The sequence below is a fragment of the Pusillimonas sp. ANT_WB101 genome, from assembly GCF_008369125.1.
Lineage (GTDB): Bacteria > Pseudomonadota > Gammaproteobacteria > Burkholderiales > Burkholderiaceae_B > Allopusillimonas.
On record NZ_VOAY01000001.1, the window covers coordinates 1,492,199 to 1,549,869 of the forward strand.

Here is a 57,671-nt window from a genome sequence, read left to right on the forward strand (position 1 = left end):
CGTTTTCCTGTTACGCCGTTACAGCGGTACAGACTACATCTGCGTAGCTACAGCCAGGTTGCCAAAGCCGCTTTGATTAATAGTCGCTATGCCTGAAGCTGCAGTGCTGGTCTGGGTTACAAGCGCTGTATTTAAAATACCCGACTGTGTCACAGTAGCTGTTTGAGACAACCCTGACTGGTTCACGCGCGCAAGCTCAAGTACACCCGACTGCGTCACAGTGGCTGTTTGGGGTTGCATATACGAGTTGCTCTGCGAGATAAACGCCGCCTCGCCAGTACCCGTTTGCGTCACAATGGCTTTATCGCCACCGGAATCAGCCTGGTCAACTTGTGCCAGGTTGAACGCGCCAGACTGGGTCACAATGGCTTTTTGGTAGGTACCCGATAATTGGCTGACGTCAGCCCTGTTACCGAAGCCTGTTTGCAGAACGGTCGCTTGATCCGAATACCCGTCTTGGCTGATGTTAGCGGTATGCCCTGCTCCTGACTGATCCACAGTGGCCGCGTTGTAGTAGCCGGAACTGGACCCACCCACCTGAGAGATGTAAGACGAATCGTGGTTACCCGAATCAGTAATGGAAGCGGTGTCATAGCCAAACAAGGGGCTATAACCTCTATTCTGATCAATGACAGCACTGCCATGCGTGGCGCCGTTCTGCTCAACCGTGGCGTTCTGATTAACACCAACCTGCGTGATGGCAGCATTGTTATTGCTGCCATGACCGCCATATGTGTTCAGGTTTATGGTCGCGCTTTGGTTGCTGCCGTTGCTCTGATCAATGGCGCCAATGTTAGCGTTGCCGTTTTGATAAACCACGCCATAAGCCCCATCAACATTAACCTGAGCAATGCTTGACGTATTGTGGCTACCCCAGTTTTGGGTGTTTCCGATTGCACCACTGTTACCGGTTTGCGTAATTGTGCTGTTGTTGCCGTTAGCACCCGTGTTTTCAGTGATGGTGGCCGTCGCGTAGCTGGCGTTGCCGTTCTGGCTGATTTTGCCCGTATTGTGGTCGCCCAGTTGGTTGACGGTTGCGGTGTTAATGCCAAGGCCCGAGTTTTGTTGCACGGCTTCGGCAGAGTTTACCGATCCGGGCTGGTTGATGGTGATGGTTGCACTGGCGGCCATCGCAGTGCTGGCGCCAAAAGCAAGGGCCAGGCCCAATGTTACTGCTGACAAATTAATTCTCATGATAATACCTATCGCTACAAGTGAAGGCCGAACGTTATAAGGCAACCTAGTGGCCAGCAGCCTAGGCTACGGTTGAACAACTTTGAAGGAACCACCAAAACCGATTTGCGTAACAGCGATGCTTTGGTTTCCCAATTGCGTAATATCGATATGATTCTGGGCGCCTATTTGGGCGGCAGCGGCGCTGTTTCCGCCGTTGTTCTGGTTAATGCTGATTTGGTTTCCAGAACCCATCTGGCCGGCGACCGCCAGATTGCCATCCCCATTTTGCGTAAGGTTCAGCGCGTTATTGCTGCCTGACAATTGCACAGCCACCGCGTTGTTGCCTGAACCACTTTGCAGGATCTGGGCATCGCTGTTGGCAGTTCCTGACGCTTGCAAAATGCGCGCGTGTTGCTGGGCGCCAGTGGCCTGGGTGATCGACGCCCTGCCCAACTGGCCAGCCTGGGTTATGTTTGCGGTCGAGTTGGTACCACCTGACAATTCGCTGGGTGCCATATCGCTCATCAAGCCCAAGTCGGAAGCATAGGCACCAGCCCCAAACATACAAGTGCCCGCCAGAATCGCAACGCAAACACGCTGCACATGTTTATTACTCATTAAAGACTCCCTGATGGGGGTGGTGAATCAGCGGTTGTGGCGGTGGCATCAGCCTTCTTTGCTGTCGCATCAGCGGCCTTGGGCGAGATGGGCTCCACATAGTTACTTTCTTTCTCGAGATAGCGCTGGATCACAGGGTTATTCCAATCCTGGGCGTTCTTTAGCACCCACAAATGATCTTTCACCCCACCCACTATCAAGTGCGCAACAGCCGCTTCAACCGCTTCCTGCACACACAGCTGCGCGGGTTCGTTGCTGGTAATGCCGCCTTCGGCCTGCAGCAAATCATTGAAGTTCACAAACTTGAAGACGCTAGGATGTATCTCATACGAATAGATCGTCTTGGTGGTGGAGACGCTTTGCAAAACTTCGCCCGTGTTGACATCAACGCTGCGCAAGTTGATGCCGACCTGGTCCACCCTGTATTGGGCCGTTGCACCAACCCCCAGAAACTGGGCACCCAGGCCTCCGGTTCGCACATTACTGTCGTACGAAACAATGCCACCATTGAGCACAATAGAAGCCGGCATTAGGCTAAGAACCTTCACTTTGGACTGCCCCGCCGTCGCGTCCTCGTCATCAATTGCACGTATTACGCGTCTTTCGGTAAGTAGCGACTGCAGATCTTCACGCTCTACCGGAATAAACCAACCCGAATCCTTGAGCGCCTTAATCAGCATGGAACCGGCACCTTGCGTCACAGCGGTTGAAAAAGCACTCTCTGGTGACGGCTTGTACTGCCCTGTTTCATCACGAAAGCCATAAACAGCCACTACCACCTTGCCCTTAGGCGGAGGAAATTGCAGCAGATCGCGCGTGGCTTTAGTGGGCGGCGTCAGGTGCGCTTCGTTGTGCGTGCCAGCTGGCGGTACAAATGCACAGGCCCCTAATAGCAGGCTCGCCAGTGAACAGGCAACAGCCACTTTCGTAAGATGGAGCCACCGTGGTTGCTGCGTAAGATAGCGTGATTTCATTATTGACCAAACGTAGAAGAGGAGACCTGAAAGGAGGTCGTCTGACCAGTCGTTTTGTCGGTCGTGGTAATCGTTAACAACCCGCTGCCCGCGTCGGCCACGACAATGGAAAAGTCCTGCGTGTTCACCGTGCCGGGGATGAGGTTGCCGCTGTTATCAAACAACTGAGAGGTCGCCGCGGCCGAAATCCTACTAAGCATGGATTGCTCCAGCGTCTGGTTGAAGCGATCCAGCGGCGTCTGCTGGCCCAGGTCCGATGCACCAAGATCCGGCGAAGACGGCTCGTGCTTGTTTTGCGCTTGGGCGCTACTGAGAAGGTAATTGCCATTAAGCGGGTTGCCCCCAAAATTTGGGTTGACCGGCGTATAGGTGAGCGGAGTCGCTCCTGCTGCTGAAGCCAGCGTCACTGCCACTGCGGCCGCCAAGGCGCGGGCTAATCCAGCACCTCGTTTATCCATATAGTTGTTCATTTACATTTCCTCCGGACCCAGATCGGGGCTTTTGACTAGCCTGCGCTGTATGTTGAGATCAATGATGTTTTTGTAAGCGATTTCGACCGCCTGACTGCTCGCTTGCTTCACGCCAGACCGTGCAGGCGCGAGAAATGTATGAAACACGCGCTCGTCCTTGTAGCTCACCCAAATCTCGCTACCGAATTGGGGGGTCGCTCTTTCGTACACGGTTGTTGTGAAGGTCGAATCGGGATGCAAAGTCTGCCAAAGCCCAGAAAAGCTTTTGTAAAAATCCCATCCCAGAACCGTCATGGTTCGGTTGATGATGATGCCGCCTAGCGGATCGTTATCAATCTGCCCCGAATCAAGGCGCGTGCCTGCGCTCGAAAGCGTGGTCTTGGCGGGCTTCATTCCATGGGAGATCGTGGAGGATGTCTTTGCCAGTGCATTCTGGCCAGCCAAGGCAAACACGATCACCGCAAGCTGTATAGAGCATCGCAGCACTTTCCCGTTTCCTCGGCCATGCTTGCCTGGAAAAACGCCGAAAGACACATTGAAAAAATAAAGCACTTTGATCGTTTCTGTATTTAATTAAGAATTGCTAATTTACACCTATTACAAAACGTCAAATAGAAAAGATTAGTGAATTTTTACATTTGAAAGATTTTTTGGTCGAGCCATATCCTAAACCCAGCAAATAAGGCCCTCGGTTTCTGTGCGAGTTGGCAGGCTGAAGCAATGACATCGACACCCTGGTCCTGAGAGGCCTCATGCTGCTAACAGCAGCTAAATTGAAGGCAAAACATATCGATACGCAGCGTTATTACTGTTATTTTTTAGCTTGCTAATCGCGAGTTTTTGTCTAATCTTGTGCCCTAGGGCATCTTTAAATAAACAAACTCAGGTGTGAATTAGCGTGGAATTTTAAGCTTTACAGACGCATCGGCTAGATGTACTAGGCTGTTAACCATATGGCATTTACTTACGATTAGTGCTAGATAATGAGAATGTGCCCTGTGCCCTGTGCCCTGTGCTTTGGTGCTTTGGTGCTTTGGTGCTTTGGTGCTTTGGTGCTTTGCGCTTCGAGCCTTGAGCATTTGACACATGTGCCGTCTGCAACGAGCAGCACTCGTCGTCACGCATTTACAATTCTTCGCAGACAGATACACAGCCAAAACAACATTTGCTGCTGTCCAATGAACACAAAGACAAAGATCTGATTACGACTACGCCAACAATAGGTAACCTAAGCGCCTAGGTGCACCGAACTCAAGCTTGACTGCCCATCTCGGCTGCTACACAGAAGCATGAGGCTACCCAAGACGACGCGTCCAATGCGTCGCGACTAATCTTTGCGGGCTGCCAAGGTTAGATGCGCTCTGTGTAGTGCCTCAGTTATCCGCTTTCTGGCTGACCTCGACTTCATCGCTAACGATGCGCCCGTCAACCAACGTAATGGTGCGGTCGCACGAAGCTGAAAGACGCGCGTCGTGCGTAACGATGAGCACTGCACAGTTGAACGTTTGATTAAACCGCCTGAATAACTCAAACACATTTGCCGCTGTTTTTGTGTCGAGATTGCCCGTGGGTTCGTCGGCCAATAACAAGGCGGGGCGGGTAACCAGGGCACGTGCTATCGCCACTCGCTGCTGCTGCCCTCCCGACAAATCGCTAGGTTTAACGTCTGCGTATTTGCGCAAACCAACCTCATCGAGCAGGTCTATAGCATACTCACGATCTTCGCGCGACGGCTTTCCTTTTGCGAGCATAAGCGGCATCAGCACATTTTCAACAGAAGTAAAAGCCTGGATCAAGTGATGAAACTGAAAGACGAAACCAAGCTGGGCACCACGCAATGCCGTGCGCTCTGCATCGCTCATTCGGGCTGTTGGCCTGCCCAATAAATACAATTCGCCCGAGGTGGGCTCATCGAGCAAGCCCAACATATTAAGCAATGTACTTTTGCCAGATCCTGACGGCCCCACAAGTGCCGCGAAATCATGTGGGCCTATGGTCAGGTCAATGCCGTGCAGCACCTCGATTTCGTTGGGCTTGCCCAGGTTGTACGATTTACGCAGCCCTTCGAGCCGCAGAATTGAGCCGGGGTCATCAGACATAACGAATAGCCTCAACCGGATGCAGACGCGAAGCACGCCACGCCGGCACCATCGCCGCCAAAAGCCCGGTCAAAGTTGCCACCCCGATGGTGATTAAAAGCAAACCAGTGGGAAGGGGTATATAGAACAATTTAGGGCCGAAATTATTAAAGCCCCAGACCAGGCCGTAGCCCAGAACGCCACCCAAGATAGAACCCATTAACGCCAATAAGCCCCCTTGTACGAGAAAAACCCGCAGTATCTGCTCTCGTCGAGCGCCCATAGCCCTTAAAATTCCGATCTCACGGGTGCGTTGCGTGACAGTGATGGCTAAAACGCTGGCTATGCCAAAAGCCACTGAAATAGCCACAAAAAAACTGATGACAGACGTTGAAATACGCTGCGAGGTTAAGGCGTTCATGAGTTGTGCGTTGGACTCAATCCAGCTCTCAGACTTTAGCCCTGTCAATCGCCCAATTCTCGCTGCAACAACATCAGCTGCGAACAAATCACGCACAGTCACGTCAATGAGGGTGACGCCTCCAGACAAGTCAAGCAGCGACTGCGCCTGCTTTAAATCAAGATACACATACCGCAGATCAAGCTCTCGCACGCCTAATTCGAAAACGCCCGTCACGGTCACGATGGCGTGGCGGTTATCGCCCGCTTCTAGCCTCAGCTTACTGCCCGCTTCCAGGCCCAGGTCGTCAGCCAGCAGTTTTCCAATGACGGCGTTGCCTGCGCCAACTCGAAACTCACCCGAAATAATGCTTTCACTTACGGGAACAATTTTTTCGTATCGACTCGGATCAATACCCACCAACGACACAGCTTTAATAACGTCTCCGCGACGCGCAAACGCGGGGCCGGCAACCACTGGAGACACGGCAGTCACCTCGGGTAAGGTGTCAAGGACGCTCTGGGCCTGGATCCAATTATTAATTGAACGCAGCCGCTGCACACGCTTTTCTTCCACTCGCAGTGCCAGTGTGCCTTCAGGCACCGCAATCACTGCGTTTTTTTCTCGGGGTGGTTCAACACGAATATGAGACTGCGTACCTAAAGTACGTTCGATAATGTTGTTTTGCAAGCCCACAATTAGCGTCGTAATGAACACAATAACCGACACACCTACCGCGATTCCTACCAAAATGAGCAGCGTTTGTGACACTCCTTGCCTCAGAAATTTGACTGCTATCATCAGCTCTAGCCACATATGCATGCCCCGCCTAGAATTTAATTGGCAATTCTTTGCTTGTTTCAGCTTCAGACATCGCTGCGCCCTGTTTTTGTGCCGAGAGACGTACTCGTTGCCCTTCGGCCAGGTCGACCGATGTCGACACCCAGTCACCGTCCTGTAATCCCGATGTAATTTCTGTCATGGCTCCACCCTGCAAGCCAAGAGAAACCTGCACCTGCTGCGCAACACCTTGGCGTACCCGCCAGACACTGGCCTGCGAGCCTTGTTTGTTGAATAACGCGTCATTTGGGAGCGCCAGTGCCTGTTGTCGTCGCCCCGTTTCGATGGTGGCCGTTACGGTTAAATCGTCGCGTAGATAATCGGGAATCTCTTCCATAGACAAATGAACATCCACTGTGCCACGTTGCGCGTCTACAGAAGGTGCAATTCGATGCACTACAGCATGAAACTCTTGTAACGGATAGGCATCGGCAATACAAACCGCCATCTGACCTAGCCTAAGCAAACCAAGATTGCGCTCGTCGACGGGAACCAACAGCTCAACATCATCGTCACGCGCAATTTCGAGCAGCACTCTTCCTGGCTGCACCAAGTCACCGGGTTCGACGTTGCGGGTCAGAATTACCCCAGGAAACTGGGCTTGCAATACAGTCTTGGATAAGGCGGCCTGGGCTGCGTCTACCCGAGCCTGAATTAAAGCGTCCTCGCTTTCTCCTGCCCCAAGCGATGCCACCTCAACACGCGCCTGTTCAGCCGCAGCCAATGCAATAGCCAATGCCTGATCAGCCCTTTCTTTTTCTTCTCGCGGCATTGCGTTGGACGCCAACAATACTTGGCGCCGTTTTACTTCGCGTCTGGCCTGCGCCAATTGCGCCTCTGCTTGCTTTAGGTCTGCCAAAGCGCGAGGTCGACGCGCATCCCTAAGTTGTGCCAGCGCAGCGATGGCTTCTTGTTGTTTGGCGAGCAATTCATCAGCCCGCAGCCGAATAAGAACCTCTCCTGCGACGACGTGATCCCCCTCGCGGACCAGTCTTTCGGTGACGACGCCGGTAATCTCGCTGCCTACCTGAACGCGTGACTCGGACGTAATACGTCCGGTCGCCACCACATACTGCACGAGTGGACGGTTAACCAATTGATACGCTGATACCACCGGGCCCTGCCAGGCACGATAAGCAAAAAACCCCATGCCCATCAACAGAACAACGGCTGAGACCAGCCATTTCCTTTTTTGCCCCATCGCGAATTTTTTTCCTCTGTTGACAACAACTTAGCCATTACTGAACCGGACAGTCACTGATCGAAGCCAAAGCTTCGGCACTATGGTCAAACTTGTAAGTTCACGCGATACGTGAAGATTGTTCTGGCGCCTACCCTCTTTTTGGCGATTCTTATACCTGATTACACCATGCAATGATCCCAGCAATCATTTCATCTGATGGTGTTCGAAGGTGAATTATGAGTGGGATAAGCTCATCTTTATAGATGCACTTTAGAACACAGTCCATCAAGATCGATTGCAGTGAACCAGTCTGCTGCTCGCCAGTACTAACAAAAAGACATTAAGCAACGCTATCATTGACGGAGGGCGATTTCTGCCACCCAACTCCCACGTCAAAATTCAACCCGCGTACGATGCTTAGAAAAAACCCACCCTGTCAAAGAGAAAGAAACTCGCGAGAGGGTGGTGAACCACCTAGCCCCCCCCTCCCCGCAGTCACAAATTTAGACATGTAAAGAAAGCAGCTAGATGCTCAGCCCGTGATTCTCTATTCTTAGCTGTTTATATTTCGTTCTTTTTCTTGGGCTATGGCCATATCGCTGAGATTTAAGTATTTTATTATTTATATGTTAGTAAGCGATACAGACATTATTTGCCAGCCTGTCATCCCACAAGGCCTGAAAAATATCTTTAATTTAAATTTAAATTTAAATTTAAATTTTTAGAAAAATAATGAGTTACCAAAAAAACTGGAAGTAAACCATCCACCATGTCATGACGATTTAATGAAAGGCTGCATACTAATCGGAAAAGGACTCTTCTTTTCGATACCGTTCCAAAGTAGCGTGTGCTAGGGCATCAATGGAATCGATAACAGGAACCCCCAACTCAGAGCGGCGGTAATGGGGAACCGCTATGGGCAGCTCAGTGCATCCCAAAATAACTGCATCCGCTCCTAACTCCCTGAGTATATTCACGCCGGCGGCCGCCGGTTCGAACGCCTCATTAGAACGGTTTAACTTAACCAGTTGTATTGGTTTGGTGCAGTATTCCTCCACTTGGTCCTCGTTTAGAACAATGCAGGTGTAACCTTTCGCTTCCAAAAATCCTTGGTAAAGTCCTAGCTGAAGAGTAAGTGCCGTACCCATCAAACCAACTCGCCCACTGTGTATTCCTTGGCGGTGCAAATCATCGATAACGGCCTGCACTATGTGCAGCACCGGTATGGGGCTCGCCGCTGCGATCTTCTCAAACCACAAATGCACGGTGTTGCAAGGAATAGCTATAACCTTGGCCCCCGCATGCGCCATATGCGCAATAGCGTGATTAATCCATGGCATAGGATCTGCGCCATTATGAAAGTAGGCCAAGCGACGATCCGGTATACGGGGATCATTCCATAATATGGCAGGAATATGCTGTTCGTCGTGTTCCACCGGCGTGATAGCAATTAGACGGCACATAAACACGGCAGCGGCCATTGGACCCATCCCACCAAGAACACCTACAAAGGGGTCTTTAAAGTTTTTATCCACGAAACCGATTCTGAACAAAATTGCTAATTAAGTAGTATAGCCTCAGTTTTAGTTCGTCATTTATACGAAGATGCTCAGCTCACATAAGGGATATCTCTTATGTCCTAAAGAATATTAAGCGAATACGATTTTTCAGAATATTTCATCAACGCGATACCTCGCAAATCCCCCACTTTATTCTTTAGGAAAAATTATGAAATTCATGGAGATGGCTGCGCTATCCGCATCGCTGGCTTTCACGGTCACGAGTGCCAGTGCTGGCACTACATTCGACGCGGTTAAAAGCAAAGGATACGTGCAGTGCGGCCTTTCTACCGGGACCCCGGGCTTTTCGGTCGCTGACAGCAAAGGGGAATGGTACGGATTCGACGTTGATATGTGCAAAGCGGTGGCCGCTGCCATGTTCGGCGATGCCTCCAAGTTCAGAGGCACGCCTTTAAGCCCTCAACAACGGTTCACGGCGCTGCAGTCGGGCGAAATCGATCTGTTAACTCGCACAGTGACCGCGACTATGGCACGCGATACCACATTGGGGCTAACCAGTACTGGCATTAATCATTACGACAGTCAGGGCATACTGGTAAATAAAGGCCTAGGCATCAAAAAAGCAGCGGAACTAGGCGGAGCGGCGGTCTGTGTGCAAACAGGAAGCACGACAGAATTGAATCTGGCAGATTGGTCGCGTGCACAAAAACTGGATCTCAAAACGGTGGTCGTGGCCGATGTCCAGGAGGGGGTACGAGCCTTCGTAGGAGGCCGCTGCGATGCATTTACCAGCGATAAATCACAACTTGCATCTATTCGAACCACACTCGACAAGCCTGACGAATACGAAATCTTAGCCGATGATCTGTCGAAAGAACCCAATGGCCCTATGGTCCGTCAGGGGGATGACCAGTGGTTTAACGTGGCGCGCTGGACGCTCAACGCGATGCTCGAAGCCGAAGAGTACGGCATCACGTCCCAAAACGTCGATGAAATGATGACAAGTAGCAATCCAAATGTACAGCGCATTCTAGGTGTGACAGGCGAGTTGGGCAAAGGCGCCGGACTCGACGATAAATGGGCGTATAACATCATCAAACAGGTCGGCAACTACGGGGAGAGCTTTGCTCGCACTCTGGGTAAAGATACGCCGATGAACCTTGAACGCGGTCTGGACGCTCAATGGAAGGACGGTGGCCTCATGTATGGATGGCCATTACGTTAGGCTAACGCATGCAAGCTTGATGTGTTTTTTCGCTGATGGACTAATACTCGGGATGGTTGGCGCGCCAATTGAAGGTCGTAACAACCATTCGCAGCTATAGTGTAGTAGTCGCCGCAAAATCCACAATACACCTTGTAAAGTCAGCGATCACTCTATATGGTTTCGCCAGAAATCGCAATAAGCACCCGAGCGATTTCACTGCCTTCTGCGCATAAGCTGTGAGACAAATAGCCTGGAAAGCTCACGCTGTCGTAACGGGCTAATACGACACGATGCTTGTCGAACTGAACACGCACGCTACCTTCGAGTACAAAGATCACCTCCTCTCCACCGTGAGCTGCAGATTCTTGCCCACCTTGTTTGCTAACTTGCACCATCATCATGGACAGCCGGCTATCATGCCCGCCAGCAAGCAGTGTTTTGTGGTGGCCATCTTGTTCTAACGCCTCGGAACCTTCAACCTGTTGCGCTCCTGCTGCGCGCGTCACGCGAACTTCATCCTTCGGATTGCCTTCACCCAACAGAAGCGACAGACTGGTGTCCAAAGCAACTGACAACATATGCAACGTCCCAAGCGACGCAGATTTTTCTCCGCGTTCGATACGAGAGAGATGGCCCTTATCTATACCGGCGCGCGCTGCAACGCTGGCCTGAGTCAGCTTTTTCCGCCGACGTGCGGAGCGGATCCGAAATCCGATCTGGCGCACATCGGGAAGATCAAAATTAGTTTGAGTACTTTTAAGCATGAGCAGCATCGTAAATCTCAGAGCCACAATTGTATGCCAGGCATTCAAGACGGTAGACCAAGCGCTTTGCACATAGCAGGCCCACATGAACTTGCGACACCGCGACAAGGGATTTTCTGCGACATATAGGGAAAAGCCTTATATCCCCTACTCTCAGTCAGGTTAAACTTGGACAACTAGTTGACCTATGGACATTTGATGTCCGAAGTATATCTATCGGGAGTCGGACGATGCAGCAATACAGTACGCAGGAAAAGGACGCGTTACGAAAACGTGTTGATCGTGAAATCGAAGAGCGCTCTGCGCCGACCGAGCAATGGAATACTGCTCAAAAAATGGCACTCGCATGTCGCATGTTGGCGGCCCAAGGGCATTGGAGCAGCGGGTTAGCCGGGCAATTTACTACGCGAGGCGATCAGCCTGGTACGTTTTGGACATTGCCTTTCGGCGTTGGCGCAGACGAAGCACAAGCCAGTGAGCTAATACTGATTGACGAGGACCTCAACGCGCTTGATGGCAAATCGTTGGCGAATCCCGCAAACCGATTTCATATTTGGGTATACCGTCATCGTCCGGATGTGCAATGTATCGTGCACACTCATCCACCTGCCACATCGGCTCTGTCAATGGTTGGTGAGCCATTGGTTGTTGCTCATATGGACGCAACACCTTTCTTCGACGACTGTGCTTACTTGCCTGCATGGCCTGGCTTACCCATTGGCGACGATGAGGGTGAGATCATCTCAGAGGCATTGGGCGACAAACGTTCCATCCTTCTGGCCAACCACGGGCTGCTTACTGTCGGAAAAACAATCGAAGAAGCCTCCGTCATGGCTCTTTGGCTCGAGCAAGCTGCAGCCATGCACCTCAAGGCACGTGCCATCGGACCTGTTATACCCGTACCGGCCGACCTTGCTCGCGAATCGCATGACTTCCTGGTCAAGCCCCGGATTCTGGAGTTGACCTTTGCCTATTTTGCGCGCCGCGTGCTGCGTGAAACGCCTGACTGTCTTGTCTAATAGGATCTCACAATGCAACGTCGTAAATTTTTGACCCTTGCCGCAGGCACCGCAGGTGCCGCCATCGCCGCGCCCGCGATAGCGCAAAGCACACCCAAAATCAGCTGGCGCATGCCCAGCAGCTTTCCCCGATCTCTCGATACGGTTTGGGGTTCAGCCGAAGTCATCGCTGAGCAGGTATCACTTCTGACAGACGGAAAATTCACGATTAGGCCTTTCGCAGCGGGAGAGTTAGTGCCACCGTTGCAGGTTCTTGACGCAGTGCAGAACGGCACTACGGAATGCGGGCATACGGCCGGTTTTTATTATCTAGGAAAAGAGCCTGCTCTTGTTTTTGACACAGGAGTACCGTTTGGCCTGACTCCTCGTCAACAAACGGCTTGGCTTACCTACGGTGGCGGAAAGGAGCTGATGGAGGAACTCTACGGAAAGTTTAACGCCATCGTCATACCGTGTGGTAACACAGGCGCCCAAATGGGCGGCTGGTTTCGCGACGAAATCAAGAAACCTGAAGATTTTAAAGGTTTGCGGATCCGCACCCCCGGCATGCTTAGTATGGTGTACCAAAAACTGGGTGCAATTCCTCAGCAGATTGCCGGCAGCGATATCTATCCAGCTTTGGAGAAGGGATCGCTCGATGCCGTCGAATGGGTCGGCCCCTACGATGACGAGAAGCTCGGGTTTGCTAAAGTTGCGAAGTATTATTATGGGCCAGGCGTGATGGAACTGGGTGCTAATTTGGCATTCAATGTCAATCGCGACAAATGGGCTGAGCTGCCATCTCAATACCAAGCGGCTCTTCGCGCCGCCTGTGCCATTGCCGCTAGTGATCTGCTTGCCAAGTACGATGCAAAAAACATTCATGCACTCAAACTGCTGGTAGGCGAAGGTGTAAAACTAAAGTCTTGGCCGCGAGAGGTAATGGATGCCATGCAAAGTGCAACACGAGAAGTACTAAATGACTACAGCGCGAAGGACAAAAACTTTGCCAAAGTGCTGACCTCTTGGCGAGCCTTCCGTGACGACCAGCTTTTGTGGGCTAGTGTTAACGACGGTGCTGCAGCAAGCTACCTGATGGCCACACGTAAGCAAGGCTTGTAGCCTCTATTTCCTCAATACAGCATCCCGGGCGTCTTCGTTATCTGCCACTGTGCCGGCATTATCTGAAGCACGCTACGGGCTGTATTCAGCACATTACACAATCATGAAAACTCTTCTTGAGTTATCGCGGCTGATTGACGCCGTCAACATATTTGTCGGGCGGACTGTCAGCTGGCTGATTCTTGTCGCCGTTATCGTCAGTGCTACCAATGCGCTGGTTCGTAAGTTGTTCAGCATAAGCTCTAACGCTTGGCTGGAGCTACAGTGGTATCTGTTTGGTGCCGTGTTTCTTTTGATTGCGGGTTACACGCTGCTAAAGAACGAGCACGTGCGGGTAGACGTTTTATCGCAGCGGTTTTCTCCACGCACGCGCGTCAGGATCGAAATCTTCGGCGTACTGCTGTTCATATTGCCTGCGTCCATTGTCATCATGTGGTTGTCATGGCCAGTTTTCATGGACGCATTTATTAATAACGAACAATCCTCAAACGCTGGCGGTCTGATTAGGTGGCCAGCCAAGTTGTTAATTCCTGTCGGCTTTGCGCTCTTGGTGGCCGCTGCCTTTTCCCATCTGATTAAGTGCGTTGGTTATCTGCGCGGCATGTGCGCAGACCCAACGCAGACTGCTAATAGCGAGTCCAGCGAGGAGCACCTAGCTGAAGAAATCAGTCGCATTGCGGTGGAACGTGAACAAACTCCTCCGAACAGGAAAGCCTGATTATGGAAGCCATTTTTCTGGCAAATATTGCGCCTATCATGTTCGGCGTTCTGGTCGTATTGTTAGTGCTAGGTCTTCCCGTCGCATTCTCGCTAGCGGCCAATGGCATGCTGTTTGGCTTGATTGGCATTGAAATGGGCTTGATGCCGATAGAGCTCTTCCAAGCTCTACCGCAGCGGGTGTTCGGTGTCATGGCAAACGATACGTTGTTAGCAGTGCCGTTCTTTACCTTTATGGGCTTGATCCTTGAACGCTCAGGAATGGCAGAAGATTTGCTCGAAACTGTAGGCCAACTGTTTGGGCCTCTGCGTGGCGGGTTGGCAATTGCTGTGGTGCTGGTAGGTGCGTTGCTGGCGGCCACAACCGGTGTGGTTTCAGCCTCCGTCATTTCAATGGGGCTTATATCCTTGCCAATCATGTTGCGCTACGGCTATGACCGCCGTCTGGCAACCGGCGTTATTGCCGCTTCTGGCACACTTTCCCAGATTATTCCACCATCGATCGTGCTTATTGTTCTTGCCGATCAGCTGGGTCGCTCCGTCGGCGACATGTACAAAGGGGCTTTCCTTCCAGGCGCGCTCCTCACGGGGCTATATATTCTGTACGTAGTTGTAGTGGCAATAGTGCGACCAACAGCTGCACCAGCAATCCCGCCTGAGGGCCGCACATTCGTCGAGCCAAGCGGTAGCCATGGCATCCCCTCTTTACTTGCTCTGATGACTATTGCTGTGGCCACTTCAGTAATTAGCGCAAAATTGCTGTTGCCCGATAACACTCATGTAGACGAACAGATTGTAAGCGGCGTGTTGGTCTGGGGCTCCACTGCTTTCATCTGTGCGCTTTTGAATAAATATCTGCGACTAGGCCTACTGTCGCAAATTGCCGAGCGAGTAACGTTCGTAATGATCCCGCCGCTAGCGTTAATTTTTCTGGTGCTAGGTACGATTTTCATAGGTGTGGCGACCCCAACCGAAGGAGGAGCAATGGGCGCAATGGGTGCGCTAATCATGGCAGTTCTCCGGCGACGTCTAAATTGGTCTCTGCTTCGTCAAGCCGTCGACAAGACCGCATCACTTACCTGCTTCGTAATATTTATTTTGATCGGTTCATCAGTTTTCAGCTTGACGTTCCGTGCGGTCAATGGCGACTTGTGGGTAGAGGCGCTGCTAGCAACGTTGCCAGGTGGCGAGATGGGCTTCTTGATCGCAGTCAGTATTTTGACGTTTGTGCTCGCATTTTTTCTGGATTTCTTCGAGCTCGCGTTTATTATTGTGCCGTTGATCGGTCCTGTTGCCGATAAAATGGGGATCGACCTGATCTGGCTGGGTGTACTACTGGCTGTCAATATGCAAACATCATTTATGCACCCACCATTTGGCTTCGCATTATTTTATTTGCGGTCCGTAGCACCAAAGAAAGACTACAAAGACAGGGCTAGTGGCCAAATGATTAATAGAGTAACCACCGGCGAGATCTACTGGGGTTCCGTTCCATTTATCGTATTGCAGATCATTATGGTTGTCGCGGTACTTTTGTATCCCGGCTTGGTAACTCATTACAAGACCGGCCGCCCTGAAGTAGACATTGACAAGGTGGAAATTGACACATCTTCGTTTAGCAACTTCGGCAGCATTAACCCTGGGAATCTAACTAACGATGCAAAGTCAGGCTCATCTCTCACGCCAGATTTGAACGCTTTGTTTGACTAAGCTGACATCTAAAAAACCACCCCAGGTTAAGGCCCGGTAACAAGCACCCCAGAACGGTCAACAAGGTATTAAAAAAGTCAGGCTGATTTTTTCCATCTACATATATTTAGATGCAATTTAAATCGCGCTAAAAGTATTTATTACTCTATTCTGCATAAAAGCATATTGCAGTTGTTTTAGTCTGTTCTCCGCACTCGAACAGGAGACGTTCATGGTCGAAAATCAGTCATTCAATCCAGAGCTGTTCAAGGCAAAGGCACGTGACACATGGAACGCAGCGGCGCGTGGCTGGGACGAACACACGCCTCAAATTCATGACTGGCTCGCCGATCCGACCCAGCGCATGCTTGATCTGGCAAGCATAAAATCCGGTTTCCATGTGCTCGACGTTGCTGCCGGAGCAGGAGACCAGACACTGAGCGCAGCAGAACGCACCGGTCCAACAGGCAATGTGCTGGCTACTGATATCTCACCGGCTATTCTTGAGCTTGCTGCCGCAAATGCACGAAAGGCTGGGCTTAATAATATTGAGTTTAAAGTGGCTGACGCTGAAAACCTTGATTTGCCAGCGGAAAGTTTTGACGCGGCAATCTGTCGGCTTGGTCTAATGCTCTGCCCTAACCCCGCCAAGGTGCTGGACGGCGTGCACCATGCTTTGAAGCCAGGTTCAAGAGCCTGTACTTTGGTGTTCTCGCAGCCCGATAAAAACCCCAGTGTAGGGATTTTGATACAGCTTGCCCTGAAGCATACAGGCTTGACGCAAGGCGATCCTTATCAGCCTGGTGGGTTGTTCAGTCTCAGCAAACCAGGCACCATTGACGAGCTGTTTACCCGCGCAGGCTTTCAGGAAGTGAGTACCACTGTGCTATCTGCACCGTTTAATTTGCCGTCTTCCAGTGCGTATATGAAGTTCATGCGAAGCTCAGCCGGGCCTATTATTCAAATGCTGAGCAAACTTGGCGAAACAGAAAGAAATGCGGCCTGGAACGAGATGGAAGAAAGGCTAAATATTTATAACGTTGCCGATGGCTGGCAAGGCCCGAACGAGCTATTGTTGACAGTGGGCCGTGTACAACATTGAAAGCAGTAGTCTGGGACGGTGGGTCGCGTATGTATGACAATGCAGGCAGTAGCCATAGACGGTGGGTTCCATAGAACACTAAACGCAGTAGCCGCAGACCATAGGTTCCATAGAACACTAAAGGCAGTAGCCAAAGACAGTCGCTCGCGTATAAGCTTGATGGCTGTAGCCAGATTTAAATCAGACTGTTAAAACAGCCCGATGAACCCGTACGATGCTGATGACCAACCGGTCTAATGATCGGGCTCAGCCGACGGGAACAGCAGATTCGCAATCATCTCATTATCAATCACTTCGCCAGCCACCGTACGCGAAAGAATCTCTGCCCCAAGCGCCTGTAATGAAAACACCATATCGGGCCCGACCCGCTTTATTTTCTTGAGGTGAGTGGTGGTATTGGCCAGTGCGACAGTTTGTGTTTTTTCACTGCACACTTCTTTGGCTGCCAAAATAATGAAGGCATTTTCAGAGTCGTCGCTGCGCAATGCCATAATGTACAGCGCGTCGTGAGCGCCTGCCGCCTCCAACACGGCAGTATCGGTTGCGTCACCTTCGATCAGATCAGCATCTTCTGGGTAACCGTGTGTACTTTCAGGGGCAACGATAACAGTCACTTCGTGTCCGCGTGCACGCAGCGCTGCGTAAACGTTTTGAGCAAGAGGCGTTATGCCTGCAATGATAATGTGTTTTTTTCTCATGGGAGTAGGTGCTTTGCCTTTGACCAGTCGCCGTAAATTGCCACCTATGATTGGGCCGGCAATGGCACTGATGGAGGTGGCGAAAATACTGATGCCAAGAATGATGATTGATGTAGTAAAAAGCCGGGATGCGCTGGTATGTGGGGTTATATCGCCAAAGCCGACTGTGGACATGGAGACAATTGAAAAATAAAACGCCGTAACCACGTCCGTAATCGGCGGCTGAAACTCCTGCCCAAGATAGAGGGCGCCAAATACTGCATAAACAAGCAGTGAAGCAATGGAAACCAAGGCAAACAAGCTGCCAGCGGCCAGACTAGAGCGGTCGAAGCGTCGCCAATACACGACCAACATAACCGCCAAGACAATGGTGTAGGCGATTAAGTCACCGTGCCCGTCTGAACGCCATATAAAAAAACCAGCAGTACTCACCAATAAAAGCAGGGACACTGTCCATGCTATGCGTGCCTTAAAGATGAGCCCGGCCGCCATGATCTGCAAGCCAATGCCCAGCATCAACCGTGGCACCTCCACCAGACCAAATGAGCTTATGAATACATTAAGGCTATCGCTGGTCAGCCACTCGTTCCAGGAGTGTGGTCGCAAGGCGTAAACAGCGGAGACGCCCGGCTGCAATAAAGTGTATCCATTGAACGCGACCAGAATGGCCAGCAACCAATGCAAAGGCAGTGACTCGTGTATGCGCTTAATTTGATTGCGCACCAGCATTAACTTGATTCGAAAACTGGACGCACCCGACACGGGTTGGGCAGCGCTGATGCCAGTAGCCGATTTAGTCTTGGTCGTACTTGGCGTAGCATTTGACGGCATAGCGGTTGGCTTTTACGTAGAGAGTTTTAAGCTCGCATAATAACAAGCCTGACTGTGCCTGGGGTGAAACAGTGTTATGGGCCCAAGTGTCTTCATTGAGCGTCGAGCAGGCCTTAGGTGTGCTGAACAAAACGTTAACCAATAGCCTGGCGTATTCTTGAGCAACCAATCAGCCTCCTGCGCCAAAAAATGAATACTTCCGACCGTAGGCTGTTGCCCTGAAGACGGAGGCATCATTTTAATGACCCGAAGAGTACAAAATACTTAGGCGACGAGTTCTACCTTGCCTGTTTCAAGATCATAAAGGCCGCCTACAATTTTGAGCGTACCGGCCTCAACCGCCTTACTCAGTATAGGGGTCGCCTTTTGCAGCTGCTGAACGTTGTGCTTAATGTTTTGAAGCGTAGCCGCCTGAAGCAAGGTGCCTTTATGCGGCTGTTCTGCAGCGGCACGCACAGAAGGTGCAATCGCCGTGACGATGGTCTGAATGTGCCCAGGAAACTCGGCCTTTTTTTCGACTGCGCTGACTGCTGCACTAACGGCGCCACAACTGGTATGCCCCAGCACCATAATAAGTGGGGAGCCCAGCACCGCAACACCATACTCCAGGCTTGCCAGAAGATCGTTGGTTACGTAGTTGCCCGCCACCCGCGTCACGAACAGGTCGCCCCTTTCTTCATCAAAGCATAGTTCAGGGCCAACGCGCGAATCGGCACAACTCAAAATGCAAGCGTAAGGGTTTTGACCGCCGGCCAGTGCTGCGCGCGTTGAGGCGAAGTTGCGCTCTTGTGTCTTGCCCGAGATATATCGCTCATTCCCACCCATTAATCGTTTAAGCGCCTCATCGGGTGACAGCGCGTTTCCGGGTTTGGGGGGTTCTTTCGCGTAAGCGGTGGGGGCAACGGCAGACATGCCAAACAAGGAAATAGCCCCTATCATGCCGAGGGCGGCACGCCTGGATGCCGATGCCGGAGCATTACTTACCGTAGCGTCTTGTACACACAATTGGCACATGATTTTCGTCTCCTCTTGTTAGTTGTATCTGAAGATTACTCTGTGATTAATAATGAAACAATCAATATTTTCAATTAACTAGAGATATAAACGCGTTACTTCAGTAGGCCTGCATACCTATAGTTGAAAAGACTTGTGCGTCACGGAATGTAATGGTTTGATATACACACCCTCAGGAGATGAACATCATGCCAAGCGAAGGTTTCAGACAAAACACGATCAAGCGCTGTTTGCGTGCTCGAGGTACACCGCTGCTCCCGGGCTCTTGTGCCATAGTATTCGCGTTAGGGCTGAGCCTTGCATCATCTTCTTATGCGTACGAGCCTGTCGTAAACGCCGGCACCAACCCTGCTTTAGATGCCATCGCGCTAGCTGATAATGGCCTTAGCACCGCGCTTGCCGCCCTGCCTAAGCTTGTGCAGGACACGCTGGATCGCAGTGGTGTTCCAGGTGCAGCGGTGGCGGTTGTGCATAACGGCGTGACCGTTTTTGCCCAAGGCTTTGGCGTACTAAAAATGGGCCAATCCGAAAAAATAAAGCCCTCTACGGTATTTCAGATTGCCTCCATATCCAAATCGTTAACGGCCTCGGTGATTGCCGTGGAGGTCACGAAAAAGGTGGTGTCATGGGATGACGCCGTGGTGCGTTACCTTCCAGGGTTCGAGATGAAGGAGCCTTACGTTACCGCGCATGCAAGCATCGGCGACTTTATGGCCCACCGCAGTGGCCTGCCCTTCGCAGCGGGTGACGCGCTCGAAGATTTGGGCTATGACCGCACGCAGATAATCGAGCATATGCGACAGGTTCCGCTTGATGCGTTCCGCACTTCATACCACTACGCCAATTTTGGCACCACAATCGCGGGCGAAGCGGTAGCGGCCGCCGCGAAGTTGCCTTGGGAAGATCTGGCAGAACAAGCCTTGTTTAAACCCTTGGGCATGCAATCTACCAGCGCACGGCATGCTGATTACCTTGCACACTCAGATCGCGCTGTCTTGCATACGCTCAAAGACGGGAAATTTCAGCCACTTTATGATCGCACCCCGGATGCTCAGGCACCGGCCGGCGGCGTATCCTCAAACGTACTGGATATGGCACAGTGGATGAAATTTCTGCTCGCTAATGGCAAACACAATGCTGAACCACTGGCCTCAGCCGAGTCTTTAGTGGCCGCGCTGAGCCCGCACGCATTTAGTGGCCAACCCGTTACGCCTTCTACGCGGCCCAGTTTTTACGGTTACGGTTTTAATGTTGGCGTTAATGCCAACGGGCGCACCTCATTCGGCCATTCTGGCGCTTTCCTGCTGGGAGCAGCCACCGCGTTTCAAATTCTTCCATCTGCCGATCTGGGCATTGTGGTGCTCACTAACGGAGCACCAGTTGGTGTTCCAGAAAGCATTAACGCCAACTTCATGGATACAGTGCAGTTCGGTAAACCGCTACGCGATTGGTATGCTGGATATCATGATCACATGATGGGTTTTTTTAGCCCCGAAGGCGATCTGGTTGACGAGAAGCCACCGGTTAATCCACAACCAGCCCAGCCGCTTGAAACCTACACGGGTCAGTACGAAAGCCCTTACTTTGGCCCTGCCGAGATCACGCTGGAAGGCAATAAGCTGGTACTCGCCATGGGCCCTGCCAAGCACCCAATGCCCATAAGTCACTGGAACGGCAACACCTTTGCAGTTATGCCGCTCAGTGAAAACGCACCCACCGGGTCACGCTCATCGGTCGCCTTTACAGTGGAGCAAGATAAGGTCAACGGCTTCACGGTGAATTATCTAAACCAGAATGGTCTCGCTATTTGGCACAAGACCCACAGACAATGAAACGCCTTGCTGATTTTATGATTGTTGCTTTTGATGGAAGAAAGGTGCGACTTCATAACGTCGCCTCTGTTACGAAGCAACAGCTAGAAACATTGCAGCCTTATTTAAACGAAAAAGAAGTACGCCATCTTCAGGCCGCAAAAAAACAGGGGTACTCAGTTACCCAGCAGTTTGTTTTTGCCGTAACGGCAGACAATACGTATCGTGCTTCACAATTACTGGATATGCTGGAAACCACATTAAAATCGGATAGTGAAGAAGGCGGTTGAGATGGCCGCTTCGGCCATTGCCTGGCAGCGTGCACAATACGGAGCACGCGCACAATGTCACCCACCAAGTCATAAACTAAAATGTAGTTAGCGTGTACGACCAGCTCGCGCGTGCCAGCCATACGCCCTGACCGATCTCAGCCGGGATAATCGGCCAGGCTACCAGCTTTTCTTTCGAACAATTCATCAAGGGCCATCGCGGCCACCGGAATGTCGGCTTCGATGTAATTGTAAATTTCGTCCCGGTCTTGCGCTGCCTCTGGTGTCCAGAACAGCTTCATTATTCAGAGTCAAGGCGACGGCGAGTGGCTGCACGTTTTGCTGCAAACTTAGCGTCGACATCAGCAGCGGGGATCAGATTGCCAGCATTCGCTGAGTCTATGCCCATTTGTACCTGACGACGAAACCAGGCGTCGTGCTCAGACGCGTCTTGCTGCTGTTGCACATAGTCGCGCATGAAGTCACGCAGTAGCTGCGCCCCGGTGCGGTCACGGGACTTAGCCGCTGCGGCGAACTCGCTTTTGAGATCTTCTTCAACCCGAAAGGTAAATGTTGCTGTCGCTGCGATCATTATTTAACCCACATGTGTTACACAGTACATACAGAATAACACGATATAAAGACACTGTGAATGGCTTATGGCATTGGGTCGCCATCCGAACTCCTGCCCATTGCCGTGCATACGTGTCATCATTCGATAATGCTTTGCATGGCCGCAGCACTGTCATGCCCAAGCAGCCACACCCGATCCAGTTACCACAATACCTATAGGGTTATGGTGATTAGCGAGCCGGAGACACTCCTACACTGAACCTTACCGATCACGGTTCCATCCGCAAGCCATGGATGAAGAAAGATTTGGCGATCGCACATGCTACCCAGCACGTCAGACGGCTTGCCCTAAAGCAAGGACAATGACATGAAGCCAGAAAGCCCCAAAAGCCCACCCCGCACTGCGGATGAGTTGCACGATATCGAGGAAGAGATGCTGGACGAAGCCAGCATGGAGTCGTTTCCGGCCAGCGACCCGCCTGCCTGGATATCTCGTCGTCCAAGGGCTGATGCCAAACCTGCCGTAGCACCGACTTCATCAATCCCTGACACTGTCAAAAAGAAATCGCCGTAGGGACCAGACTCGATGGCACTCGGTGGCAAGACGGATAACAAAGCCAAGCTTTGCAATCGACTAATCTCAGTGACATAATGGTTTCTACACATGCAACGCCATCGTTTTCAGTAAGCGGGCAAAAACTGCATGTTTGGGCGCAGGCCGACTCTATTTACTCTCCTCTACGCCTTCTCAACCACGCATAGCTTGCGCTGTGCCGGTAAGCCCTGTTCGTACGGCAAAAAATCGTTGCCGAGCTATTCGTCCGAGTGAGCCGCACTCCGCACGCTGGCAAAGCGGAGAAGAACCATGAGCATCCGTCATACCTCTTTACACAAACCCATCGTCATAACTACGGGGGGTGTGGGATGACCACGCCTATTGAAGACTACGCATTGATCAGCAACTGCTGCACGGCAGCACTGGTCGGGCGCGACGGGGCGATAGACTGGCTTTGCTTGCCGCGATTCGATTCAGGCGCATGTTTCGCCAAGTTGCTCGGAAAGCCTGAACACGGACGCTGGCTAATCTGCCCGGAAGCCGAGGTTAAACAAACACGACGCCGTTATCAGGATGGAACACTCATCCTGGAAACCGAATTTGAAACCAGCGAAGGCGCGGTAAAACTGATTGACTTCATGTCGCTATCCAATGAGTGTTCAGAAGTCGTTCGTATCATGGAGGGTATGCGCGGGCAGGTAAAGCTGAGCATGGATTTGGTCATCCGCTTTGACTATGGCTTGATCGTTCCGTGGGTATGGCAAACAGAACACGGCTGGCAAGCCACGGCTGGGCCTGACACGCTGGAACTGCACACTGACGTGCCCACTTCTCGCGACGCAACCCGCATCAAAGCAGAATTTACCGTTAGTAAAGGGCAGCGTAAATCGTTTGTACTGGCGTACCATGCCTCTCATCTTGGCTCTTCACCCACGGCAGACGCTGAAAAAACGCTGGAAGAAACAGAACAAGAGTGGCGCACCTGGTCAGACCGCTGCACCTATAAGGGCCGCTGGAAAGCAACAGTATTGCGCTCGCTGCTCACACTAAAGGCACTTACCTTTAAACCCACCGGCGGTATTGTTGCGGCACCCACTACATCATTGCCCGAACAACCGGGCGGTGTACGAAATTGGGATTATCGATATTGCTGGGTACGCGATGCCACGTTCACGCTCAATGCCCTGCTGGCCGCCAATTATCAGGATGAGGCTGTGGGCTGGCGAGAGTGGCTGATACGTGCCGTGGCGGGCGATCCCGAAGACTTGCAGATCATGTATAGCATTACCGGGGTAAGGCGTCTGGAAGAAATGGAGCTGGACTGGTTGCCTGGCTATGGCGGCGCCGCGCCTGTGCGCTCAGGTAACGCTGCTTCTAAACAGTTTCAACTAGACGTGTACGGTGAAATCATGGATACCATGCACCTGGCGCGTAGCGCTGGTCTGCATCCAGGCCCCCATGCCTGGGAGATCCAAAAGGCTTTGCTGGATTTTTTGGAGTCGAACTGGCAAAACCCTGACGAAGGTATCTGGGAAATACGGGGCCCCAGGCGTCAGTTTACCCACTCCAAGGTAATGGTCTGGGTGGCCTTCGACCGTGCCATCAAAGATGCAGAGCAATTCGGGCTTGAAGGGCCTGTATCACGCTGGCGCGAGCTGCGTGACACCATCCATGAACACATATGCGCCAAAGGTTTTGATGCACGGCGCAATACGTTTGTTCAGTGCTTCGGCTCGCATCACCTGGATGCAAGCTTGTTGCTCATCCCGTTAGTAGGCTTTCTGCCCCCCGATGATCCACGTGTTTCTGGCACACTTGAGGCGATCGAGCATGACTTGATCTCAGACGGTCTGGTGCAGCGTTATTCAAGCAAAACGCATATTGATAACCTGCCAGGAGGAGAAGGTACCTTTCTGCCCTGCTCTTTCTGGCTGGTTGACAACCTGGCTTTGGTTGGGCGGCACAAAGAAGCTGAGGCGCTGTTTGAGCGCCTGCTGACGCTGCAAAACGATGTGGGCCTGCTTTCTGAAGAGTACGACCCCGAGGGTCAGCACATGCGCGGCAACTTTCCGCAGGCACTTACGCACATGGCGCTGATCAACACGGCGTTGTTGTTATCTGACATAAAGAATAAACCCTCACACCGCAAGCATGATGGCGATCGGCCTGCGGCGGTAGCACGTACCAAGAAATAATAGTCTGGACGCGCGCCTGACATTGCATTAACAGTTCGTCATCATAAATCGAGACCAAATATCAAGGGCTCGAAGGCAAGCAGCGCTCCACACGCAAAATCGTGATCAGTACTGCTGTCTGTACCGTTGAGCCCTAAGCATTGGCATCTGCGCCCTCGAGTTGAAGCTTTTTTAGCGCACCATACTTGCGCAGCTACGCCGGTGTATCGTCAGCTTGCGCCAAGGCGCTCACTTCGGCTGGCGTCAGGTAACGTGATTCGCCCAGCTGCAGGTCGTCGTCCAGGGCGACCGGGCCTATGCGTTCTCGATGCAGGGCCGTCACATGATTGCCCAGCGCTGCGAACATGCGCCTGACCTGGTGGTACTTGCCCTCTTGTATGGTTAGTCGCGCCAGGCGCTCTTCCACACGTTCTAACACGGCAGGTAGGGTGACTTTATCTTCGCCTTCTAAAAGAATGCCAGCCGCAAAACGTTCTTCGGCGTCTTCACTCAATGGTTCTGCCAGCGTAGCGAGATAAACCTTGTCGCAACGATGGCGCGGGGAGATGATGCGATGCGTCCACTGCCCATCATCGGTAATCAGGATTAGCCCTGTGGTGTCTACATCGAGGCGGCCAACTGTGTGCAGCCGATCACGCTTGTCGACGTCTAGCAGGTCCATTACAGGAAGGTGCTGGCTGTTTTTAAGGCTGCACTCATAACCGGCGGGTTTGTTCAGCATGATGTAGCGTAGCCCGATAATTTCAAGCGTTTCGCCATCCCATTGCACCTGATCGCCCTCCCGCACAACAAACGTACCCCGCTTGACCACTTCGCCGTTGACGGTAATTTCGCCCCTGGCCAGGGCAGAACGCGCCAGCGAGCGTGTCAGGTCGGAGCTTTCGCAAAGATACTTATCCAGACGCATTCGGATTCCATGAAGATTAATTGGTGATTAACTGATGACTAATAGCGCTGGCATAACGCCAGCAGAAGCCGTTTTCGCCTCTTCGAGACAGTCGCTATTGGACCAGAAAAACATATTGTCGCCCATTCCAAGCACGAAAAGAAAATATAGGGTAAACTCTCATTCTTCAGACGCGGGGTGGAGCAGTCTGGCAGCTCGTCGGGCTCATAACCCGAAGGTCACAGGTTCAAATCCTGTCCCCGCAACCAAACATCGTGTTAGTGCTTTGCCTGATCGATAATGCATCATCTTATCGATCTGGCAACCAGAGCAAACGCCGTATCCAGCCAAAGCATTAAAGGCGCCAGCCTCATGCTCAACGGCACTAAAAACCCCACATTATATTTCGAAGACCCAATCCACGGTCAGTGTTTCGCAATCGCTGTCACCAACGCACGGTTAGACCTTGGCAATTGCCGTCACCAACGCACGATTAGGCCGTCGCAGTCACCGACGCCAACACACCGATAGTCCTTGGCAGTCACCGACGCCAACGCGCGGTTAGACCTCCTCAATTGCTGTCACCAACGCGAGCGCTAAATCTGTCTTATCATGGAACGCGCTGTCTCAGGCTGCGGCATAGGTATGTGCGCAGCATATTTCGTTCGCTCTTTCTTTAACTGAGCTGAGCATTGACGTATTGAAAAAGCCTGCGTGTTATGAACACTATTCTTTTCGCCACTGATCTTTCCTCTGAGTCTGAACTTGCTCAGCAACGCGCCCAGCAGTTGTCAGCTTTCTTTAACGCCAAACTCCGTACCGTGCATGTGCCAGAGCGCACAAACAAACCGCTTCAAACAACACCTACTAGCGCCAGCAGTGCGGCGCCTGACGACCGCTGCATGCCAATGGAAACTATGCCGGGCGATGCGTGCGAGATCATTACGCGTCTGGCGCAAGATGTCGATTTGCTCGTGCTTGGTCAACCTCGTCGTCGCACGGCAGGCGAACTGTTTACTGGCACCACGGGCGAGCGCATTATCCGACAAGTAAAAGCACCCGTGCTCGTGGTGAAAACCCCTGCTGCCGGCGTGTATCGTCGCATATTGGTAGCCGTTGATGTATTGCACCGACCTGCAGACATTCTGCGGATGGCCAAGGCAATTGCCGATGTTTCCACACACTGCGAGGTGGTCTACGCCTATGACTCCCCCGAGTTGAACATGATGGTGCAGGCATCGACGTATACGATGGCAAACGTTAGCCAACACATGGCCGACCAGCACAGCGAACTGAACAAACAGCTTCGAACAGAAATGACGAAAGCCGGCCTCAGAGGACGCACCAGCCCAGTCCAAATTGAAACCAGCCCGGCAGCCACCATTATCGCGCTCGCTGAGCGGCTTGACGCTGATCTCATTATTCTGGGCAGCCGACGTCCAGGTCTGAAAAGACTTGTGTTGGGCAGCGTAGCCACACAGGTTTTAAGCCGTGCCCAAATAGATGTGCTTATTGTTCCCCCAACAGACGGCGACTGAGCAGTTCGCTGAACCGCTGCGCAAGCGATTGCCGTCGCAGCGACCCCGGCAGGCCCGCTCTTTCTGCAACAGCTCAATCGAGACTTCAGTTGAGGCTAAACGTTAACAAGGCACTACGTCGCAGGATGCAGTGCCTTATTTTCTTGTACGCACGTACTCGTCAGCCGACGAGTACGCTGAAATTACCGTGAACACTATGTCTTCAATCAGCAGCAGTCACCTTAAATGGGTGGGTGGCTATTACGCTGCCAGGACCTGAACCTTTCAGAACGTAGCGCACCAAATACTGCCCTGCTTTGGTCGGTGCTTTCATCTCACCTGGCTCACCCGCATCTAGCGATTTGGGCTCAAAGTACGTAATGTGCCCGCCTACGCGTTTATGGTCAGCAGGGACCAGATCGATGTAGTCTTTATCGCCGGCAGGCCCCGTCCACGTGACTTCAAATTTGGACCCTGCCTCTACGCTATCAGGCACTTTCACGCTTGCCTCAGCGGCCGTAACGGTAAATGGCTGGCTGGCGATCACGCTGCCTGAACCTGAACCTTTCAGAACGTAGCGCACCAAATACTGCCCTGCTTTGGTTGGTGCCTTCAGCTCGCCTGGCTCACCCGTTTCCAGCGGTTTTGTGTAGAAGTACGTGATTTCGCCGCCTATGCGCTTGTGGTCAGCAGGCACGAGATCGATGTAGTCTTTTTCACCGGCTGGGCCCGTCCACTCCACTTCAAACTTGGACCCCGCCTCTACGCTTTCAGGGGCCTTTACGCTTGCCTCAGCGGCTGTAATAGTAAATGGCTGGCTGGCGATCACGCTGCCTGCACCTGAACCTTTCAGAACGTAGCGCACCAAATACTGCCCTGCCTTGGTCGGTGCCTTCAGTTCACCTGGCTCACCCGCTTCCAGCGGCTTTGTGTAGAAGTACGTGATTTCGCCGCCTATGCGCTTGTGGTCAGCCGGCACAAGATCAATGTAGTCTTTTTCACCGGCTGGGCCCGTCCACTCCACCTCAAACTTGGACCCTGCCTCTATGCTTTCAGGGGCCTTCACGCTTGCCTCAGCGGCTGTAATAGTAAATGGCTGGCTAGCTAAAACACTGTCAGCACCAGAGCCACGCAGTACATAGCGCACCAAATACTGCCCTGCCTTGGTGGGTGCCTTCAGCTCGCCGGGCTCACCCGCTTCCAGCGATTTTGTGTAGAAGTACGTGATTTCGCCGCCTATGCGCTTGTGGTCAGCCGGCACAAGATCAATGTAGTCTTTTTCACCGGCTGGGCCCGTCCACTCCACCTCAAACTTGGACCCTGCCTGTACACTTTCAGGCGCTTTCACGCTTGCCTCAGCTGCCGTAACAGTAAAAGGCTGGCTAGCTATAACACTGTCAGCACCTGAGCCACGCAGTACATAGCGCACCAGGTACGGCCCTGGCTTGGTCGGCACCGTCAGCTCGCCGGTTTCGCCGTCTTCCGAGCTTGCAGTGTAAAAATACGTAAGCTCGCCGCCTATGCGTTTATGATCCGCCGGAACCAGATCAACATAGTCTTTTTCTCCTGCCGGCCCCGTCCAGAAAACCGGCAACACGGCGCCCGCCTCAATGGTTTCAGGAATAGACAGGGTTGCAACGGCTTCGGTCACCTCAAGCGGTACAGTCGCCAACACCCGCTTTTTATCTGGCGCCTTTAGAACGTACCGAATCTCAAAATTTCCAGGCTTTGCCGGTGCACGCAGCTCAATCTCGGGCTTTTCACCCGTGTAGGCATAACTTAATTCACCACCGGTACGCTTGAACCCTTGAGGAACCAGATCAATGTAGTCACCCTCATTGGCCGGGCCCTTCCATGTAACGGGAACAAAGCTGCCTGCCTGAACTGTACTGGGTGCAACCAGCGCAACCTCACTATCTGTAACCGGCAACGCTGCCTCTGCGAGCACATGACGCTTATCATCAGTACCACGCCAGATATAACGCACCTTGTATTCACCGGGCTTGCCGGGTGCCCTGACGCTCAGCGGCGAGCCGTCCTTTGTATACGTATATGAAAGTTCGCCGTGTGTGTCTTTGTAGTCGTGGGGCACGATATCAATGTAATCATGCTCTGCATTCGGCCCCGTCCAGCTAACCTGCACATCATCACCTATGGACACGGTTTCATCAGGCGTCAACGTGGCTTTAGGCAGTACCAGCGGCTCTTCTTTTTTCGCCTCTGGCTCAGCCTTTTTCGTTGGCTCAATAACAGTGCTTAACAACGCAGCGCGCAGTTGGTCAGCATTGGATGCCGCCAGGTATTTGCCACCCGTCTTTTCAGCCAGACAGGCCACTTGCTTGCCTTCTGCATCAGTAAGATCAAAACCCACCACATGGGCCGTAAAATCTATACCCTGACTGGCCAGTTCTGCACCAAGCGCACATGGGTCGGCATTGCAGTTTTCGAGGCCATCGGTAATCAGTATGACGGTTGCTTTTTCTTCGGTATAACGCAGTACCTCGGCAGCCTGCTTAACAGATGCGGTCAGTGGCGTTTTGCCCAAAAACTTCATCTTGGCTGCCGCCTGCGCAATGGCCGGGCCAGTGCCCGCCGCTGGCTCGACAATAAGCTCAATGTCTTTGCAATTGCCTTTTTCGCGGTGGCCGTATGCAATCAGGCCCAACTCCATGTCGGCCGGCACGCCTTCAAGAACAGTTGCCAGCGCTTCGCGTGCAATTTGCAACTTGGGCTTGCCGTCTATCTGCCCCCACATGGAACCTGAGGCATCAAGCACGATCATGGCCTGATCAGCCGCCGTTGCGACGTTACTCAATAAGGCTAACAGGCCTACCAGCACAAAGCGTTGCAATAGTCTCATTAATATTTCCTGATTTCCATATGGGTCGATGCTACATGCTCGAGATCAATGGCAGGCATAAAGATGCCTTCTCATCGAAATTTGCAAGTATCTTTTTCTTCAAAGCTTGGGGGTCTATTTCAAAGTCTTTTGCGAAATTACCCAGAGAATTCGTGTGAACAATATAAGACTTAAACAACTCTATACAACCCCTTGGCGGTCCACTGCCATCAAGCTTGGCATGGTCGCCCGTTTTCATGAAGGTATTGGCGTAGTGCACAAACACGTCAACATAACAGGCCTCGTACGCTTGCACGGCCTCTGATTTGTTTCCCATGCCTGCCGACTGCATGCCAACCGCCGTCCCAACTACCGTCGCACACGCAAAAACCGGCGCCTCACCTTTCCCCGCTGTGTCCCAAGCCTTATCCAGTTTCTCTTGATAGGTCTTGCCCACTTTCGGTACTTGGCTACTGGCCGCTTCGCTGCAGCCCGCCAGGATAATGACGGATAGGCTCACTACCAGGGCACTAATTATTGCTTTCATCATTTCATTTAGCGTGCACGCGGCGCCAGCAAGTAAATAAAGTTCCCATAGTAACTAGGGCTCCGGTATTTGCCCCCGTCTAAACGAACGGTATTGCATATCAAAAGTAATGCTATTGCTATGCTCAGACTGGTGTGAACACATACCTACTCGACACAAAACGCACCCGGCACTCTCACAGTAAGCCGATATAGGTTTTCCTATATAGCCCTTCCGACATAGCTTTTTCGTTTCAAACTATTCGTCGCAACTTTGCTGTCGTAACTTTGCTGTCGTAACTTTGCTGTCGTAACTTTTTTGTCGTAATTTTTCCGTCGTATCCCTTCCGACATACCTCATCCGTAGTATCCAGATCGACGTAGCTCTTCAGGGAAGCAACAACGGGTCATACGCGATGCGGGCTCGCCTCCTGCCCAATCACCTACAATGGCGTAACATTGACCACAGCCCTGCATCCTGTACAAACTGGCCGTCTAATGTCACATCGTGATTTCAGTTGCCCGGGCACCGAGCGAGTCCAAGCCTGATCCACGCGCAGAGACCCCCTTATGAACAACAGCGGTACTCTTCTTGCTCTTGGCCACCCGCTGGTTGTCATCCTCATCGCGATTGCTCTGCTGGCGTTATGGCATGGTGACAAGCAACGCTCGCGCTATCTGCTTTTGTTTGGCCTTGGCTATCTGGCTTATGCCCTCGGGGTCACCTCTCAAATCATTATGGTGCCCGCCAATTATGTTGTGAACGTCATCTTCAGTGGCCTGATGTATTTAATTGCGGTCACTATTTTTTCACGAGGCGTCGTCGAGCTTTCGGGCAGCACATATCAATACGGCATACCAGTTGTCATTGTGACCATGGCTATGGCCTGTCGTGCTTAATTTCTGGTGGTGCAACCAGATGGAGCAATGCGCTCATACGTACTGCACGGCGCAGTTTCTATGCTTTTTTTTCATGGTGCCTATCTAGCACGTAATCTGAGCAAGGGCTTGTTGGCCGAAAAAATTACGCTTTACGCTCTGGTGCTGTTTGCGCTTGCCACACCGCCACGAATGCTACTTCAAGGAATGAGATCAAACGACAGCTATGGCTTTGATCAAAGCACCTACTGGGCCGTTACCACTTTATCGATTTATGCATTTTCTCTGGTGTTCTTTCTGGCACTAATCATTACCATTATTCAGCGCCATTATCTCCAAAAGCAAACCAATCTGGAACGGCTCAGCTTAATTAGCCATGATTTGCGAGCGCCTCTTGCAACCATTGCAGGCAATCTGTACTTGCTTCAAAAAACGGCCACTGCCGAGCAAATAGAACACATGAGTGCCATAGAGCGCAGTACCAATTACCAGATGTCGTTAGTCGAAGACATACTCAAGCGAAGGGAAGACAGTTCGTCATTAAGTGTGAGCTTGCACCCCATGCCGGTCGTGCCCTTTCTTGCCGAATTATGTCTGCATGGCCAGGCTTGGTGCCTGCAACACAACATCCGCTTTTCTCTGATCGTACATACGGCCTTGCCTGGCCTGATCCATAGTGACGAACGTCGGCTAAAGCAGTTGTTGCTCAACCTGCTGTCAAATGCCGCGTTGGCCACGCATCAGGGAAGTGTCGCACTGCATGTAAGAAATTTGGGTGATGATCCGGGCTGGGCCCGACTTTACTTTGAGGTTTACGATACCGGCTCGGGCATCGAGGCCCATCATCAAGCCAAGATTTTCGACCCTTACCAACGTTTTGATCTTGAGCGTGAAGGCACTGGCCTGGGCTTGTACATTGCTCAGCGCATCGCCAGTAAGTTGCACGGCAAATTGGAAGTCAACAGTGAGCATGGAAAAGGCAGTTGCTTTTCGTTGACGCTACGAGTTAAGGCCAGCGACATGAACGCGATACAACAAGGCTGGCAGCCAACGGCCACGTTCAATACTGCGCCGGTTAGTACGGTGGGAGCAGTCTCAAGCGTGCAGGAGGACGCTATTTATAACGATGCGGTACCGCACGGGCTACCACGCTGCTACACCGCCCCGCCCTCAAACCTGTGCGAGCAATTGGCCACCTATGCCAAAGAAGGCCGGTATAGCGAGATTGAAGACTGGGTCAGTTCACCATTGGTGCAGAACCCTGAATATCAGGATTTCAGGTCGGCTGTAATTAGCGCACTTGGTCGCATGGATTTCGACAAAATTCACGCGCTTGCCCGCTCACATGCGTGACTTATAAACCCACAATAAAAAATACGTAAATACCAGATATCTCACAAGCGGTACGGCCTGCATGGGCCTTATTGTTCCATTTCGCCGATCTCACTTTGGCAAGCAAGTGTCGGTAAAAAACCCATTCTCGCCTCCGATATACTGCGTGTAACGTAGCAGTGCTTGCTATAGTGTTACTTATAAGTAGCAGCTTTGCCATGCTCAATCATGGCAGCACAGCACATAACAGCATGTGCCACTCTGTTCTCATTCCTTTTTGACGAGGGGTAGATCATGGTAAGTATTCGCAATTTAATGCCTGAAGCCAGCCAACGCCTCATCACAGTGCCAGATACAGCCCCCGTCACAGAGGCCGCTAAAATTCTGACGCGGGGTCGTGCAACGCTGGTCATCGTGTGCAACGCAGCCGGCAAAATGGTCGGGGTGGTCAGCAATGCTGATGTGGTGCGTCAACTAAGCCACTGCGCAGGTTGCAGCTGTACCGAAACCGTCTCGCAAGTTATGACACGCGAGGTAATCTCATGCCACCCCGACGACGAACTGATGACCGTCTGGAACACCATGAAACGCAACGACCTGAAGCAGATGCCTATCGCCAATACAGCGGCAATGCCGCTGGCGCTGCTTTATGCCAACGATGTGCTGCAGGTTTTGCTCAATGAGGTTGAGTACACCGAAGAGCTGCTGCGGGAGTATGTAATGGGGATCGGTTATCACTAGACGTCATACGACGTCAGTAAGCACCTCGTTATGATCTGGTTGACGCGCACCTGCATATCACTGCGCACTGTTAAGCCAGGTCGACCTGCAGATCGCCCTGCTCTTGCCCTTTGTCTCTTTGCACCTTTGCCTCTTACTCATACCGCTTACTCTCGGGGCATTGCGTCGTTGATTTCATTGTAAATTGCTCGCTGCAAACGGGCATGAAAGCCAAAGTCACCCCATTTCCTCCGCTTAAATCGCGCGTCGGGCTTGCCGAACTCTTAAAGATATATATAATAGGCATCTTTAAGAAAGAGATGCGCTCTTTCTGCTTTTTTTGCCCACTGAAGGAAGAAAGATGGAAACAGGAATGCTCAAATTGGCCGGCATGAAAGACGCACAGTGTGCCGAGGTTATCGCCCAAACGCTTAACGCCATAAATGGTGTTAACGACGTAAACGTTTCGTTCTCCAGCAATCGCGCCTCGGTCACGTTTGATGAAACACTGACCTCGCTACCGCTGCTCAAGCAAGCCGTACAACAAGCCGGGTATGAAATCGCCAAACCCAAGCATGGGGAAGACGGCGAATGTTGCGGCGGCTGCGGCGGCAGCTGAATTTTGCCTCAGCAACGTCTTAGCGCGTTTTTGTTCAACACGAACAAATTCACTAACAAGGCGTTTAACTGCTCTCCTGAGTAGGCTTCAGGTTTGACTCGAACAGCACCCCAAAACTGGACATCTATTCCAGGCTTTGGGGTCTTTTTTATCAAAGGCCGCCCGCAGCAGCCGTGGCCGACCGCCCATAAAATACAAATGTTTTAGAATACGGCCTGCGCTCACGCTGGCCTGCTGTATAGCAGCAGCTTATTCCGCAGAGCGCATTTGCATCACCTCGCAATATACCCCCGTGTTTCCTACCTCTGGGTAGAAGCTTTTCATTCGAGAATTTCATGCGCTCGCGCATTCCCTTTTTGCATTATTGGCACCCCTTAACTGCTCTCATCGTGGCGGGCGTGCTCAGCGCGGCATATTTTGGCCTTACTGGTACCGTGTGGGCGGTTACAGGCGAGTTTACGAGGCTGGGCGGGCAACTACTTCACGTTATGGGCATCGATACCACCGGCTGGGCCTACTACAACCTGGTCAAGCTCGACGGCAATACCCTGATGCGCGGCGATGGCTGGATAGTATGGGGCATGTTTACTGGCGCGCTGATCATGGTGCTGCTCAATGACAATTTCAAGATCAGGCTACCTCAGCTACGGCGGCGCTGGGCCCAGGCACTGGTTGGCGGCATTGTGGCGGGCTTCGGCGCACGCATGGCCATGGGTTGCAATCTGGCCGCATTTTTCACAGGTGTGCCGCAGTTTTCCGTTCACGCCTGGGTATTCATCGTGGGTACCGGTATCGGCTCCTTCTTCGGCACGCGTCTCATAACGTTGCGCTGGTGGAAGGGGCGGCCAACCTTGCTCAAGGGCAAAGGAAGCCCTTCAACACGGCCATCACGACGCATTCAACCCGTAGTCGGTGTGCTACTGGCAGTTGCCTATGTCAGCCTGGTGGTTTATTTTTTTGCCTCAGGCCAAAACAGGCTTGGCCTGGGCGCGCTGTTTGGCGCACTGTTCGGCATACTGATAGAACGCGGGCAAATCTGCTTTACCTCTGCGTTTCGCGACTTATGGATGATGGGTCGCGCAGTTATGGCCAAAGCCATTATTGCAGGCATGGCCATTAGCGCAGTGGCCACGATCGCCATTATTGTCATCTTTGGCACTTCTCCCATTACTCAGGTCGTCGCCCCCAGCACATTTGTAGGTGGCGTGCTCTTTGGCGTGGGCATTGTTATGGCGAGCAGTTGCGAAACAGGCATGATGTACCGGCTTATGGAAGGGCAGCTTATGTATGTAGCGGTATTTGCCGGCAATATTATCGGCGCAACACTGCTGGCCTATGCCTGGGATCATCTCGGCATCTATGACGCACTGGTAGCCAGCGGTGCCAAAGTCAACCTGCACAACTACACCGGTGCGTGGGGTGCCATCACAATCACCCTTCTGCTGCTTGGCCTGTTTTACGCATATGTAGCGTTCCGGCAATCGCGGCAGACAGCGAGCCGCACGACTAGCCCCCGCAGCTCGGCACTCGGAGCCCAAGACTATGCAAGCTGACATTTCTCCCGACTTTACGCTCGACCTGCGTGGTGAGTCGTGCCCCTACCCGGTTATTTATACGCTTGAAACGCTTGAGGGTATGAAAAAAGGCGAGCTTCTGCAGGTTATTACAGACTGCCCCGGTTCGTTTCGTAATGTTCCCGAAGAAGCCCGACGACGGGGTTACGTATTTGCCAAAGATCCGGTAAAAAACGGCCAAGAGTTTCTGTTTTACATCATCGCCTGATTTATTGCTTGACCTATTGCCTGGCTTTCTTGTCTGAATCTGGATGGGCTATCGGATGGTCAAGAAAAGTCGCTTCGTGCGATACGACGCCATGACATTTCCAGACAGTGGTGCTGAAAATTAAGGTGCTAACCAGAGCTTTCTACTGCCAGGAGCCGCACTTCATCACGGGCATGCACAGAGTCTATTTTCTGTAACATCTCGGTGTACTTACGCTCAAGCCTGCGACGGTTTAGCGATTTACTCCAGGTATAAACCGGCACTAACTGCCGTGACCCGAAACCATCCACTAGATACAAGCCTTTCGTGCCACTGGCATTTCGGCCGCAAGCGATGTTGCTCAGGCCCACGTCGTTGTAAACGACATGCGCGTCTGCCAGTGCAACAAAAAAAACATCCAGCATCTTGCGCAATTCGGCTGTAAAGCCGTGCGCTGCGACGACTTGCTTCAGATTGGGCGCAATGGCGCCATTTTCATCGACAATTTTCTCCACCATCAGGCCCATTCCGAGTGAAGTCGACGTTACACCGGCAATTCGCGCAATAGGTAGGGGCTGGTTCTTACTGTTGATGCGTGCGGTGACCGTGACACACTCAGAAAACTCAGTGAAAAAGCCGCGATAAATCCCTCCACGGGTAAACCGCACGTGCCATTTTTCGTTCTTTTTTAGGCCTTTGGCATTGGTGCGATGCAAGACCTTCAACAAAAAATGCTGGTTATAGGGGTGCAAATAAACACGCCGCTCACTACCTTGCGCCACTGGCGTGCTGGCCGACAAGTCGAGTATTTCAAAAGGCTGGCGATCCAGCGACGTACAGGCGGGCAAAATCTCACGCACGTAACTGCCATGCATTTTCTGTAGAGGAGAAAAGGTTGTCAGCTTCTCCATATCGAATTCGAGAGGTTTCATATCAGTCGGCTCGTGGGTAGACCAAATGACAGGTCTGCCGATTTCTTCTCGCAAGGCAGCTTATCAATAATTTGTTAAAAAAATATCATGAAAGATTCATAATTTCTTGATAATTGAGTAATTAAAACAAAAGATACGACAAAATGTTGAACACAGGCCACAATACGTAACATTAAGTTAGTTAATTCCCGGTTTTTTGCAGAAGATACCCGGTAGTGAAATACCCCCCGCGTCAGAAACTTAATTTTTGGGATATGACTGCGATGCACGCTTGGCCAGAGCAGAGTAAACCCAAGTCTGAACAGGCCTGTGTTTATTAATGACGATGTAATGACCCATTGCTGGTTCACTTTATACAGGCCTGTATCTAGATCATTAACGGGCAAACGTAAATGGTTTGCTGACGCCCCGAAAAACAAACACCGCCAGCCCTTATGCCGGGCCTGCTTTGTATCGTTTTGGTGGTTTTTTGCTGTCGGCGGTGTAATCAAGCCGCGCACCTGCCTCATCGCGAACGGTGAGACAGGTGCGCGGCAAGTCTAACAAAGCGCCGCAGCGGTGCGCTGGTTGGAACGTGTTATTTACGCAAATCAGCAGCGCTTTACAACTGTTCTTTAGGCAAATCGACTGCGCTTTAGAGCAGTTCTTTACGCAAATCGGCAGCACTTTTGGGTGAAAGCAGCCCAGGCGGCACGTCAAACACCGTCTTCGCGCCGGTTTGGCCCATTTGCTTCAGACGATAGGCCGCCCGCGCATACGCCACCAGCACGCTGGACGTAAAGCCGGGGTTGCTTTCCAGTGTTAGTGAATACTCCACGACCTGCTGATTATCGCTACCGGTTTTACCACTACGGATAACGAAGCCTCCGTGTGGCATGGCAGCGTGGTCACGCTTTAGGACTTCATCGGTGATAAAGGTAACCGTTGTGTCGTAGTCAGAAAAGTAATCAGGCATGGTAACAATCGCCTCTTTGACCACGTCCGCGCTTGCGCCTTCCTCAAGCACAACAAAACACTCGCGCGTGTGCTTTTGCCGCGTGGTCAGCGTAGGTTGTGAACCGCTGCGCACTTGATCGACCGCCTCAGGCACGGGCACGGTGTACTGCACCGCCCCCTTCACACCCGACACCCGTCTGAGCGCATCAGAATGGCCCTGGCTCAGGCCCTTGCCCCAGAATGTATAGGTGGCACCTTCAGGCAGAACGGCTTCACCAAACAAGCGGTTTATGGAAAACAGGCCAGGGTCCCAACCCACAGCGATGATTGCCGTATTGCCGTGAGAGACGGCCGCCTTGTCGACGGCCGCAAAATAGTCAGGGATTTTGGCGTGGGTATCAAAGCTATCTATCGTGGTAAACAGCGCTGCCAGTGCCGGGCCTTGCTCGGGCAAGTCATTTTTTGAACCACCACACAAAATAAGAACATCGATGCTATCGCGAAACTCCGCAATATTATCTAGGTGGTGCACGGGGATATTGCCATCAAGCAGTTTTACGCTGCTCGGGTCGCGGCGGGTAAATACGCCTACCAGTTGCATGTCGTCGCTTTGTGCGATCGCCGCCTCGGCGCCGCGCCCAAGGTTGCCGTAACCGGCAATGCCCACCCTGATTCTGTTAGCCATTCACTATCCTTATATTATGCGGTTTTAAAATCTACGTAACTGTCTCGACCTGGCGCCGCGCAGTCAGAGTACTCGGTCGCCAAGGAGCGCAGCATCACGATTATTGTACCGACAAGGTTGGCTCGGGCCGCTTGCATACCCTATTTTCTATAGGTTTTTTGCCATTTAGGCGAACAGTTTGGCGTCACCCTGACGCCAACAAGCAAGCTCAATCACACGCCTACCCACGACACAGGCCCACCGCCCGACAAGATTGCTCTAAGATAACCCTTATGACTACTCAGGAATGCGCCTCAACCATGACAACTCACGAACAGGCATGCGCCGCAGATCAAGATGCCCAAGAGCATCAAGTATGCGTATCGCTGGTGCCTATTTTCAATCATCTGCCCCACGACCAACTGGTTGATATTGCCCGTATGGCCAAAACGCGCAGCTTCGAAAAAGGTGAATTCATCCACCGGCCTGGCGACCTGACCAACCAATTGCATATTGTGCATACAGGTCGTATACGCATTTACCGTCTTTCTGGTTCTGGCAAAGAACAATTGCTGCGTATCCTGAAACCCGGCAGTTTCACCGGCGAGCTGGCTATTTTCTCTGATGCACGACACGCCACATTTGCCCAGGCAATGGAACGCTCTGACATCTGTGCACTTCACCGCGACGACGTGAAAAAGCTGCTGGTACGACACCCATCTATTTCATTAAACTTGCTGTCCGAGCTTGCACGCCGGCTCGATCAAAGCGAAGAGCAATCCAAGGTGATTGCGACGGAATCTGTAGACACGCGGATTGCTGAATACCTGTCTCACCTAGCTGAAGACGCGCAGTCTGATGAGGTTTTGCTTCCCATGACACGTAAAGACCTGGCGTCTTACCTTGGCACCACCCCTGAAACCATAAGCCGCCGGCTGGTCGAGTTTGAGAACGCAGGCATGATCCAGCAGGTTGGCCAACGCCACATTCATATTAATAACCTCGAGCGCATTTTGCAGCCTTAATGTTAGCCGGACCTGATTTCCCCCGGCCCAGCCGACTCTTGGTCCCCTTCTCGCTAGCTTTGCATTTCCCTTGGTGTGCTATTCCCTGCCCTTAGGGTTCCCCAACGCGGGTATTGGCGGACTATCGTGTGAACTATCCCTTGCAGTGAATGGCCTGCTCACCAGACAATCTTTTCGTTGCCCCTGCCAATGAAAATTTGGCGAAAATCAAGGCACATAGGTCCAAAGACAAGGGATGGTTCGACAGGAGAACAATTCACGCTTATAACTAATTTGCATATTAATTAATAATAAATCGGTATTTCCATATACACGCCATAACGAGGAAAATTGGATGCTTCCCTATTTTCTTTTTCTGAATGGCAATGAAACTCCTTACTTCTCTCGTCGCAGGCTTCACTATCGTCATGGGTTCGAGCGCACTGGCCGCTCCTTTGCTGACCCCGGCACAACTGGACACCGTCCGCACAGATGCCAACGTTCGCATTATTGATATCAGGCCGACGCAAGAGTATGCAGCTGGGCATATCCCTGGTGCTGTGTCGGCACCCTACGCACAGTGGCGTGGCCCGGCAGAAAGCCCCGGGCAACTGCCACCAGTCAAAGAGCTAGCTGCCTTGGTACAAAACCTTGGTGTGGGTAACGACACACATGCCGTCGTGGTGTCTTCGGGGGCCAATGCTACCGATTTCGGCAGTTCGGCACGGGTGTACTGGACGCTCAAATATCTGGGCCTGAGCAATCTTTCAGTACTTAATGGTGGCGTCAACGCATGGCTTGAGGCCGGCCTATCGCAAGAAAAAGCTGTGCCAGCCGTCGAAAAGACCAGCTTTACCCCCACGCTGAACGAGCAAATCATCGCCACAGAAGATTATGTCGCAACGCATTTAGATCAGCCCACCACGCGTCTGGTCGACGCCCGTCCAAGCAGCTTTTTCAAGGGTGAAACCAAGGCGCCTACGGCAAAAATTCCCGGCACCATCAAGAATGCCGTCAATCTGGAACACGACAAATGGTTCAAGCCAGGTACGGCCATTTTCGTATCAGAAGCTGAAGCCAAAAAAATTGCGGATGAATCATTGGCAAAACCCGCCGATGAAACCATCTCGTTCTGCAACACCGGCCACTGGGCCGCTACAGACTGGTTTGCCCTATCAGAGGTGGTGGGCCAACCTAACGTAAAGCTTTACCCAGCCTCACTGGCGGAATGGACCCAAGCATCTACCCCACTGCCCATGGACAACGTGCCCGGTCGTGGCTCACAGCTCATGAACAAATTCAAAAGCTTGATCGGCAATTCCTGATCGTTCGCCAGATGGCACGCTTTACGCTACCGATGGTGCGGCCGTTCTGCGACAATGTCGCCCACGCCGACGTCAGCGTGTGTCATCACAGGGTATCCGCGCCCGCTACTAGGCACTGCACTTAACTGCTGTAGTTTGCGGCGCGGCCACCTCTTCAGTTTTACCAGCCCGCCACGACGGGCAAACTTACTATCGCACTCTCAATAGAAATGAATCGCTTATCTCTATCGGCCATTATGGCCGTCTTTTTTATCGCCCTGGCCTGGTTCGTATCCATACGACAGGCTGTTTTGTTTCTGGTGGGTATCGGTATGGGCAGCGTGCTCGCAGGCGCACGGTTTGGTTTCACGACGGGTTGGCGACGGCTGATTGAGCACCGCGACGCAAGTGGCGTCATGGCTCAACTGCTACTGCTTTTTGTAGCGGCCGCTATCTCCATGCCTCTGCTCAGTGCTTTTCCCACAGACTTGGTTGCGGCACTGGGCCCACCCAGTTTCAGCCTGCTGATCGGCGCTTTCGTGTTTGGCGCAGCCATGCAAATTGCTGACGGCTGTGGCTCGGGCACGCTGTACAAAGCGGGCTTGGGTATACCGCTAAACATGGTGATATTGCCTGTGTTCGCCTTGGGCAGCTTCTTGGGGTCTGCCCAAGTTGAACAGTGGCTGGCGTTGGGCAGCATGGCACCAGTTGGGCTTGTCGCCAGGTATGGTCCCTGGGAGGCATTTGGCCTGACCTGCATAGGTTTGCTGGTGCTGGGAGGCGCAGCCATGCTGTGGGCGGGCAAGTCAGCCCCTTGGTTCAGTAAAAAGCTGTTTATTGGCGCGGTGGTGCTTGCAGTGCTGGCAGCCCTTAATTTGGTTATTGCTGGCACGCCTTGGGGCATTGTTTATGGCTTTGGCCTGTGGGGTGCCAAAATTGCAACCGCAGTTGGCGTCTTTGACCCTGCGGCCAATGCATTCTGGAGCCAGCCGGTCAATTTCAATTCGCTGTCCAACTCGATTTTCATGGATGTCACGTCCATTACCAATATCGGCATTCTGGCCGGCGCGCTATGGATTGCTGCACGAAAGTCGTCATCGGCCAAGCCAGCGCCGTTAACCAGCAAACAGTGGATGGTTGGCATTATTGCGGGCTTTTTGCTGGGCTACAGCTCGCGTCTGGCCTTTGGCTGCAATATTGGTGCCATGGTCAGCGGCATTTCTACAGGCAGCCTGCATGGCTGGATCTGGGTGCCCCTGGCGTTTTGCGGTTCATTGATCGGCGTGCGCATCCGTCGGCATTACCAGTTTTAAGAGGCGCTAAATCATGAAAAAACCACTGCTTACCGTGATTTTCTGGGCTGCCTTGATTGCTTTCTTTGCCTGGGACTGGGCCGTCTCCGCACCCATTGACATCTTCACCGAGCCACCGCTTATAGCGGCGGGGTCAGGCCAGGCACCTACCGGGGGTCATTGCTCAAACTTCTAGTTTCAAGCGCCTAAAACAGGCGCCGTAATGCGCCCAAAACGGGCGGAACAATGTGTCAGTAAATGTTCACACCACGGTCAATATATGGCCGTGGTGTTTTATTTTGGTTAGGATACTGGATCTGTAGGACAAAACATAACAACCACGGAGACACCATGAAACCTGCATCCATCAGCGGCACGCCGTTTAAAGCCCTTACTGCTCTCGCTCTTGTTCTAGCAGCCACTTCGGCATTTGCTCAGCAAGGCTACCCTGACCGCGCCATTACCATGGTTGTTCCCTACCCACCGGGTGGCACAACAGATATCATCGCCCGTACCCTGGCGCATGCCATGGAAACCGAGCTGAAGCAGACGATAGTGGCTGAAAACCGTGCTGGTGCCGGCGGCAATATTGGTATGGGGCACCTGGCCCAGGCCAAGCCCGACGGCTACACCATAGGCGTAGGCACAATTGGTACACAGACCATCAACCAGTTTCTGTACACCAATATGGCATTTAACCCTGAGTCTGATTTTGCACCCATCGCGCTGGTGGGTACTACACCTAACGTCATTGCAGTGAATGCCCAGTCCAAGATACACACGGTTAAAGACCTTATCGAGGCAGCCAAAGCGCAAAAGGAAAAACCGCTGTCCTATGGAACCCCAGGCATTGGCTCATCTGTGCACCTGACCGGTGCCTATTTTGAACAGGCCGCTGGCGTGAAGTTGCTTCACGTGCCATTTAAGGGTGTTTCAGGCTCCATGCCGGCCCTCATTGGAGGCCAGATCGACATATTGATGGATAACCTGCCATCCACGCTTTCCCAAATTAAAGACGGAAGCAAAGTCAGAGGCATAGCGGTCACTTCGGCTGAACGCGCCCCGTCGTTGCCCGACCTTCCAACCGTGGCTGAATCCGGTTTGCCGGGCTTTGACGTTACGGCGTGGTTTGCACTGTACGCACCAAAAAATACGCCGCAGGATCGCGTTGATCGGCTGATAGAAGCGGCGCGTTCCGCACTGGCTTCTGAAAAATTAATAACGACGTTTGCTACCTCCAGTCTTGAACCCGGCACGCTGTTCGGCAGTGATCTGGCGTCGTTCGAGACGAAAGAACGCACCCGCTGGCAGGCGCTGATAAAAAGCCATGGCATACAGGCACAGTAAGCAGCCCAGTTCTTTCGATTAACCTTACTTTGATAAAGAAGCAACATGAGCGAAAAAGCAGTTCCCATGAATGGTGCAGACAGTCTTTGTGACACCCTGCTGGCCAACAATGTTGATGTATGTTTTGCCAACCCTGGCACATCAGAAATGCATTTTGTGGCGTCGCTGGACAAGCGCCCCGAAATGCGTTGTGTGCTGGGTTTATTTGAAGGCGTAGTCACAGGCGCTGCAGACGGCTATGCACGCATGGCCGACAAGCCTGCCGCCACGCTGCTGCACCTTGGGCCGGGCATGGCGAATGGGCTGGCCAACATGCACAATGCCCGGCGCGCGCAAACGCCTATGGTCAATATTGTTGGCGATCATGCGTCATATCATCTTAACTATGACGCACCGCTCACCAGCGACATCGAAAGCCTGGCCCGCCCCATGTCAGACTGGGTTCGGCGCATCCAGTCGGCCGACGATGTCTCTCCGGCAGCAGCAGCGGCCATCAGCGCCGCACAGACCGAACCGGGTGCTGTTACCACGCTTATTTTGCCGGCCGACGCCGCATGGACCAACACCACGGCAACCACACGCCGCGCTGTGGTGCCTGCGCCTACCGAGGTCGACTCACTGGCCTTGCGCACCGTCGCCGACGCCCTGCGCAATGGTCGCAAAACAGTCATAATGCTGGGCGGGAAAGCCCTGCGCAGCAAGGCGCTCGAGGCTGCCAGCCGCATTGCCGTCAAGACCGGTGCACGGCTGCTGGCGCAGCAGGCCAACAGCCGTATCGAGCGCGGTGCCGGCCGCGTCAAAATTGATCGACTGCCTTTTAATGTTGATCTGGCGATCAAAACACTAGAAGGTACCGAGCAATTGGTTCTGATCGGTGCCCGCATGCCCGCTGCGTTCTTTGCTTACCCGGGCAAGCCCGGTTCGCCCGTGCCACAGGCGTGTGCCCGCATTGACCTTACCCAACCCGGTGATGACCTGGCCCAGGCGCTTGACGCACTGGCCGAGGCTGTAGGCGCCGACCGCAGCGTCACGCCCGTTCTATGTGAACGACATGCCAATGAACTGCCCAGTGGGGCCTTGACGGCAACCGCTGTTATACAGGCCATTGGTGCGCTCAGCCCCGAAAACGCCATCGTCTGCGATGAGTCGGTCAGCTCGGGACGAGACTCTTTCCGCCATACCTTCGGTTCAGCGCCACATGATTTTCTGGCAATTACCGGCGGCGCCATCGGCATTGGCATCCCCTTGGCGACCGGTGCTGCAGTGGCCTGCCCCCATCGCAAGGTTATTTTGATGCAGGCCGACGGCAGCGGCATGTACACGCTTCAGGGCCTGTGGACTCAAGCCCGGGAGCAACTGGATGTGGTTACGGTTATCTTTGCCAACCAGCGCTATGCCATTTTGCACGGGGAGCTTAAGCTGGTGGGAGCCGGAGAGCCAGGGCGCAATGCCAGCCGCATGCTTGATCTGGACACGCCCACGCTAGACTGGGTCAGCCTGGCCAAAGGCGCTGGGGTTGAGGCGGCAAGCGCGGACACCGCCGAGGGCTTCGCTGACTTGCTGCGCTCGGCGCTAAGTCGTAAGGGGCCGTTTCTGATCGAAGCCCGGATCTAAACCCAAGCCTGAAACAGCCGTGCAAATATAACTATCGTTTTTGCACGGCTGCCTTATCCTTCCAAAGACAGCAAGTTTAGGTCCAGGCCCAGCCCAAACTCGAGGCCGGTGCAGCCGTACAAACAAATTCCACGTTTTTTTACTGCTGCCCAAGCTTTCAAGCTGCAAGACTGTTCAATACTTGAAGAAAAACTCTGAATAGAGACTGCCGACTGAAGGACATGTGGCGGTTTTTGCATCATCTCCCCCACTACTCAAACACGCATACGTTAAAAGTAGGCGTCCAGATCTGAAGCAAAACCTGAAGCGGCCCTGCAAACACCTGCAAAATCATACGACGGTATAGACTCTGGCCCAATGTCGTTAAGTCTTGGGCACACTTTCTGCTATCGTGTTTCTAGATCCTCGACTCAGGAATCACAGCATGGCCCGCGTCCGTATCAAGACCACATCTTCTTCACGCGTTGTCTACCTCGCCTTGGCAGGAAATGCTCTGGTTGCCGTGAGCAAGTTTGTGGCTGCAGCGGTAACCGGCAGTTCGGCCATGCTGAGCGAGGGCTTTCACTCAGTCGTCGATACACTTAACCAAGTTTTGCTGCTGTACGGCATGCATCGGGGTCGAAAAAAAGCAGACGATGAGCATCCACTGGGTTATGGGCGCGAAATCTACTTCTGGAGCTTTGTCGTCGCATTGCTGCTGTTTACGGCAGGTGCGGGCGCATCCATCTACGAGGGCATTGTGCACATCATGCACCCTCACCCCATAGAAAACCCACTGGTCACTTACATCGTGCTCGGGCTTGCTACCCTCTTTGAGGGTTCATCATGGGTTTACGCGCTGAAAAACGTCAAGGGAAAACGCAAGTACTCGGAAGTGTTTGGGCTTATCGTGCGCAGTAAAGACCCGCCAACGTTCATCGTGCTACTGGAAGATAGCGCGGCGCTAATGGGTATTTTGATCGCCTTTCTTGGCGTGTACTTCTCGGTGACGCTGCAGCTGCCCGTGCTGGACGGCCTGGCATCGATATTTATCGGCATCACGCTGGGCCTGACGGCCCTGCTGCTAACGCGCGAAACCAAAGGCCTGCTCATTGGCGAGTCGCCCGGCAAGAATGTACGCGAATCTATACTGCGTATTGCCGGCCAAACACCCGGTATTGTTCGCGCCAATAACGTCGTGTCGGTTCATGTGTCACCTCGGGAAATCATGGCAGCCTTGAGCGTTGAGTTTGAAGATGCGCTACGTGCCCCCGAAATTGAAGCGGTAGTCATTAATCTGGAAAACCGCATTCGCGCGGCCATGCCAGAAGTTACGTCTGTGTTTGTGAAACCTGAAACCTCACGAAGTTCAGATAACTCTGCCGCCTACCCCGAGCGTGATCCAACACAGCGACCCGGGTGAAAGACAACAGCCTAGCGACAAGCATGCGAAAATATACAGACCTACATTGACACGAAGACACAGCATGGCGCAAACCACGCCTAACGCCACACGCGGCGGTTTTTCCACCAGTTTTGGCATACTTGCCGCCACGCTAGGTTCAGCGGTAGGGCTTGGCAATATCTGGAAGGTGCCCTACCTGACCGGCGCCAATGGCGGGGCTGGCTTTCTGCTCATTTACTTACTGGCCACACTGCTGATAGGGCTGCCGGTCATGATGGCCGAGATTTCGCTGGGGCGCAGCGTACGGGCCAACCCCATTAAAGTGTTGCGCACGCTGAGCCCAGGTCGCCAACCCTGGTGGCTGGTGGGGCTGTCGGGCATGCTGGCCGCCTTCTTAATTATGTCGTTCTACTCAGAAGTGGTCGCGTGGGTGTTCGCCTACATCCTCAAGGCCGTGCGTGGCACCATCATGAGCAGCGACCCGGCGGTCACCCAGGCTGATTTTGCCCAGCTGGTCGCCGACCCACTGCAATCATTGCTCTGGCAGTGGCTGGTATTGGCCGCGGTTGCATCCGTACTAATTATGGGAGTAGCTCAAGGTATTGAAGCCATCACCAAACGGCTTATGCCCTTGTTGTTTATTTTGCTGCTGATACTGGGCGCAGTAGGGTTGACGCTAGACGGTGCGCAACAAGCCATGCAGTTTCTGTTCTGGCCTGATTTCAGCAAAATAACTGCAACCGTAGTATTGACAGCGATGGGGCTGGCGTTCTTTAAGCTGTCTATAGGCATGGGCACCATGATGACATATGGCAGTTATTTCACCGCGAATCAAAACATACCGCAAACTGCCGTGCGGGTCATGCTTGCCGACCTGGGTGTTTCCATGCTGGCTGGCGTTGCCATTTTTCCTGCGGTATTCACCTTTGGCTTTGCCCCTTCAGCCGGCCCGTCACTGGTATTTATTACGCTACCTGCGGTGTTCTCGCAGATACCTTTTGGTCACGGCCTGATGGTGGTGTTTTTTGTATTGACGGCAGTTGCCGCAATGGGTGCCATGCTGTCACTGATGGAAGTGCCCACTGTCATCCTGCAAGAACGCTTCCAAATGCGGCGCTCACGTGCCGTGCTTCTGGCCACATTGCTGGTGGCCTTGCCGGGCGCAGGCAGCGCGCTATCACACAGCATTTTGGCTCATATCCATGTGGCCGGTTTTAACCTGTTTGATCTGCCTGACTTTGTGTCGTCAAACGTATTGCTACCTACTGGGGGCATTATCATTGCCCTGTTTACCGGATGGGTGTGGGGGCGTGACAAACTGCAGGCTGAGCTTTCCAACCATGGCCAGCTGCGCAATGCCAAACTGACCACCGTGGTATTTGTGCTGCTGCGCTATGTCACGCCCTTGCTTATTGCACTGGTTATGTTGCGTGGGCTGCGCGTGTTTTAACAAGCCTGCAATATTCAGCGTCGATACTGATGGCTTTCCAGCCCTATCGGACCTTCCTGAAATGCAATCGCCTTCCCATATCGACTCAGAAGATCTGCCCACAAACCTGTCGGGCAACGAAACATTCAACGCTGTGGTGGAGCGTGTGCGCCGCCGCCGCGGTTTTCTAAAGGCTGGTGCAGGCCTGACAGCAGCCATGTTTCTGGCAGGCCCACTGACGGCCTATGCGCGCCAACCAGCTGCAGCAGGCGTGACCGGGCAGGGTTCCGGATTGCTAGGTTTTGAGGCCGTGCCGGTTTCAACGTCAGATACGGTAATCGTCGCGCCGGGCTATACCGCCACTCCCTTTGCGCCCTGGGGTACGCCATTGTTTGTCGACGCAACAAACTGGAAAGCCGACGGCAGCGATGATGCCACGGCGCAGCTGCGACAAGTGGGCGATAACCACGACGGCATGCATTTCTTTGCCATGAACGGCCGCAATGACGAAGGCCTGCTGGTAATAAACCACGAATACACCACGGTCAACAAAGGTGTATATGCCTGGTTGTTTGGCACTGACCGCAACGCACCGTTAACGGCCGACCGGGTCGACAAGGCCATGAATGCGCATGGGGTGTCGGTCATGCATATCGCGCGTGATGCGAGTGGCAAATGGGTCATTGACACTGGATCGCGCTACAACCGTCGCCTCACGGCTTCAACGCCCATGCAGCTGACAGGGCCAGCTGCCGCACACGAACTGCTCAAGACGCACGACGACCCCACGGGCATGCACGTACTGGGCACATTCAATAATTGCGGTAATGGCTGGACGCCCTGGAACACCTATCTGGCCTGTGAGGAAAACTTCAACACCTACTTTGGCACAACATCAGGCGCCGACACGCGCAACGCAGCGCAAAAGCGTTATGGGCTGGCCCCTGGCAGCACCGATTATGGTTGGGAAGCCTTTAATGACCGCTTCGACTATGCCAAAGAGCCCAATGAAGCGAATCGCTTTGGCTGGATCGTCGAGATTGATCCGTTTAATCCAGATGCTGTACCTAAAAAACGTACGGCGCTGGGACGCTTCAAACATGAGAACGCGGCATTTACCCTGACGGCAGGCGGACGTGCGGTTGTCTATATGGGCGACGATCAGCGCAACGACTACCTCTACAAGTTTGTGTCAGACGGCGTCTATGCACTTGATGGCGATAACTCGGCGTTGCTGGACCAAGGCAAGCTGTATGTAGCGCGCTTTAATGATAACGCCAATACAGACGATTTCATGGGTTTGGGCGAGTGGCTATTGCTCGATAAAGAGAACAACCCGAAGCTCGCAGCCGACACGCGTTTTGCCAGCCAGGCCGAGGTGCTGATCAATACGCGACTGGCTGCCGATGCCGTCGGTGCCACCAAAATGGACAGACCAGAATGGGTTAGCGTACACCCGGCAACTGGCGAGGTGTACGTAACCCTGACAAACAACGACAAACGCACTGAAACAGACGGCGTGAACCCGCGCGCGCAGAACATTTATGGCCAGATCGTACGCTGGCGAGAATCAGGCGGCGATGCGGCCGCAACCACATTTGAATGGGATATCTTCGTATTGGCCGGCAACCCCATCAAACACGCGGATCGCAGCGATTTGCGCTCGGGTTCGGCCAATATTACCCCCGAGAACACCTTTAATAGCCCTGACGGCCTCGCCTTTGACAAGGCAGGCAGGCTTTGGATACAGACAGACGGCAAGTACAGCAACACGGGCAATTATGAAGGCCAGGGCAACAACCAGATGCTGTGTGCCGATCCGGTAAGCAAAGAGATCCGGCGTTTTCTGACGGGGCCCAAAGAATGTGAGGTGACCGGTATTGCCTTCACGCCTGACAGCCGCACCATGTTCGTTAATATTCAGCACCCGGGCGAAGATGGCAATAGCAACTGGCCAGACGGTGGCAGCGCCTTGCCCCGTTCGGCGACCGTCATCATCACCAAAGACGATGGTGGTGTCATCGGCGCCTGAGTGCCGACGGCCTTGAAGCGGCGCGAAAACGCCGTCTCCACTTACCGCTTTGCATGAGCGGCTATTACGTCGTTTAAAAACCCGCTGCACATTCCGCCACGATACCGCGTACGTCGCAGTGTAAAGACCAGCGACACATACCACTACGATACCGCGTACGCTATAGTGTCAAATCGTCAGGCGGGCGCTAACGTGTAAAGGCAGCTGTCATCGTCCGTTTAGCCATTCATCCCAACCCAGGCAGACACCATGGACGAATTCATGAAAGCGGCGCTCGCAGAAGCGCAAACCGGTATGGATGAGGGTGGCGTGCCCATCGGCTCCGTTCTGGTTCATCAGGGGCGCATTATTGGGCGCGGCCATAATCGGCGGGTGCAACAAGGCAGTGCCATATTGCACGGCGAAATGGACGCCCTCGAAAACGCGGGTCGCCAACCGGCCCACGTGTATCGCGAGTCTGTGCTTTACACCACGCTGTCACCCTGTCCCATGTGTACCGGCGCCATACTGCTTTACGGCATACCGCGCGTCATTATTGGTGAAAATCAAAGCTTTCTGGGTGAAGAGGCACTGCTGCAATCGCGCGGCGTACAGATCGAAGTGCTCCAGAACGACGCATGCATCGATCTGATGCGTCGCTTTATGGAAGCCCGCCCCGATGTCTGGAATGAAGACATCGGCGAAAGCTGAACTCTCAGTTGCGCTCTAATTCGACTTGACTGGGCTTGGCTGTGCTTTGCTCTGCTGGGATGATCTTTGGCCGGACACATTGCGGTAGGTCTGATAAGAACTGAGCCTGACTCCATTTGCTTCATATCACCTCGCCGGGGTCAGTCCGACTTGGCGCGGCTTGGCGTGACTGAGTTAAACATGGCATCCTAGCAATCTTTCCGTCAGCCTTCAGAATGAAGGCTGACGTATTTCTTCTTTTTTCTGACACCAATGTCCCCCACTGCTCTTGCCTGGAAACGTGAAATTTACGCCACGTTTTTGCTTAGTGTTCCACTGGTTCTAACGAATCTGGCCCAGATCGCCATGACCGTCACCGACGTCATATTCATTGGCAGGCTGGGCCCGCAGTCACTGGCCGCCAGCGCGCTGGGCGCCAACCTTTACATGGCTATCGCGTTTTTTGCTCTGGGGCTGGTTTCCGCGACGGCACCCATGGTCGCCAATGAGCTGGGCGCCCGCAAAAACTCAGTGCGCGATGTACAACGCACGGTCAGACAAGGCCTATGGAGTGCAGTGATTATTTCTGTACCAGGGTGCCTGGTACTCTGGCACGGAGAAGCCATACTTCTGGCGCTGAATCAGCCGCCCGAACTGGCCGTGCTGGCGCAAGAGTATTTACGCGCGCTGCTGTGGGCCATGCCGGGTTTTCTTGGGTTCTTGGTGCTGCGCTCTTTTGTGGCTGCACTCCAACGTCCGCGTGCAGCGCTACTTGTCGCACTGGCCGCCATTGCGTTCAATGCCGCAGCTAACTGGGTGCTGATCTACGGAAAACTGGGCTTTCCCGCATTGGGGCTGCTGGGGGCTGGCTTTGCAAGCGCAATCGCCAGTCTGTTTCTTTTCCTGGCTATGGTTGTTGTCGTCGTCTTTGATCGTCGTTTTCGCCGATACCATGTATTTAGCCGCCTCTGGCAAACAGACTGGCTCCGCTTCAGGGCGTTCTGGCGGCTAGGCCTGCCCATTGCCGTTGCCACAGCTTTTGAAGTCACCATTTTCAATGCCGCCGCGTTTCTCATCGGCATGCTGGGTACGATTGAACTGGCAGCACACGCCATCGCCATTCAGGTGGCCAGCATAAGTTTTATGGTGCCCTACGGCATTGCCCAGGCAGCCACCATACGGGTGGGCCACGCCAATGGTGCCGGGCGACCAGACGATGTCATGCGGGCTGGCTGGGCGGCATTCGGGCTGGGCATTTCGGCCATGGCACTGGCAGCACTGGTCATGGTGGTTGCGCCCCAGGCCTTGATCAGCTCGTTTCTGGATATCAATGACCCCGCGAATGCGCCGGTTGTTGCCATGGGTGTATCCCTGCTCGCCGTCGCCGCTCTGTTTCAGATCGTGGACGGTGGCCAGGTCTTGGGCTCAGGCATGTTGCGGGGGCTTCAGGACACACGTATTCCCATGCTGTTTACCGCAGTCGGGTATTGGGGCATGGGCCTGCCCAGTGGTGCCGCACTGGCCTTCTGGGCCGGTTGGGGTAGTGTGGGGGTTTGGAGCGGCCTGGCCATTGGGCTGTCTGTGGTCGCTGTGCTTATGATGCAACGCTGGATGCGTCGAGAGCAACTTGGCCTGATAAAACCTTCGTTGCAGCACTAGTCGGTGTTGATAACTCAGCGATAAACACGACAGCGCAAACAGCAAGGGCAGGCTGCCACCAAGCCTGCCTGCCCGTATCGAAAACAGCCTTGACGGCGCCATCCATGTGCGCAACTAGACGAGGCCAAGGCTAGACGGCCATCTCAGTAGATGCCCGCGTTCATGACAGCCACCTTTACGCAGCAGGTCGTTGCAGCCCAAGATGACCACGCAACGTCGTTGTTTCGTATTCTGTGCGAAACAGCCCACGCTTTTGCAATACGGGTACCACGTGCTCAATAAAATCTTCAATACTGCCGGGCAATGAGGGTGGCATCAGGTTAAAGCCATCAGCACCTTCGTTCATGAGCCAATGTTCCATCTGGTCAGCAATTTGCTCTGGTGTGCCCACCATATTGCAATGCCCGCCACCCGCTGCCAGACGCCCAAGCAGCCCACGTACGGTGGGTTGCTCTGTATGAATAATGCGCAGCACCGTTGCGTAGCGCCCTTTGGGGCCGGTAAACGCTTCGAGTGGTGGTAACGAAGGCACGGGTGCGTCGAGCTCCCAGCCGGTGCAGTCTTGCCCTACGTACTGGCTCAACTGACGCAAAGCATCCATGGGCGGCAGCAACACATCCAGTTCATGTTGTTTGGCACGAGCCTCTGCTTCTGTGGAGCCCACGTAAGTTACCAAGCCCGGCATAATTGGCACCGGAGCGGTACGACCGGCAGCGCGAACCCTGCGCTTGATATCACGGTAATACGCTTGCGACGCTTCAAGATCGTAAGCGACCGCATAAATGGCTTCGGCACGCCGTGCGGCCAGATCGCGCCCTTGCTCAGAAGCGCCCGCCTGAAACAGCACTGGGTGGCCCTGCGGTGACCGCGGAACGGTCAATGGCCCATCCACCAGAAAATGATCACCATGGTGATCAATGCGGTGAACCGATTCGGGGTTTGCATAGCTGCCCTGCCGGTCTATGACCAAGGCGTCGTCCGACCACGAATCCCACAGCCTGAGGCAGGTATCAATAAACTCTTCGGCACGTGCGTAACGCCAGTCATGGCCCGGCATGCTTTCATAACCGTGGTTACGCGCCTCGGAATCAAACATGGACGTGACCACATTCCAGCCCATGCGCCCACCCGAAATATGGTCAAGTGAAGCCACCATGCGCGCAGCATGAAATGGCGTAAAAAACGTGCTGGACACCGTGCTGATGAGACCGATACGCGTAGTAGCACGGCTCATGGCGGCCATGGCGGTCAGCGGTTCCAGATACCACTTTGGCCCGTCTGCCACGTTTTCTGCAGCAGCACCATCGGCAAAGAAAACCGCGTCGAACTTTCCGCGCTCGGCCAACTGGGCCAGTTCTTCGTAGTAGCGGATATCGCCCAGGCGTTCAACGGTCGACTCTGGGTGTCGCCATGCCGCACGGTGATGGCCGCAGCCCATAATAAAAAGATTCAGATGCAGCATACGAGGCGAAGCGCCTTGCTGACGGCCACTGCTGGAAGTGCTCATGTGTGTATCTGCCTGCTCAGTTTTTGACGAGGCCGCCGTCGACCACCAGGTTTTGCCCGGTCACCGCGCGCGACCAGGGTGAAGCGAAGAACAGCACCGCATCGGCAAACTCGGCGGGCGTTGTTACCCTGCGCAGTGGCGTACCGGCGGCGATCATGTCAAATACCTCTTCAGGCGTCGCCGCCGAGGCATCCGTGGTGCGCAAAAGGCCACCAGACAACATGTTTACCGTAATGCCCATAGGGCCCAGATCATGCGAAAGCGTGCGTGTCAACGACAGCAACGCTGCCTTGGCGGCGGTGTAGTCATGATAAGGAACGACCGGGTTCTGAAAGAGATTGGTGCCAATATTGATCACGCGTCCGAAACCGGCTTTTTGCATGCCTGGTGCTGCCGCCTGCGTGGTGTTAAGCGCACCACGAACAATGCCTTCCATTTGCTGGTTCATGGCCTGCCAGCTGATGACATCACCCTTGGCCCGCGCGTCGCCATTAAACGAAAACGCAGGCAATGCGTTATTGACGACGGTAGTAACTGGCGCAGAAAAATGTTGACTGGCCGCTTCAAGCATGGCTTGTACCGCGTCCGGTTGTGTAACGTCGGCCTGCAGCGCAATGGCTCGGCCGTCAGACTGGTCAGCCAGGGCAGCAGCACGGTCAGCGCTTTCAAGATAGTTAATGACCACGCGCGCGCCTTCACGAAGAAAGGCGCGTGTGATGTGCTCGCCCAAACCCCGGGCACCGCCGGTGACCAGAACGATTTGCTGAGCTATTGGTAAAGATGCAGTATTCATGGAGCACGCCTATGGGCAAATGGCGAAGTTATGCCCCGGTGCTTACCGTCAGCCTGGCGGCTGATGACATCCCTTCGCCAGTATTAACTGGAGCAGGTTCGACGGGTTTTTTTCTCAGCCCCAGCACCGCTGGCCGGGCACCCCGTGTCACTTTGCAACCATACCACATCGCCTGAATGAATGGGCTGATCAGGGCTGCCGCGGCAGCATCTCCAGACCGACGAGAATGTCGCCAACTCCAGCCTGCTCACCCGGCGTCAGCGAGGCACACAAGCATGCTCTCCATCCTTGTCCTGTATGGTTGGGCCAGCATTGATCCATTGACAAACCCGTGTGGCGGCCTTAAGCTCATTCGGTTGTTCCTGGGGGAGCCCTGTTGGGCTGAGATTCCGCATTACGCGGTAACCCTTTGAACCTGATCCGGGTCATGCCGGCGAAGGGAAGGACGCCATCAACGCCCCCTTCTTTCTGCACGGCATCTCCCTTTACTGGCTACGGCCATAACCTGACACCTGGGCAACTTGTGCCCACAGATGTTGGCGGGCTTGCCAGGCTGCGCGCGACCACAACGCCGTCGCGGCCAGGCAAGACCAACCCTGGAGACATACATGCTGGCGGCTTCCACCACAGTGCTTTACCTGTTGCTTTTTGCAGGCGGCTTTACGCTGGTCGGGGTCTGGTACTCGCGGCGCGGGCACGACAGTCTTGAAGACTATGTCACCGCACGCAATAGCCAGGGCGCGACTGCCACCATTTTGACTTTATTAGCGTCATCGCTGGGCGCATGGATACTTTTCGCACCAGCCCAAGCGGCAACCTGGGGTGGCCTGGGCGCAATTATCGGGTACGCCCTGGGTGCCATGTCGCCCCGTCTGGTCATGATCCCCTTAGGGCGCCGCATGCGCGAGCTTATTCCACAGGGTCACACGCTCACTGAGTTTGTTATTACACGATTCGGCAAACCCATGTATGCGCTCACGCTGCTCATCATGATGTTTTATATGTTCATCACGCTTGCAGCAGAAACCACCGCCATCGCCAAACTGGTCGCCATGATTTCACCGGTTCCGCTGTGGGCAACGGCTTCCATCGTTATGGGCTGTACGCTGCTCTACACCACGTACGGCGGCTTGCGCGCCTCCATTTTCACCGACAAGATACAAATGATCGTAATCGTGCCACTGCTTGCGCTGCTGCTGGTGCTCGGCTGGAAGGCGGTGGGCGGTGCGGGCCCAACAATCGAAGGGCTACAGGCCAATGCGCCACAATTGCTAGACTTGGGCGATCCAGCCGGCATCAAGGCGGGGCTAACGTTTTTCGTAGCCATATTATTGACAGGCCTGTTTCACCAGGGAAACTGGCAGCGGGTTTATGCTGCGAAAGACAATCGCACCATGCGTAATGGCTTTCTTCTGGGCGGCCTGATGGCTGCACCTGTTATTTTTCTTATGGGGCTGTTTGGCCTGGCGTTTGTGGGGCTGGGCCATCAGGGCGACAGCTCGGTCGCCTTGTTTACCGTTATTACCCCACGGTTACCCGACTGGGTTGCCATCGCGCTTATCCCACTGGGCCTGTCACTGGTAATGAGCACTGCAGACACAGTAATTAGTGCTGTGTCCAGCATTATTGCCGTCGATGTTCGGCGACTCGCTCCTTCGGTAAGTCGCAAATCACTCATGATGCTGTCACGCTGGCTGGTCGTGCTGCTGGCCATACCTGTGCTGCTCGTAGCCGCTCAAGGGTATAGCGTGCTGTATTTGTTTCTGCTGGCTGATCTATTCTGCTCAGCCGCTGCGTTTCCGGTGTTCTTTGGCCTTTACAGCAAACGCCTCACGGGCAGCATGGCGGTAATCAGCACGTTGTGTGGCCTGGTCGCGGGCATTGCGCTGTTCCCAGCGCCGGGGGCAAAACCCCAATACCTGTTAGAGTCATTTTTACTGGCCGCCTTTGTTCCTGTGGTGGTTTCTGCCATTTTATTGCGGACCAAGCGCACACGAACGCACTTTGATTTCAGTACATTCGGCCGGGTTATCCGCAGCCTGGACGACTAAGCGTTACTGCCGCAGCAAAATAGCGTGCGCCAGGCCTGCCGTTCCGTCAAAGAAAGGCGCAGGCCTGGCTGCGCAACGTAACTGGGTTACCAGACCTACGACGTCAAGCGGCGCGATTCACCGGTTGAACGGTATACAGGCAGCAACGAGATAGCCTCAAAACAGCCGCCCAGCGGCGGCCCGCTGCATTGGGCACCGCCCTTCTAACTGCTTGTCCTCTGCCCGCTTCCGCTCTGGCTGCCCCTCCTTTTCGGCAGCTTCGCTTCTCGCTGCAACCGTCTGGTCGCTTCTCCTCTGCCCACATCCTCTGTGCCCACTTCCCCTCGGATTGTGTTCTCTCGGATCGTCTTCCCCCTGATCGTTACTGCTCTGGCGTCCTTCCCTCCGGCTACCTATTGGCCAATCACACGTTCGGTAAATAAGAGCAGCATCGCTACACATAGCCGGAACATACCCGCTTTTGCTATATACTTATACGTTTTTTTAAACTTGTAGGCTTATCCTTAGCCCTACGACTTTCTGGCTTTCCGTGTGCCTTGCCTTGGCGCAGAAGTCTTTCACCAAGGAGTGCTGACATATGCAGGGCCTGCACCTCACCGCAGATCTGTACCTATGCGATTGCGACCTCTCGCTGCTCACGCAGGCTGGGCCTCTCGCCGACATGTGCCGAGGGCACACTCTTGACGCCGGCCTTACGCTAGTGGCTGAAAAATGGCATACCTTTCCCGACTTCCAGGGTGAACCTGGTGGGGTAACAGGCATGCTGCTGCTGGCCGAATCCCATTTGGCGCTGCATACCTGGCCTGAACGCCAAGGCGTCACGCTTGACGTGTATGTATGCAATTTCATGGGTGACAACTCGGCCAAGGCCGAGAAATTAATGCAGACACTGGTTAACGCGTTCAAGCCAGCCAAAATGCAGCGCGAACGCCTGCTGCGTGGCGACGAACATGGCCCAGGTACCAATGGCGAACTTGTTTTTGAAACCCTTACGCCCACAGCCAGTTTTGGTTTCCGGTTTGCAGAGCGTACGCTCTCGCTGCAAACCAATTACCAACACCTCGAGTTGCTGCGTTCTGACGATCTGGGCCACACGCTGCGTCTGGACCAGCGCTTCATGACCTCGGAAGCAGACGAGTTCTTCTACCATGAAGCGCTGGTGCATCCTGCT

52 protein-coding genes, 1 tRNA gene and 2 riboswitches (1 of these 55 cut by a window edge) are annotated in these 57,671 nt (G+C 53.4%); of the genes, 31 read left to right on the forward strand and 22 right to left on the reverse strand.

What is annotated here, in order from left to right:
* Positions 1–33: 33 nt before the first annotated feature.
* The 9 genes from FQ179_RS06725 to FQ179_RS06765 form a co-directional block, all read right to left on the reverse strand.
* A complete protein-coding gene (locus FQ179_RS06725) occupies positions 34–1,194 on the reverse strand; it encodes a hypothetical protein (RefSeq protein ID WP_149396445.1) in 1,161 nt (386 codons plus the stop codon).
* 66 nt (positions 1,195–1,260) lie between these two features.
* On the reverse strand, positions 1,261–1,794 hold the full coding sequence (locus tag FQ179_RS06730; RefSeq protein WP_149396446.1) for a hypothetical protein: 534 nt from the start codon (positions 1,792–1,794) through the stop codon (positions 1,261–1,263).
* Complete coding sequence (locus FQ179_RS06735) at positions 1,794–2,768, reverse strand: CsgG/HfaB family protein (protein ID WP_149396447.1); 975 nt, start codon at positions 2,766–2,768, stop codon at positions 1,794–1,796. The genes FQ179_RS06730 and FQ179_RS06735 overlap by 1 nt, the downstream gene beginning before the upstream one ends.
* Positions 2,768–3,238: a curli assembly protein CsgF gene (locus FQ179_RS06740; RefSeq protein WP_255474858.1), complete on the reverse strand. Its 471-nt coding sequence runs from the start codon at positions 3,236–3,238 to the stop codon at positions 2,768–2,770. The genes FQ179_RS06735 and FQ179_RS06740 overlap by 1 nt, the downstream gene beginning before the upstream one ends.
* A complete protein-coding gene (locus tag FQ179_RS06745; RefSeq protein WP_149396448.1) occupies positions 3,239–3,724 on the reverse strand; it encodes a curli production assembly/transport protein CsgE in 486 nt (161 codons plus the stop codon).
* Between the two features lie 887 nt (positions 3,725–4,611).
* Entirely contained in the window at positions 4,612–5,337 is a 726-nt protein-coding gene (locus tag FQ179_RS06750) for an ABC transporter ATP-binding protein (RefSeq protein ID WP_149396449.1), read from the reverse strand.
* The gene (locus FQ179_RS06755; RefSeq protein ID WP_255474859.1) at positions 5,330–6,517 is read right to left on the reverse strand and encodes an ABC transporter permease; all 1,188 of its coding nucleotides are present in this window, start codon (positions 6,515–6,517) and stop codon (positions 5,330–5,332) included. The genes FQ179_RS06750 and FQ179_RS06755 overlap by 8 nt, the downstream gene beginning before the upstream one ends.
* 28 nt (positions 6,518–6,545) lie before the next feature.
* Entirely contained in the window at positions 6,546–7,757 is a 1,212-nt protein-coding gene (locus FQ179_RS06760) for an efflux RND transporter periplasmic adaptor subunit (protein WP_149396450.1), read from the reverse strand.
* A gap of 782 nt (positions 7,758–8,539) precedes the next feature.
* Entirely contained in the window at positions 8,540–9,274 is a 735-nt protein-coding gene (locus FQ179_RS06765) for an aspartate/glutamate racemase family protein (RefSeq protein WP_255474860.1), read from the reverse strand.
* Positions 9,275–9,467: 193 nt separating this feature from the next.
* Here FQ179_RS06765 and FQ179_RS06770 point away from each other — a divergent pair, with 193 nt between their 5' ends.
* Positions 9,468–10,484 carry an amino acid ABC transporter substrate-binding protein gene (locus FQ179_RS06770; RefSeq protein ID WP_149396451.1) on the forward strand — a complete coding sequence of 339 codons (1,017 nt, stop codon included), beginning with the start codon at positions 9,468–9,470 and terminating at the stop codon, positions 10,482–10,484.
* Between the two features lie 152 nt (positions 10,485–10,636).
* Here FQ179_RS06770 and FQ179_RS06775 read toward each other — a convergent pair whose 3' ends face one another.
* Positions 10,637–11,230, reverse strand: a complete 594-nt coding sequence (locus tag FQ179_RS06775) for a helix-turn-helix domain-containing protein (RefSeq protein WP_255474861.1) — start codon at positions 11,228–11,230, stop codon at positions 10,637–10,639.
* 230 nt (positions 11,231–11,460) lie between these two features.
* Here FQ179_RS06775 and FQ179_RS06780 point away from each other — a divergent pair, with 230 nt between their 5' ends.
* The 5 genes from FQ179_RS06780 (at position 11,461) to FQ179_RS06800 (ending at position 16,858) form a co-directional block, all read left to right on the forward strand.
* Positions 11,461–12,249: an aldolase gene (locus FQ179_RS06780; RefSeq protein WP_149396452.1), complete on the forward strand. Its 789-nt coding sequence runs from the start codon at positions 11,461–11,463 to the stop codon at positions 12,247–12,249.
* A gap of 12 nt (positions 12,250–12,261) precedes the next feature.
* The gene (locus FQ179_RS06785; protein ID WP_149396453.1) at positions 12,262–13,350 is read left to right on the forward strand and encodes a TRAP transporter substrate-binding protein; all 1,089 of its coding nucleotides are present in this window, start codon (positions 12,262–12,264) and stop codon (positions 13,348–13,350) included.
* Positions 13,351–13,453: 103 nt separating this feature from the next.
* Entirely contained in the window at positions 13,454–14,068 is a 615-nt protein-coding gene (locus FQ179_RS06790) for a TRAP transporter small permease subunit (protein ID WP_149396454.1), read from the forward strand.
* Between the two features lie 2 nt (positions 14,069–14,070).
* Complete coding sequence (locus FQ179_RS06795; RefSeq protein ID WP_149396455.1) at positions 14,071–15,777, forward strand: TRAP transporter large permease subunit; 1,707 nt, start codon at positions 14,071–14,073, stop codon at positions 15,775–15,777.
* Between the two features lie 211 nt (positions 15,778–15,988).
* Positions 15,989–16,858, forward strand: a complete 870-nt coding sequence (locus FQ179_RS06800; RefSeq protein WP_149396456.1) for a class I SAM-dependent methyltransferase — start codon at positions 15,989–15,991, stop codon at positions 16,856–16,858.
* 233 nt (positions 16,859–17,091) lie between these two features.
* On the opposite strand, the gene kch is transcribed toward FQ179_RS06800, so the two are convergent.
* Both kch and FQ179_RS06810 read right to left on the reverse strand, forming a co-directional pair.
* Positions 17,092–18,285, reverse strand: a complete 1,194-nt coding sequence (gene kch / locus FQ179_RS06805) for a voltage-gated potassium channel protein (protein WP_149396945.1) — start codon at positions 18,283–18,285, stop codon at positions 17,092–17,094.
* A gap of 366 nt (positions 18,286–18,651) precedes the next feature.
* Positions 18,652–19,401, reverse strand: a complete 750-nt coding sequence (locus FQ179_RS06810; protein WP_149396457.1) for a carbonic anhydrase — start codon at positions 19,399–19,401, stop codon at positions 18,652–18,654.
* Between the two features lie 188 nt (positions 19,402–19,589).
* Here FQ179_RS06810 and FQ179_RS06815 point away from each other — a divergent pair, with 188 nt between their 5' ends.
* Both FQ179_RS06815 and FQ179_RS22650 read left to right on the forward strand, forming a co-directional pair.
* Positions 19,590–21,233, forward strand: a complete 1,644-nt coding sequence (locus tag FQ179_RS06815; RefSeq protein ID WP_149396458.1) for a serine hydrolase — start codon at positions 19,590–19,592, stop codon at positions 21,231–21,233.
* Positions 21,230–21,502: a hypothetical protein gene (locus FQ179_RS22650; protein WP_255474922.1), complete on the forward strand. Its 273-nt coding sequence runs from the start codon at positions 21,230–21,232 to the stop codon at positions 21,500–21,502. Before FQ179_RS06815 ends, FQ179_RS22650 begins: the two co-directional genes overlap by 4 nt.
* Before the next feature lie 137 nt (positions 21,503–21,639).
* On the opposite strand, the gene FQ179_RS22895 is transcribed toward FQ179_RS22650, so the two are convergent.
* Positions 21,640–21,783, reverse strand: coding sequence for a type II toxin-antitoxin system RelE/ParE family toxin (locus FQ179_RS22895; RefSeq protein WP_370459840.1), 144 nt, complete (start codon positions 21,781–21,783; stop codon positions 21,640–21,642).
* Entirely contained in the window at positions 21,783–22,073 is a 291-nt protein-coding gene (locus FQ179_RS06825; RefSeq protein ID WP_149396459.1) for a CopG family ribbon-helix-helix protein, read from the reverse strand. The genes FQ179_RS22895 and FQ179_RS06825 overlap by 1 nt, the downstream gene beginning before the upstream one ends.
* Positions 22,074–22,421: 348 nt before the next feature.
* Between FQ179_RS06825 and FQ179_RS06830 the strand changes: the two genes are divergently transcribed.
* Positions 22,422–22,628, forward strand: coding sequence for a hypothetical protein (locus tag FQ179_RS06830; protein ID WP_149396460.1), 207 nt, complete (start codon positions 22,422–22,424; stop codon positions 22,626–22,628).
* 350 nt (positions 22,629–22,978) lie between these two features.
* A complete protein-coding gene (locus FQ179_RS06835; RefSeq protein WP_149396461.1) occupies positions 22,979–24,805 on the forward strand; it encodes a glycoside hydrolase family 15 protein in 1,827 nt (608 codons plus the stop codon).
* Between the two features lie 193 nt (positions 24,806–24,998).
* On the opposite strand, the gene rsuA is transcribed toward FQ179_RS06835, so the two are convergent.
* The gene (gene rsuA, locus FQ179_RS06840; protein ID WP_149396462.1) at positions 24,999–25,712 is read right to left on the reverse strand and encodes a 16S rRNA pseudouridine(516) synthase RsuA; all 714 of its coding nucleotides are present in this window, start codon (positions 25,710–25,712) and stop codon (positions 24,999–25,001) included.
* Between the two features lie 171 nt (positions 25,713–25,883).
* Between rsuA and FQ179_RS06845 the strand changes: the two genes are divergently transcribed.
* Together FQ179_RS06845 and FQ179_RS06850 are read left to right on the forward strand one after the other, a co-directional pair.
* Positions 25,884–25,960 (forward strand) — tRNA-Met (locus FQ179_RS06845).
* 450 nt (positions 25,961–26,410) lie between these two features.
* Positions 26,411–27,229, forward strand: coding sequence for a universal stress protein (locus FQ179_RS06850; protein WP_149396463.1), 819 nt, complete (start codon positions 26,411–26,413; stop codon positions 27,227–27,229).
* A 202-nt stretch (positions 27,230–27,431) separates the two neighbouring features.
* Here FQ179_RS06850 and FQ179_RS06855 read toward each other — a convergent pair whose 3' ends face one another.
* Both FQ179_RS06855 and FQ179_RS06860 read right to left on the reverse strand, forming a co-directional pair.
* Positions 27,432–30,068 (reverse strand): VWA domain-containing protein, encoded by a 2,637-nt coding sequence (locus tag FQ179_RS06855; RefSeq protein ID WP_149396464.1) that lies wholly within the window; start codon positions 30,066–30,068, stop codon positions 27,432–27,434.
* 31 nt (positions 30,069–30,099) lie between these two features.
* Positions 30,100–30,597 carry a hypothetical protein gene (locus FQ179_RS06860; RefSeq protein ID WP_149396465.1) on the reverse strand — a complete coding sequence of 166 codons (498 nt, stop codon included), beginning with the start codon at positions 30,595–30,597 and terminating at the stop codon, positions 30,100–30,102.
* 545 nt (positions 30,598–31,142) lie between these two features.
* Between FQ179_RS06860 and FQ179_RS06865 the strand changes: the two genes are divergently transcribed.
* The 6 genes from FQ179_RS06865 to yedF all read left to right on the forward strand — a co-directional run bounded on the left by FQ179_RS06865 (position 31,143) and on the right by yedF (position 35,904).
* Positions 31,143–31,472 (forward strand): hypothetical protein, encoded by a 330-nt coding sequence (locus FQ179_RS06865; protein WP_149396466.1) that lies wholly within the window; start codon positions 31,143–31,145, stop codon positions 31,470–31,472.
* 60 nt (positions 31,473–31,532) lie between these two features.
* The gene (locus FQ179_RS06870; RefSeq protein WP_188074523.1) at positions 31,533–32,804 is read left to right on the forward strand and encodes a HAMP domain-containing sensor histidine kinase; all 1,272 of its coding nucleotides are present in this window, start codon (positions 31,533–31,535) and stop codon (positions 32,802–32,804) included.
* A 273-nt stretch (positions 32,805–33,077) separates the two neighbouring features.
* Positions 33,078–33,524, forward strand: coding sequence for a CBS domain-containing protein (locus FQ179_RS06875; protein WP_149396468.1), 447 nt, complete (start codon positions 33,078–33,080; stop codon positions 33,522–33,524).
* A 352-nt stretch (positions 33,525–33,876) separates the two neighbouring features.
* Positions 33,877–34,122, forward strand: coding sequence for a heavy-metal-associated domain-containing protein (locus FQ179_RS06880; RefSeq protein WP_255474862.1), 246 nt, complete (start codon positions 33,877–33,879; stop codon positions 34,120–34,122).
* A gap of 335 nt (positions 34,123–34,457) precedes the next feature.
* Positions 34,458–35,675: a selenium metabolism membrane protein YedE/FdhT gene (gene yedE, locus FQ179_RS06885; RefSeq protein WP_149396470.1), complete on the forward strand. Its 1,218-nt coding sequence runs from the start codon at positions 34,458–34,460 to the stop codon at positions 35,673–35,675.
* Complete coding sequence (gene yedF, locus FQ179_RS06890; RefSeq protein ID WP_180122155.1) at positions 35,665–35,904, forward strand: sulfurtransferase-like selenium metabolism protein YedF; 240 nt, start codon at positions 35,665–35,667, stop codon at positions 35,902–35,904. The genes yedE and yedF overlap by 11 nt, the downstream gene beginning before the upstream one ends.
* A 128-nt stretch (positions 35,905–36,032) precedes the next feature.
* On the opposite strand, the gene FQ179_RS06895 is transcribed toward yedF, so the two are convergent.
* The 3 genes from FQ179_RS06895 to FQ179_RS06905 form a co-directional block, all read right to left on the reverse strand.
* Positions 36,033–36,815, reverse strand: a complete 783-nt coding sequence (locus FQ179_RS06895) for a YrbL family protein (protein ID WP_255474863.1) — start codon at positions 36,813–36,815, stop codon at positions 36,033–36,035.
* 74 nt (positions 36,816–36,889) lie between these two features.
* Positions 36,890–37,306 (reverse strand): hypothetical protein, encoded by a 417-nt coding sequence (locus tag FQ179_RS06900; protein WP_149396471.1) that lies wholly within the window; start codon positions 37,304–37,306, stop codon positions 36,890–36,892.
* 143 nt (positions 37,307–37,449) lie between these two features.
* On the reverse strand, positions 37,450–38,436 hold the full coding sequence (locus FQ179_RS06905; protein ID WP_149396472.1) for a diaminopimelate dehydrogenase: 987 nt from the start codon (positions 38,434–38,436) through the stop codon (positions 37,450–37,452).
* 299 nt (positions 38,437–38,735) lie between these two features.
* Between FQ179_RS06905 and FQ179_RS06910 the strand changes: the two genes are divergently transcribed.
* The 11 genes from FQ179_RS06910 (at position 38,736) to FQ179_RS06955 (ending at position 52,149) form a co-directional block, all read left to right on the forward strand.
* Positions 38,736–39,440, forward strand: a complete 705-nt coding sequence (locus FQ179_RS06910) for a Crp/Fnr family transcriptional regulator (RefSeq protein WP_149396473.1) — start codon at positions 38,736–38,738, stop codon at positions 39,438–39,440.
* Positions 39,441–39,805: 365 nt separating this feature from the next.
* The gene (locus FQ179_RS06915; protein ID WP_149396474.1) at positions 39,806–40,744 is read left to right on the forward strand and encodes a sulfurtransferase; all 939 of its coding nucleotides are present in this window, start codon (positions 39,806–39,808) and stop codon (positions 40,742–40,744) included.
* A gap of 209 nt (positions 40,745–40,953) precedes the next feature.
* The gene (locus tag FQ179_RS06920) at positions 40,954–42,036 is read left to right on the forward strand and encodes a YeeE/YedE family protein (RefSeq protein WP_149396475.1); all 1,083 of its coding nucleotides are present in this window, start codon (positions 40,954–40,956) and stop codon (positions 42,034–42,036) included.
* A 13-nt stretch (positions 42,037–42,049) separates the two neighbouring features.
* The gene (locus tag FQ179_RS22250) at positions 42,050–42,211 is read left to right on the forward strand and encodes a hypothetical protein (protein ID WP_180122142.1); all 162 of its coding nucleotides are present in this window, start codon (positions 42,050–42,052) and stop codon (positions 42,209–42,211) included.
* A gap of 155 nt (positions 42,212–42,366) precedes the next feature.
* Entirely contained in the window at positions 42,367–43,362 is a 996-nt protein-coding gene (locus FQ179_RS06925) for a tripartite tricarboxylate transporter substrate binding protein (protein ID WP_149396476.1), read from the forward strand.
* Between the two features lie 66 nt (positions 43,363–43,428).
* Entirely contained in the window at positions 43,429–44,976 is a 1,548-nt protein-coding gene (locus FQ179_RS06930) for an acetolactate synthase large subunit (protein WP_149396948.1), read from the forward strand.
* A gap of 424 nt (positions 44,977–45,400) precedes the next feature.
* Entirely contained in the window at positions 45,401–46,378 is a 978-nt protein-coding gene (locus FQ179_RS06935; RefSeq protein ID WP_149396477.1) for a cation diffusion facilitator family transporter, read from the forward strand.
* Positions 46,379–46,442: 64 nt separating this feature from the next.
* Entirely contained in the window at positions 46,443–47,810 is a 1,368-nt protein-coding gene (locus FQ179_RS06940) for a sodium-dependent transporter (RefSeq protein WP_149396478.1), read from the forward strand.
* 61 nt (positions 47,811–47,871) lie between these two features.
* Positions 47,872–49,821, forward strand: a complete 1,950-nt coding sequence (locus tag FQ179_RS06945; protein ID WP_149396479.1) for a PhoX family phosphatase — start codon at positions 47,872–47,874, stop codon at positions 49,819–49,821.
* 249 nt (positions 49,822–50,070) lie between these two features.
* Positions 50,071–50,511, forward strand: a complete 441-nt coding sequence (locus FQ179_RS06950) for a nucleoside deaminase (RefSeq protein ID WP_149396480.1) — start codon at positions 50,071–50,073, stop codon at positions 50,509–50,511.
* Positions 50,512–50,763: 252 nt separating this feature from the next.
* On the forward strand, positions 50,764–52,149 hold the full coding sequence (locus FQ179_RS06955; RefSeq protein ID WP_149396481.1) for an MATE family efflux transporter: 1,386 nt from the start codon (positions 50,764–50,766) through the stop codon (positions 52,147–52,149).
* Between the two features lie 175 nt (positions 52,150–52,324).
* Here FQ179_RS06955 and FQ179_RS06960 read toward each other — a convergent pair whose 3' ends face one another.
* Positions 52,325–53,611 (reverse strand): LLM class flavin-dependent oxidoreductase, encoded by a 1,287-nt coding sequence (locus tag FQ179_RS06960; protein WP_149396949.1) that lies wholly within the window; start codon positions 53,609–53,611, stop codon positions 52,325–52,327.
* A 61-nt stretch (positions 53,612–53,672) separates the two neighbouring features.
* The gene (locus tag FQ179_RS06965; protein ID WP_149396482.1) at positions 53,673–54,449 is read right to left on the reverse strand and encodes a 3-oxoacyl-ACP reductase; all 777 of its coding nucleotides are present in this window, start codon (positions 54,447–54,449) and stop codon (positions 53,673–53,675) included.
* A gap of 52 nt (positions 54,450–54,501) precedes the next feature.
* A riboswitch (TPP riboswitch) is annotated at positions 54,502–54,604 on the reverse strand.
* Between the two features lie 199 nt (positions 54,605–54,803).
* Positions 54,804–54,908: riboswitch (TPP riboswitch) on the forward strand.
* A gap of 149 nt (positions 54,909–55,057) precedes the next feature.
* On the opposite strand from FQ179_RS06965, the gene FQ179_RS06970 reads away from it, so the two are divergent.
* Both FQ179_RS06970 and speE read left to right on the forward strand, forming a co-directional pair.
* Complete coding sequence (locus FQ179_RS06970; protein WP_149396483.1) at positions 55,058–56,500, forward strand: sodium:solute symporter family protein; 1,443 nt, start codon at positions 55,058–55,060, stop codon at positions 56,498–56,500.
* 577 nt (positions 56,501–57,077) lie between these two features.
* On the forward strand, positions 57,078–57,671 hold the start of the coding sequence (speE, locus tag FQ179_RS06975; protein WP_149396484.1) for a polyamine aminopropyltransferase. It continues 648 nt past the right edge of the window; only the first 594 of its 1,242 coding nucleotides appear in the window; it begins with the start codon at positions 57,078–57,080; its stop codon lies beyond the right edge, outside the window.

What these genes read in the sequence shown, in the direction of transcription:
- FQ179_RS06940 (WP_149396478.1), top strand. Translation starts at nt 46,443, where the DNA reads ATGGCGCAAACCACGCCTAACGCCACACGCGGCGGTTTTTCCACCAGT.
- FQ179_RS06810 (WP_149396457.1), bottom strand. Translation starts at nt 19,401, where the DNA reads ATGTGCCAATTGTGTGTACAAGACGCTACGGTAAGTAATGCTCCGGCA.
- FQ179_RS06725 (WP_149396445.1), bottom strand. Translation starts at nt 1,194, where the DNA reads ATGAGAATTAATTTGTCAGCAGTAACATTGGGCCTGGCCCTTGCTTTT.
- FQ179_RS06735 (WP_149396447.1), bottom strand. Translation starts at nt 2,768, where the DNA reads ATGAAATCACGCTATCTTACGCAGCAACCACGGTGGCTCCATCTTACG.
- FQ179_RS06965 (WP_149396482.1), bottom strand. Translation starts at nt 54,449, where the DNA reads ATGAATACTGCATCTTTACCAATAGCTCAGCAAATCGTTCTGGTCACC.
- FQ179_RS06755 (WP_255474859.1), bottom strand. Translation starts at nt 6,517, where the DNA reads ATGATAGCAGTCAAATTTCTGAGGCAAGGAGTGTCACAAACGCTGCTC.
- FQ179_RS06955 (WP_149396481.1), top strand. Translation starts at nt 50,764, where the DNA reads ATGTCCCCCACTGCTCTTGCCTGGAAACGTGAAATTTACGCCACGTTT.
- FQ179_RS06870 (WP_188074523.1), top strand. Translation starts at nt 31,533, where the DNA reads ATGCTTTTTTTTCATGGTGCCTATCTAGCACGTAATCTGAGCAAGGGC.
- FQ179_RS06750 (WP_149396449.1), bottom strand. Translation starts at nt 5,337, where the DNA reads ATGTCTGATGACCCCGGCTCAATTCTGCGGCTCGAAGGGCTGCGTAAA.
- FQ179_RS06875 (WP_149396468.1), top strand. Translation starts at nt 33,078, where the DNA reads ATGGTAAGTATTCGCAATTTAATGCCTGAAGCCAGCCAACGCCTCATC.
- FQ179_RS06770 (WP_149396451.1), top strand. Translation starts at nt 9,468, where the DNA reads ATGAAATTCATGGAGATGGCTGCGCTATCCGCATCGCTGGCTTTCACG.
- FQ179_RS06925 (WP_149396476.1), top strand. Translation starts at nt 42,367, where the DNA reads ATGAAACCTGCATCCATCAGCGGCACGCCGTTTAAAGCCCTTACTGCT.
- FQ179_RS22650 (WP_255474922.1), top strand. Translation starts at nt 21,230, where the DNA reads ATGAAACGCCTTGCTGATTTTATGATTGTTGCTTTTGATGGAAGAAAG.
- FQ179_RS06950 (WP_149396480.1), top strand. Translation starts at nt 50,071, where the DNA reads ATGGACGAATTCATGAAAGCGGCGCTCGCAGAAGCGCAAACCGGTATG.
- FQ179_RS06970 (WP_149396483.1), top strand. Translation starts at nt 55,058, where the DNA reads ATGCTGGCGGCTTCCACCACAGTGCTTTACCTGTTGCTTTTTGCAGGC.
- FQ179_RS06825 (WP_149396459.1), bottom strand. Translation starts at nt 22,073, where the DNA reads ATGATCGCAGCGACAGCAACATTTACCTTTCGGGTTGAAGAAGATCTC.
- FQ179_RS06800 (WP_149396456.1), top strand. Translation starts at nt 15,989, where the DNA reads ATGGTCGAAAATCAGTCATTCAATCCAGAGCTGTTCAAGGCAAAGGCA.
- FQ179_RS06795 (WP_149396455.1), top strand. Translation starts at nt 14,071, where the DNA reads ATGGAAGCCATTTTTCTGGCAAATATTGCGCCTATCATGTTCGGCGTT.
- FQ179_RS06920 (WP_149396475.1), top strand. Translation starts at nt 40,954, where the DNA reads ATGAATCGCTTATCTCTATCGGCCATTATGGCCGTCTTTTTTATCGCC.
- FQ179_RS06935 (WP_149396477.1), top strand. Translation starts at nt 45,401, where the DNA reads ATGGCCCGCGTCCGTATCAAGACCACATCTTCTTCACGCGTTGTCTAC.
- FQ179_RS06905 (WP_149396472.1), bottom strand. Translation starts at nt 38,436, where the DNA reads ATGGCTAACAGAATCAGGGTGGGCATTGCCGGTTACGGCAACCTTGGG.
- FQ179_RS06865 (WP_149396466.1), top strand. Translation starts at nt 31,143, where the DNA reads ATGAACAACAGCGGTACTCTTCTTGCTCTTGGCCACCCGCTGGTTGTC.
- yedF (WP_180122155.1), top strand. Translation starts at nt 35,665, where the DNA reads ATGCAAGCTGACATTTCTCCCGACTTTACGCTCGACCTGCGTGGTGAG.
- FQ179_RS22250 (WP_180122142.1), top strand. Translation starts at nt 42,050, where the DNA reads ATGAAAAAACCACTGCTTACCGTGATTTTCTGGGCTGCCTTGATTGCT.
- FQ179_RS06780 (WP_149396452.1), top strand. Translation starts at nt 11,461, where the DNA reads ATGCAGCAATACAGTACGCAGGAAAAGGACGCGTTACGAAAACGTGTT.
- FQ179_RS06850 (WP_149396463.1), top strand. Translation starts at nt 26,411, where the DNA reads ATGAACACTATTCTTTTCGCCACTGATCTTTCCTCTGAGTCTGAACTT.
- FQ179_RS06910 (WP_149396473.1), top strand. Translation starts at nt 38,736, where the DNA reads ATGACAACTCACGAACAGGCATGCGCCGCAGATCAAGATGCCCAAGAG.
- FQ179_RS06740 (WP_255474858.1), bottom strand. Translation starts at nt 3,238, where the DNA reads ATGAACAACTATATGGATAAACGAGGTGCTGGATTAGCCCGCGCCTTG.
- FQ179_RS06790 (WP_149396454.1), top strand. Translation starts at nt 13,454, where the DNA reads ATGAAAACTCTTCTTGAGTTATCGCGGCTGATTGACGCCGTCAACATA.
- FQ179_RS06815 (WP_149396458.1), top strand. Translation starts at nt 19,590, where the DNA reads ATGCCAAGCGAAGGTTTCAGACAAAACACGATCAAGCGCTGTTTGCGT.
- FQ179_RS06960 (WP_149396949.1), bottom strand. Translation starts at nt 53,611, where the DNA reads ATGCTGCATCTGAATCTTTTTATTATGGGCTGCGGCCATCACCGTGCG.
- FQ179_RS06835 (WP_149396461.1), top strand. Translation starts at nt 22,979, where the DNA reads ATGACCACGCCTATTGAAGACTACGCATTGATCAGCAACTGCTGCACG.
- rsuA (WP_149396462.1), bottom strand. Translation starts at nt 25,712, where the DNA reads ATGCGTCTGGATAAGTATCTTTGCGAAAGCTCCGACCTGACACGCTCG.
- FQ179_RS06915 (WP_149396474.1), top strand. Translation starts at nt 39,806, where the DNA reads ATGAAACTCCTTACTTCTCTCGTCGCAGGCTTCACTATCGTCATGGGT.
- FQ179_RS06880 (WP_255474862.1), top strand. Translation starts at nt 33,877, where the DNA reads ATGCTCAAATTGGCCGGCATGAAAGACGCACAGTGTGCCGAGGTTATC.
- kch (WP_149396945.1), bottom strand. Translation starts at nt 18,285, where the DNA reads ATGCTGGTGCGCAATCAAATTAAGCGCATACACGAGTCACTGCCTTTG.
- FQ179_RS06830 (WP_149396460.1), top strand. Translation starts at nt 22,422, where the DNA reads ATGAAGCCAGAAAGCCCCAAAAGCCCACCCCGCACTGCGGATGAGTTG.
- FQ179_RS06930 (WP_149396948.1), top strand. Translation starts at nt 43,429, where the DNA reads ATGAATGGTGCAGACAGTCTTTGTGACACCCTGCTGGCCAACAATGTT.
- FQ179_RS06860 (WP_149396465.1), bottom strand. Translation starts at nt 30,597, where the DNA reads ATGATGAAAGCAATAATTAGTGCCCTGGTAGTGAGCCTATCCGTCATT.
- yedE (WP_149396470.1), top strand. Translation starts at nt 34,458, where the DNA reads ATGCGCTCGCGCATTCCCTTTTTGCATTATTGGCACCCCTTAACTGCT.
- FQ179_RS06855 (WP_149396464.1), bottom strand. Translation starts at nt 30,068, where the DNA reads ATGAGACTATTGCAACGCTTTGTGCTGGTAGGCCTGTTAGCCTTATTG.
- FQ179_RS06760 (WP_149396450.1), bottom strand. Translation starts at nt 7,757, where the DNA reads ATGGGGCAAAAAAGGAAATGGCTGGTCTCAGCCGTTGTTCTGTTGATG.
- FQ179_RS06730 (WP_149396446.1), bottom strand. Translation starts at nt 1,794, where the DNA reads ATGAGTAATAAACATGTGCAGCGTGTTTGCGTTGCGATTCTGGCGGGC.
- FQ179_RS06895 (WP_255474863.1), bottom strand. Translation starts at nt 36,815, where the DNA reads ATGAAACCTCTCGAATTCGATATGGAGAAGCTGACAACCTTTTCTCCT.
- FQ179_RS22895 (WP_370459840.1), bottom strand. Translation starts at nt 21,783, where the DNA reads ATGAAGCTGTTCTGGACACCAGAGGCAGCGCAAGACCGGGACGAAATT.
- FQ179_RS06945 (WP_149396479.1), top strand. Translation starts at nt 47,872, where the DNA reads ATGCAATCGCCTTCCCATATCGACTCAGAAGATCTGCCCACAAACCTG.
- FQ179_RS06785 (WP_149396453.1), top strand. Translation starts at nt 12,262, where the DNA reads ATGCAACGTCGTAAATTTTTGACCCTTGCCGCAGGCACCGCAGGTGCC.
- FQ179_RS06775 (WP_255474861.1), bottom strand. Translation starts at nt 11,230, where the DNA reads ATGCTTAAAAGTACTCAAACTAATTTTGATCTTCCCGATGTGCGCCAG.